This window comes from Nostoc sp. LEGE 12447 (assembly GCF_015206985.1).
GTDB lineage: Bacteria > Cyanobacteriota > Cyanobacteriia > Cyanobacteriales > Nostocaceae > Nostoc.
This window is the reverse complement of sequence record NZ_JADEXT010000024.1, coordinates 1-57,671: the sequence shown is the minus strand read 5'-3', so window position 1 is coordinate 57,671 and position 57,671 is coordinate 1. Positions and strand designations below refer to the sequence as shown.

General features: G+C 40.7%; 48 protein-coding genes and 1 tRNA gene (1 of these 49 running past the window's edge). 23 read left to right on the top strand and 26 right to left on the bottom strand.

All coding sequences use genetic code 11. The features are described 5' to 3' along the window. Window positions 1-658, bottom strand: the start of a protein-coding gene (locus IQ274_RS22330; protein ID WP_194143490.1) for a GldG family protein. It extends 1,016 nt beyond the left edge of the window; 658 of the gene's 1,674 nt are visible here — the first part of the coding sequence; its start codon is at window positions 656-658; the stop codon falls past the left edge of the window. Window positions 659-788: 130 nt separating this feature from the next. On the opposite strand from IQ274_RS22330, the gene IQ274_RS22325 reads away from it, so the two are divergent. Further along, window positions 789-1,163 carry a four helix bundle protein gene (locus IQ274_RS22325; protein ID WP_194143460.1) on the top strand — a complete coding sequence of 125 codons (375 nt, stop codon included), beginning with the start codon at window positions 789-791 and terminating at the stop codon, window positions 1,161-1,163. 35 nt (window positions 1,164-1,198) lie between these two features. Here IQ274_RS22325 and IQ274_RS22320 read toward each other — a convergent pair whose 3' ends face one another. Together IQ274_RS22320 and IQ274_RS22315 are read right to left on the bottom strand one after the other, a co-directional pair. Further along, entirely contained in the window at window positions 1,199-2,011 is an 813-nt protein-coding gene (locus tag IQ274_RS22320) for an ABC transporter permease (RefSeq protein ID WP_194143459.1), read from the bottom strand. Beyond that, window positions 2,012-3,016, bottom strand: a complete 1,005-nt coding sequence (locus IQ274_RS22315) for an ABC transporter ATP-binding protein (RefSeq protein ID WP_114084864.1) — start codon at window positions 3,014-3,016, stop codon at window positions 2,012-2,014. It abuts the gene before it with no gap. Between the two features lie 436 nt (window positions 3,017-3,452). Between IQ274_RS22315 and IQ274_RS22310 the strand changes: the two genes are divergently transcribed. The 5 genes from IQ274_RS22310 (at window position 3,453) to IQ274_RS22290 (ending at window position 9,316) form a co-directional block, all read left to right on the top strand. Continuing rightward, window positions 3,453-4,541, top strand: coding sequence for an HMA2 domain-containing protein (locus IQ274_RS22310; RefSeq protein WP_194143458.1), 1,089 nt, complete (start codon window positions 3,453-3,455; stop codon window positions 4,539-4,541). A 37-nt stretch (window positions 4,542-4,578) separates the two neighbouring features. After that, window positions 4,579-5,418, top strand: coding sequence for a hypothetical protein (locus tag IQ274_RS22305; protein WP_228058304.1), 840 nt, complete (start codon window positions 4,579-4,581; stop codon window positions 5,416-5,418). A gap of 319 nt (window positions 5,419-5,737) precedes the next feature. Beyond that, entirely contained in the window at window positions 5,738-7,990 is a 2,253-nt protein-coding gene (locus IQ274_RS22300; RefSeq protein WP_194143457.1) for a heavy metal translocating P-type ATPase, read from the top strand. Between the two features lie 70 nt (window positions 7,991-8,060). Continuing rightward, a complete protein-coding gene (locus IQ274_RS22295; protein WP_163929371.1) occupies window positions 8,061-8,366 on the top strand; it encodes a DUF5132 domain-containing protein in 306 nt (101 codons plus the stop codon). Window positions 8,367-8,737: 371 nt separating this feature from the next. Then, a complete protein-coding gene (locus tag IQ274_RS22290; protein WP_194143488.1) occupies window positions 8,738-9,316 on the top strand; it encodes an HMA2 domain-containing protein in 579 nt (192 codons plus the stop codon). Between the two features lie 9 nt (window positions 9,317-9,325). Here the strand turns inward: IQ274_RS22290 and IQ274_RS22285 are convergent, their stop codons facing one another. Further along, entirely contained in the window at window positions 9,326-11,695 is a 2,370-nt protein-coding gene (locus IQ274_RS22285; protein WP_194143456.1) for a WD40 repeat domain-containing protein, read from the bottom strand. A 501-nt stretch (window positions 11,696-12,196) separates the two neighbouring features. Between IQ274_RS22285 and IQ274_RS22280 the strand changes: the two genes are divergently transcribed. Together IQ274_RS22280 and IQ274_RS22275 are read left to right on the top strand one after the other, a co-directional pair. Beyond that, window positions 12,197-12,841 carry an HMA2 domain-containing protein gene (locus IQ274_RS22280; RefSeq protein ID WP_163929368.1) on the top strand — a complete coding sequence of 215 codons (645 nt, stop codon included), beginning with the start codon at window positions 12,197-12,199 and terminating at the stop codon, window positions 12,839-12,841. Between the two features lie 130 nt (window positions 12,842-12,971). Continuing rightward, complete coding sequence (locus IQ274_RS22275) at window positions 12,972-14,015, top strand: phosphatase PAP2 family protein (RefSeq protein ID WP_194143455.1); 1,044 nt, start codon at window positions 12,972-12,974, stop codon at window positions 14,013-14,015. Between the two features lie 109 nt (window positions 14,016-14,124). Here IQ274_RS22275 and IQ274_RS22270 read toward each other — a convergent pair whose 3' ends face one another. From IQ274_RS22270 to IQ274_RS22260, 3 genes are all read right to left on the bottom strand, one after another. Next, window positions 14,125-15,861 carry a diflavin flavoprotein gene (locus IQ274_RS22270; protein WP_194143454.1) on the bottom strand — a complete coding sequence of 579 codons (1,737 nt, stop codon included), beginning with the start codon at window positions 15,859-15,861 and terminating at the stop codon, window positions 14,125-14,127. A gap of 132 nt (window positions 15,862-15,993) precedes the next feature. Continuing rightward, window positions 15,994-16,506, bottom strand: coding sequence for a phosphate-starvation-inducible PsiE family protein (locus IQ274_RS22265; protein ID WP_012407378.1), 513 nt, complete (start codon window positions 16,504-16,506; stop codon window positions 15,994-15,996). Window positions 16,507-16,655: 149 nt separating this feature from the next. After that, window positions 16,656-18,386, bottom strand: coding sequence for a diflavin flavoprotein (locus IQ274_RS22260; protein WP_194143453.1), 1,731 nt, complete (start codon window positions 18,384-18,386; stop codon window positions 16,656-16,658). A gap of 220 nt (window positions 18,387-18,606) precedes the next feature. On the opposite strand from IQ274_RS22260, the gene IQ274_RS22255 reads away from it, so the two are divergent. Continuing rightward, window positions 18,607-19,545, top strand: a complete 939-nt coding sequence (locus IQ274_RS22255) for a 1-aminocyclopropane-1-carboxylate deaminase/D-cysteine desulfhydrase (protein WP_194143452.1) — start codon at window positions 18,607-18,609, stop codon at window positions 19,543-19,545. Window positions 19,546-19,652: 107 nt separating this feature from the next. Beyond that, window positions 19,653-21,425 carry a GmrSD restriction endonuclease domain-containing protein gene (locus IQ274_RS22250; RefSeq protein ID WP_194143451.1) on the top strand — a complete coding sequence of 591 codons (1,773 nt, stop codon included), beginning with the start codon at window positions 19,653-19,655 and terminating at the stop codon, window positions 21,423-21,425. A 128-nt stretch (window positions 21,426-21,553) separates the two neighbouring features. Here the strand turns inward: IQ274_RS22250 and IQ274_RS22245 are convergent, their stop codons facing one another. The 3 genes from IQ274_RS22245 to IQ274_RS22235 form a co-directional block, all read right to left on the bottom strand. Then, window positions 21,554-22,213, bottom strand: coding sequence for a class I SAM-dependent methyltransferase (locus IQ274_RS22245; RefSeq protein WP_194143450.1), 660 nt, complete (start codon window positions 22,211-22,213; stop codon window positions 21,554-21,556). Between the two features lie 394 nt (window positions 22,214-22,607). Then, window positions 22,608-22,868, bottom strand: coding sequence for a hypothetical protein (locus IQ274_RS22240; protein WP_012407382.1), 261 nt, complete (start codon window positions 22,866-22,868; stop codon window positions 22,608-22,610). A 64-nt stretch (window positions 22,869-22,932) separates the two neighbouring features. Beyond that, window positions 22,933-23,073: a hypothetical protein gene (locus tag IQ274_RS22235; RefSeq protein ID WP_194143449.1), complete on the bottom strand. Its 141-nt coding sequence runs from the start codon at window positions 23,071-23,073 to the stop codon at window positions 22,933-22,935. 281 nt (window positions 23,074-23,354) lie between these two features. Between IQ274_RS22235 and IQ274_RS22230 the strand changes: the two genes are divergently transcribed. After that, the gene (locus tag IQ274_RS22230) at window positions 23,355-25,427 is read left to right on the top strand and encodes a tetratricopeptide repeat protein (RefSeq protein ID WP_194143448.1); all 2,073 of its coding nucleotides are present in this window, start codon (window positions 23,355-23,357) and stop codon (window positions 25,425-25,427) included. 28 nt (window positions 25,428-25,455) lie between these two features. On the opposite strand, the gene IQ274_RS22225 is transcribed toward IQ274_RS22230, so the two are convergent. Further along, the gene (locus tag IQ274_RS22225; protein WP_194143447.1) at window positions 25,456-26,256 is read right to left on the bottom strand and encodes a hypothetical protein; all 801 of its coding nucleotides are present in this window, start codon (window positions 26,254-26,256) and stop codon (window positions 25,456-25,458) included. Window positions 26,257-26,386: 130 nt separating this feature from the next. After that, window positions 26,387-27,919: a DUF1565 domain-containing protein gene (locus IQ274_RS22220; protein ID WP_194143487.1), complete on the bottom strand. Its 1,533-nt coding sequence runs from the start codon at window positions 27,917-27,919 to the stop codon at window positions 26,387-26,389. Window positions 27,920-28,334: 415 nt separating this feature from the next. Here IQ274_RS22220 and IQ274_RS22215 point away from each other — a divergent pair, with 415 nt between their 5' ends. Next, entirely contained in the window at window positions 28,335-30,635 is a 2,301-nt protein-coding gene (locus tag IQ274_RS22215) for a glycoside hydrolase family 10 protein (RefSeq protein ID WP_228058302.1), read from the top strand. A gap of 233 nt (window positions 30,636-30,868) precedes the next feature. Here the strand turns inward: IQ274_RS22215 and IQ274_RS22210 are convergent, their stop codons facing one another. Next, window positions 30,869-31,744, bottom strand: coding sequence for a phosphodiester glycosidase family protein (locus IQ274_RS22210; protein ID WP_194143446.1), 876 nt, complete (start codon window positions 31,742-31,744; stop codon window positions 30,869-30,871). A gap of 97 nt (window positions 31,745-31,841) precedes the next feature. Continuing rightward, window positions 31,842-34,010, bottom strand: coding sequence for a PAS domain S-box protein (locus tag IQ274_RS22205; RefSeq protein ID WP_194143445.1), 2,169 nt, complete (start codon window positions 34,008-34,010; stop codon window positions 31,842-31,844). Window positions 34,011-34,292: 282 nt separating this feature from the next. Here IQ274_RS22205 and IQ274_RS22200 point away from each other — a divergent pair, with 282 nt between their 5' ends. The 8 genes from IQ274_RS22200 to IQ274_RS22165 all read left to right on the top strand — a co-directional run bounded on the left by IQ274_RS22200 (window position 34,293) and on the right by IQ274_RS22165 (window position 41,623). After that, window positions 34,293-35,462: an SDR family NAD(P)-dependent oxidoreductase gene (locus IQ274_RS22200; RefSeq protein ID WP_194143444.1), complete on the top strand. Its 1,170-nt coding sequence runs from the start codon at window positions 34,293-34,295 to the stop codon at window positions 35,460-35,462. Between the two features lie 5 nt (window positions 35,463-35,467). After that, a tRNA-OTHER gene (locus IQ274_RS22195) sits at window positions 35,468-35,539 on the top strand. A gap of 380 nt (window positions 35,540-35,919) precedes the next feature. Further along, entirely contained in the window at window positions 35,920-37,263 is a 1,344-nt protein-coding gene (locus tag IQ274_RS22190) for an adenylosuccinate synthase (RefSeq protein WP_194143443.1), read from the top strand. Window positions 37,264-37,360: 97 nt separating this feature from the next. Next, a complete protein-coding gene (locus tag IQ274_RS22185) occupies window positions 37,361-37,960 on the top strand; it encodes a 50S ribosomal protein L25/general stress protein Ctc (protein ID WP_163930571.1) in 600 nt (199 codons plus the stop codon). A 99-nt stretch (window positions 37,961-38,059) separates the two neighbouring features. After that, the gene (locus IQ274_RS22180; RefSeq protein WP_194143442.1) at window positions 38,060-39,589 is read left to right on the top strand and encodes an AAA family ATPase; all 1,530 of its coding nucleotides are present in this window, start codon (window positions 38,060-38,062) and stop codon (window positions 39,587-39,589) included. Window positions 39,590-39,746: 157 nt separating this feature from the next. Then, window positions 39,747-40,253 (top strand): hypothetical protein, encoded by a 507-nt coding sequence (locus IQ274_RS22175; protein WP_012407394.1) that lies wholly within the window; start codon window positions 39,747-39,749, stop codon window positions 40,251-40,253. Between the two features lie 236 nt (window positions 40,254-40,489). Continuing rightward, window positions 40,490-41,281, top strand: coding sequence for a YdcF family protein (locus IQ274_RS22170; RefSeq protein WP_194143441.1), 792 nt, complete (start codon window positions 40,490-40,492; stop codon window positions 41,279-41,281). Window positions 41,282-41,401: 120 nt separating this feature from the next. After that, entirely contained in the window at window positions 41,402-41,623 is a 222-nt protein-coding gene (locus IQ274_RS22165) for a hypothetical protein (protein WP_012407396.1), read from the top strand. A gap of 5 nt (window positions 41,624-41,628) precedes the next feature. On the opposite strand, the gene IQ274_RS22160 is transcribed toward IQ274_RS22165, so the two are convergent. From IQ274_RS22160 to IQ274_RS22115, 10 genes are all read right to left on the bottom strand, one after another. Then, entirely contained in the window at window positions 41,629-41,850 is a 222-nt protein-coding gene (locus IQ274_RS22160; protein WP_012407397.1) for a ferredoxin-thioredoxin reductase variable chain, read from the bottom strand. 744 nt (window positions 41,851-42,594) lie between these two features. Beyond that, a complete protein-coding gene (locus IQ274_RS22155) occupies window positions 42,595-43,383 on the bottom strand; it encodes an SDR family oxidoreductase (RefSeq protein WP_194143440.1) in 789 nt (262 codons plus the stop codon). A gap of 18 nt (window positions 43,384-43,401) precedes the next feature. Continuing rightward, window positions 43,402-44,220 carry an NADPH-dependent oxidoreductase gene (locus IQ274_RS22150; RefSeq protein WP_194143439.1) on the bottom strand — a complete coding sequence of 273 codons (819 nt, stop codon included), beginning with the start codon at window positions 44,218-44,220 and terminating at the stop codon, window positions 43,402-43,404. 106 nt (window positions 44,221-44,326) lie between these two features. After that, window positions 44,327-45,445: a sulfonate ABC transporter substrate-binding protein gene (locus IQ274_RS22145; protein WP_194143438.1), complete on the bottom strand. Its 1,119-nt coding sequence runs from the start codon at window positions 45,443-45,445 to the stop codon at window positions 44,327-44,329. A gap of 381 nt (window positions 45,446-45,826) precedes the next feature. After that, the gene (locus IQ274_RS22140; protein WP_163936940.1) at window positions 45,827-46,588 is read right to left on the bottom strand and encodes a class II aldolase/adducin family protein; all 762 of its coding nucleotides are present in this window, start codon (window positions 46,586-46,588) and stop codon (window positions 45,827-45,829) included. After that, on the bottom strand, window positions 46,581-47,240 hold the full coding sequence (locus IQ274_RS22135) for a cysteine dioxygenase family protein (protein WP_194143437.1): 660 nt from the start codon (window positions 47,238-47,240) through the stop codon (window positions 46,581-46,583). Before IQ274_RS22135 ends, IQ274_RS22140 begins: the two co-directional genes overlap by 8 nt. 62 nt (window positions 47,241-47,302) lie before the next feature. Continuing rightward, complete coding sequence (locus IQ274_RS22130) at window positions 47,303-47,509, bottom strand: RRXRR domain-containing protein (protein WP_194143436.1); 207 nt, start codon at window positions 47,507-47,509, stop codon at window positions 47,303-47,305. A 163-nt stretch (window positions 47,510-47,672) separates the two neighbouring features. Next, the gene (locus IQ274_RS22125) at window positions 47,673-48,794 is read right to left on the bottom strand and encodes an LLM class flavin-dependent oxidoreductase (RefSeq protein ID WP_194143435.1); all 1,122 of its coding nucleotides are present in this window, start codon (window positions 48,792-48,794) and stop codon (window positions 47,673-47,675) included. A 784-nt stretch (window positions 48,795-49,578) separates the two neighbouring features. Next, a complete protein-coding gene (locus IQ274_RS22120) occupies window positions 49,579-51,321 on the bottom strand; it encodes an RluA family pseudouridine synthase (protein ID WP_194143434.1) in 1,743 nt (580 codons plus the stop codon). 20 nt (window positions 51,322-51,341) lie between these two features. Further along, window positions 51,342-51,602, bottom strand: a complete 261-nt coding sequence (locus IQ274_RS22115) for a hypothetical protein (RefSeq protein WP_163936925.1) — start codon at window positions 51,600-51,602, stop codon at window positions 51,342-51,344. A gap of 2,109 nt (window positions 51,603-53,711) precedes the next feature. Between IQ274_RS22115 and IQ274_RS22110 the strand changes: the two genes are divergently transcribed. Then, the gene (locus IQ274_RS22110) at window positions 53,712-53,882 is read left to right on the top strand and encodes a hypothetical protein (protein WP_194143433.1); all 171 of its coding nucleotides are present in this window, start codon (window positions 53,712-53,714) and stop codon (window positions 53,880-53,882) included. A gap of 7 nt (window positions 53,883-53,889) precedes the next feature. Here IQ274_RS22110 and IQ274_RS22105 read toward each other — a convergent pair whose 3' ends face one another. Both IQ274_RS22105 and IQ274_RS22100 read right to left on the bottom strand, forming a co-directional pair. Next, window positions 53,890-55,218: a hypothetical protein gene (locus tag IQ274_RS22105; RefSeq protein WP_194143432.1), complete on the bottom strand. Its 1,329-nt coding sequence runs from the start codon at window positions 55,216-55,218 to the stop codon at window positions 53,890-53,892. Window positions 55,219-55,489: 271 nt separating this feature from the next. Further along, window positions 55,490-55,651, bottom strand: a complete 162-nt coding sequence (locus IQ274_RS22100; RefSeq protein ID WP_174710831.1) for a hypothetical protein — start codon at window positions 55,649-55,651, stop codon at window positions 55,490-55,492. A 150-nt stretch (window positions 55,652-55,801) separates the two neighbouring features. Between IQ274_RS22100 and IQ274_RS22095 the strand changes: the two genes are divergently transcribed. Together IQ274_RS22095 and pnuC are read left to right on the top strand one after the other, a co-directional pair. Beyond that, entirely contained in the window at window positions 55,802-56,827 is a 1,026-nt protein-coding gene (locus IQ274_RS22095; protein WP_194143431.1) for an AAA family ATPase, read from the top strand. 68 nt (window positions 56,828-56,895) lie between these two features. Then, entirely contained in the window at window positions 56,896-57,483 is a 588-nt protein-coding gene (gene pnuC, locus IQ274_RS22090; RefSeq protein ID WP_194143430.1) for a nicotinamide riboside transporter PnuC, read from the top strand. Window positions 57,484-57,671 lie beyond the last annotated feature (188 nt).

Sequence of the window (57,671 nt, the reverse complement as noted above, 5' to 3'; positions counted from 1 at the left end):
GGAGTAAGTAAACTTTGGCTGTGGTTGAATTTGTTAGTTGTTGCAGGCGACTAGTTAATCTGATTTCTGACAACCGCTCATTTTGATTTACTGTTTGTACTAATTGCCGTTTATCTCCAGATTCTAAATAAACTTCTCCGTAATCTTTAACGCCAAACTTTTCTGCAAGTCCTGGTCTAGCTTGGGGGTCGATATACTCATATTTAAATTTTGAGCTTTGCCGTTGATAATTTTCTAGTAATTCTCGGTCTTGGGGATTTTGGTTAACATCAAACACCCACACCTTAACTGGTTGAGGTAAAACACTCACCAATTCCCGTGACTGGGGCGCAAGGGTAAACAATTGGCTTTCTGTTAAGTCTGACCGCAAGTGGTAGCGAGTCCCCAAAAGGTTAATTAATCCCAAAATTGCCAATACTGCTAGAGTTGCTACTACAGCATTAGTCCCAGCTTGGGTAGAACGACGTTTCCACCAGTTAGTCTCATAGCTTTGCCATATTATCCCCAACCCACTGATTACAACTCCCGCAATCAGAAATACTAATGGAATTAGTCCCCACTGTTCAGAAACTAACCCAACTGTTAAGCCGACAGCAATTAGGAATGGGCCCAACCAAAATAGATATTTCCACAGTTTCTTCTTTGCAACTATCTTCATCTTATTTGTCATTTGTCATTGGTTATTTGTCATTTGTCATTTGTCATTGGTCATTTGTCTAAAAATAGTGACATTTTAAAATGTATCGACGAAAATTGAGTGGATAAAATAAGTCTATACAACTGAATGAATGGCAACAAAGCGTTTCCAAGAATTACAGGTTTATCAATTATCAGAACAGTTGGCAGACGACATTTGGAAAATTGTTGAGGAATGGAATTTCTTTGCAAAAGATACGATTGGTAAACAGATTGTACGTTCGGCAGATAGTATCGGTGCCAATATAGCAGAAGGTGTAGGAAGAGGTAGTTTTCAAGATAATAGACGTTTTATCAAAATAGCGAGAGGCTCTTTGAATGAAACTCAACATTGGTTAAGACGGGCTTATACTCGTAACCTTTTAACTACCGAACAGATAAATGCAATCAAAACAATCATTAACGAACTAGCGCCCAAATTAAACTCCTATCTAAACTCAATTGGCAATGTCCCAGATGATAAATAAGAAATGACCAAGGACAAAGGACAAATGACAAATGACTATTGCCTTTGAAAGCGCAGTGCATCAATTGATTGAGCGGTGAGAAAGATGCCCAAAAAAATGTAACTAGCCAATAAAATTAAGGCACTTGTATCAAAAATCCCTTGAGTTAAGGTGTTGTAATGTTTCAACAATGATAAATAACCTAAAGCTTCACCCACTGGGCCAGGGACAATTTTGGCGATTAAATCAATCAATAACAATAATAAAATTACTGCAAATGTAAGGACGGCAGACAAAATTGTGCTGTCTGTTAAAGAAGAAATAAACATTCCTACAGATAAGATTGCTGCTGCTAGTAAGATTAATCCAAAATGACCCAACAAGGGAATTGAAAGCGCCATTGGTGGATTTGATCCACTAATGGCGATCGCTTCAAACACTAGCATGGGTACAACCATTGTGATAAAAAATGTTAGCACGCCTAATAACTTACCTACTGCTACTGCCCAATTGGTGATTGGTGACGTGGCTAATAGTTCTAAAGTGCCGCGCTTGCGTTCTTCGGCATAGAGTCCCATCGAGAGGATTGGCAAGACAAACAACAATAGCCACCCCATACGATCTAAAAATGCTCGGACAAATTCGTAGGGGACATCTATCGGTGGTGTTGGTACTCCTAGTTGTTGACCTTGTGCATCTATTGCCGCGACTCCTACCAAAATGCCATCTGGCCCTAGCAAAATCATCACGAAAAATAACCCGGCGATGAACCAAAATATGCCTGCGATCGCATAAGCCAAAGGTGATACAAAATAACTCTGTAACTCTCGGCGATAAATGGCAATAATATTACTTAGCACTACACCCATTTACGCTGCCTCTCCTTCGTTGTCTGCTGCTAAGTCTACCTCAGTCTCGAAATTCTTTTCTTCTGTGGTCAGTTGCAAAAACACATCTTCTAAGGTAGCGTTAACTCGCCGCAGTTCATGTAAACCAAAGCCTGCACGCACCAAAGTTGCAACAATATCCTTTCCTGGTTCTTTTCCCGGTTGCGATATCACCCGCAGATAAGCGCGATTTGTCTGTGGGTGATGACCTCCGGCGGTCGGAATTGATTCTATCAGACTCACACCCGCGACATTTTGCAATACCTGTTTCGCTAGGGCAGCTTCTCCTTCTATTTCCAACTCATACCCGGAACCGCCTGTCAACTGAGTCATCAGGTTTTCTGGAGTATTAGTTGCCACAACTTTGCCGCGATTAATAATAGCGACACGGCTACAAGTCATGCTCACTTCTGGCAGAATGTGCGTTGAAAGAATAATTGTATGAGTCCCAGCAAGGCTTTTAATTAAATTCCGTACCTCAATTATTTGTCGGGGATCGAGTCCAACGGTGGGTTCATCTAAAATTATCGCTGGTGGATCGTGGACGATCGCTTGAGCAATTCCTACACGTTGGCGATATCCTTTAGAGAGTTTGCGAATAATTACCCGCCGCTTATCTTCTAAGTTGCAGCGTTTGATAGCGGCTGTTACCTTCTTGGCGCGATCGCCTGCTGGTACTCCCTTAATTTGGGCAACAAAATGCAAAAACCCCTCCACAGTCATATCTGGATATAACGGCGGTGTTTCGGGTAAATAACCAATGCGTTGGCGTACAGCCAGGGAATTTTCATGGACATCATAGCCAGCAATGCGGGCATTACCATTTGTTGCCGGTAAATAACCCGCCAGAATCCTCATGGTTGTAGTTTTACCAGCACCATTGGGGCCCAGAAGCCCTAAAATCTCCCCAGGTTCGACGCTAAAAGTGACATCAGTAATCGCTGGGGTGGAACCGTATATTTTACTCAGATGTTCAACTTCGATCATAAAATCTTATACACAATATCAATTCTTTCAGCCTTTTACTTCCTTAGAAATGCCAAAATACCCTGGTTTCTGTATTTGAACACAAATTATTAGCATAATTGCGTACTCAGCAATTATGTTCAACTCTGGGAGCGAGAATCTACCTCTATTATGTCTAAACTAAATAACTCACACCTGCCTAAAGGGTGAAGTGGGAGCTTTCGGAAGTCTGTCTTTTTTAGATAATCATTATCATAAAAATTATTGTTAAAAATAATTCTGAAGACACATACTCTATACCCAGACTTAAGCTAAATTTAATCTATTGTTAACCTATTCACTTGATCTAGCTATTGGGTAATCAAGTAAATGACTAAAAATATTAGTAATTGTGAAAAATTAAATATTGTCCAGAAAGTATCTCCTAATTTAATCTCTACAGAACAAAGCAACTAAGATGGCACAGTCAACGAAGTTACAGCCTCCAGCTGGGTTGCAAATAGTTCATGTCACTACTGGACGCGTGCGACTCCGCAGCACTGACAGTAGTTTGAACTCGATATTAGACAGCATAGCCCAAGATTTACGCTCCTTAGAGGGTGTGAGGGAAGTTACTGTGAATGAGCAAACTGGCAGTCTGGTAATTAATTTTGATGAAGATAAGCTGTCATTACCGCAAATTTTGGCGTTAAGATCAGATATTGACATTCAACAGCCGCAAGCTTCATCTGATTCACCTCACAAAACCGATCCCTTTGCAGCTTGGAAATCACCTTCATTTTGGAAAGAGCAGGGTATTTCCTTAATTCCGATGATGACAGGCTTGGCGGTAACAGGAGGGTTAGGAATTCATGGCTGGGTATCGATTCCAGTTTATGTGATTGCGGCGGATGCAACCCGTGGTGTAATTGGTTATCTTGGCTCTCAAGTTCCGACATTAGAAAAAAACAACGGCAATAATACCAGTTCTGCGATATCGCAATTATCAAAAGAGGAACGCCAATCTAGTGCCCAACAAGAAGAATTAACAAATAATCTTGAGAAAACTAGCAAAGTGGCAACACCTGCAAAGATTGACTACAACGTCATCCATGCAATTAGTGGACGTATTCGCTTCCATATACCAAAAATCGCTCAAGATCGAGCTTATGGGCGGCGACTTGAGAGAATAGTAAAAACCGATGCTGAAGTTACAAGTGTGCGGATGAATTTTGATGCAGCATCGATCGCGATCGCTTATCAGTCTCGTGAGATTCCATTATCTTATTGGGTGAGTTTGATGGAATTAGCGTTGGAGACAAACCCACCAACGCAGCAAATTACAACGCCTAACCAACCTCTCCAAGAAGTTAGTCAGACGAATCAAATTACAGACGCAACAACGTCACATCAAATAAGTTTAAATGTTAGTCAGACTCCTGAAGTTATCAACTCAACAACAGCAAGCGAAATAACTTCAGAGTTATCCAGTCTGTGGATTAACTTAAAACCGCCTGCGATGTTTTTCTCATTAGGCATGATGGCGAACTTACCCTTGGGAACCTAATATACAGTTTCAAATTGCGGAATACTGGAGGGGAATTATGGCTGTTTTAAATTTAGAATCGGTAGCAGATTTAGAAAAAAAACCAGAGCGAACAGTCACAGAGAAGATTAATTACCCAGTAACACCGCCTTCAAGGGTAGTGTATAGCATTATTTGTGCATTTCCTGGACAAGTGGGATTTTGCATCCCTCAGATTAGCGAAGATCCAAAATATGTAGAACGTCTTGTTGCCTTGCTTGCTAATGAGCCTTTGGTAATAGATCGGCAAGTCAATAATACTATGGTAGGGTCAATTGCTATTACCTATAAATCTGATGTAGTGTCAGATGTTGAAATGCGATCGCATTTGGCTAATTTGATTCAGTTGGCTGGTAATCCAGAAGTGGTACTAGCAACTGCAAACCAATTGAAACCATACTCTACTGCGGTGACAACAGAAGACAGGCAGGATAGAAAGCCAACAATGCAACCACAGAAGCAGAAATCAGCAACATTCTCTTTATCTTCTGCGGATATATCAGTCTCTAAGACTAAAAGCAATTCGGTATCTTCGGCTCATTTTGTAACTCAACAACCAAAAAAACCTGCAAAAGTAGCTTATTGCATTGCTCATGCCATTCCCGGAAGAGTGCGGTTTCGTGTGCCTCGAATTGCCTGCGATCCCAAATATGTTCAACGGTTAGAGGCATTACTCAAATCAGATTCTACAGTTACCAGTGAGCGAGTTAATAGCGCTGCGAGATCAGTTGTCATTACCTATAAAACTGGAATGATGCGGGATTCTCAGAAGCGAGTGCAAAGCTTTTTATCAGCAGCAATATCTCATCTAGCCAGTCTAATTGAATCTGCCAATGATCCCGCCACAGCGATAAGTTAGCTCAAAAATCCAGCAAATGATAAATAACCAAACTAACCGCTTCGCGGAGTCATTAGTCATTAGTCATTGGTGCAAAAGAAACCACGCCCACTCTTTAACGTGATTTGAATTAGTCCGATGAAAGACAAAGTTTTCCGCCTACCCAACAACTTGGGGCATCGCTTGGGACGCGGTATGCACCAAAAAAATCCGATGACCAATGACTAATGACTAATGACTACTTAATCAATCTCACCGGATTGGTGGCTAATTTGCTCTATACCCCAGCAGAGAGCCTGATTTTCATCGAAGTGTAACAATTTTGGATTAAACAAAAGTAATGGCAAAAGTAGCACTGCAACTCCCATCACCTCCAAAATCTCAATTCACTGTGTTGGAAGGGAATGGAAAAGCTTCTTTAACTGACACTAATGGACATTCTCGAAGAGAGTTCCCTAACGTTACCTACAGCATTGTCCATACAACTCCGGGAAGGCTGCGGTTTCGCCTACCTCGTTTACGCTGTGATGCCGATTATGCCAAGCGTCTCGAAGTATTGCTAACAGCAGATGCGCTGGTGAAGAATGTTCGTGTCAAGCCTGCGGCAATGTCAGTTGCAGTTACTTATAAATCTGATAAAATTTCCGATGCGAAGATGCGATCGCACCTTCACGATTTGATTCAGGCTGCAAGTGAAGTAGTCGTTCTCAAAAACTCTGCATCTTTATCGGAAACCAAAAAAGAGAACTCTTGGCCAGGTTTACAACTCTCGGCTGTTGCGACTACTTTAGCAGTGCTGGGAGGCCCGTTAGGATTACCGATCCCGCCTTTGATAGTGGTGCTTCCAATCGCTCTAGCTACACTACCTGTTATGCAACGAGCCTGGGAAGGTATTAGGGGAGAGCAAAAATTGAATATTGACTTTTTGGATTTAATGGCGATCGCTATTACTACCTTCCAAGGGCAATTTCTCACACCATCGCTGATGCTGGGTTTAATTGAAGTGGGTGAAAATATCCGCGATCGCACGGCTCGTTCTTCTGCTCAACAAACTTTAGATTTACTTAATTCTCTGGGGCAATTTGTCTGGGTGGAACGCAATGGCGAAAAGCAGCAAATTCCCATTCAAGATGTACAGCGTGGCGATACAGTAATTGTTTACCCTGGCGAACAAGTGCCGGTTGATGGTAGCATTTTGCGAGGTAAGGCCCTCCTAGATGAGCAGAAACTAACTGGCGAGTCGATGCCAGTACTGAAGAAAAAGGGACAACCAGTTTTTGCCTCAACGTTGGTACGAGAAGGACGAATTTATATTGTTGCAGAATGGATAGGCAATGATACCCGCGCCGGACAGAGCATTAAGTTAATGCAAGAAGCGCCTGTCCACGATACGCGGATGGAGAATTATGCCACGAAATTTGCTCAAAAAGCTGTTATGCCAACTTTGTTACTTGCTGGGGCAGTATTTACCGCAACCCGCAACCCTTCACGGACAGCCAGCGTTTTAACTCTAGACTTTGCTACAGGTATTCGAGTATCAGTTCCGACAACAGTTTTAGCAGCATTAACTTATGCTGCACGGCGGGGGATTCTCATCCGTAGTGGACGGGCGTTAGAACAACTAGCAGAAGTTGATACTATAGTTTTTGATAAAACGGGGACACTGACTAAAGGAGAAGTCGATGTAGTCAGTGTGGAAAGTCTCAATCCAGCAACCTCAAGATTACGGGTGTTGGAATTGGCAGCTGCCGCCGAACAGCGTTTAACTCATCCAGTAGCAGAGGCAATTGTTCGCTATGCCGAAGCAGAGCAAGTGGAAATTTTGCCGCGTACTAAGTGGGACTATCAACTAGGTTTGGGCGTGCAAGCTCTGATTGATGGAGAGACAGTTTATGTTGGGAGCGATCGCTTTTTGCGCTCCAGTAGCATTGATACCGCAGCGTTAAATGGTCAACAAAAATCTGCAAATTCAGCGATTTATGTAGCCAGCAACGGGCAACTTCAAGGTATTATTAAATATAGTGATGTTCTCCGTCCCGAAAGCCGGGAAGTCATCACAGCACTTTCGACGGTCGAAGGTGTAGAGATTCACATGTTAACCGGCGATAATAAGCGAACTGCTACTGCTGTTGCTGCTCAACTTGGTATTTTGCCAACGTATACTCACGCCGAAGCTTTTCCAGAACAAAAGGCAACAGTTGTCCGCCAACTACACGAACAAGGAAAGACAGTTGCATTTGTAGGCGATGGGATCAACGATTCGCCAGCTTTAGCCTACGCTGATGTTTCCGTATCCTTTGCCAACAGTTCTGAGATAGCCCGCGAGACAGCAGACTTAGTGTTGATGCAGAATGACTTGCATGGTTTATTAGAAGCGATCGCGATCGCTCGTCAAGCCAAGCAATTGATTCGGCAAAACACAGGACTTGTTGCTGTTCCTAATTTAGCAGCATTAGCGATCGCCGTTTTCTTTGGTCTTAACCCCTTAGCTGCAACAGTAGTCAACAATGGCTCAACCGTAGTTGCCGGAGTCAACGGTTTGCGTCCAATTCTTAAAAGTCGTCAAAATAAAACTCTACCATCGGCAAGATGATGCAACTATGCCGACAAGAGTATCTTAAAAAGCTTTCCCAGATTTCTCAATTAATAGGAGGAAATTGAATATGGCTAAAATTAGTGATTTTGTTGAAGATGCAGGCGCTCCCGGTATTATAGTCGGAATTGGTGCAGTCCTCTTAGCACCTGTTCTGCTGCCCATTGTCGCTGGAGTTGGTAAACCCTTCGTCAAGTCAGTCATCAAAGGCGGAATTGGTCTTTATGAAAGAAGCAAGGGAACCATTGCAGAAATGGGAGAAACCTGGGAAGACATGGTAGCCGAAGCCAGAGCTGAACTCGCTGATGAAAAAGAGACACCCGTATTTGAAGCTAGTGCCACCAATGCGGATAATGTCGCCGATAATGGTGCGTAATTTCATCTGCCCATTAGCAAGTTAAAATCTTTGCCATAGGCAACTTCCAATTACCAAAATATCAAATTAGTAAGGTGCGTTACGGTATTCCACCTAACGCACCTACGAAAATAGCAAAAAAATTGTAGGTTGGGGAGCCACTGCGTTGCACGGGTTTCCCGCGTTGTAGCAAGTGGCGTTGGAGGCTTTGCCAAAGCCAACATTCTGAATATATGTTGGGTTGCGCTCCGCTTCACCCAACCTACGTCTCTCTCGCTCCTCTTATTCCTCTGTGTTCTCTGCGTCCTCTGCGGTTCGTTTTTCCTTAATTTTTGACAATAACAAACCCACAACAAAGAATCCACCTTCATACAAGTCAAAAAGGCAGTTGTATGTTGACAAATGGTTATAGCACTTACAATAAAATGTCGGAAATTATAGACAAACCCACTTTCAAAACACCACCAAAACCGATATCTACAAAAGTTGTAAGTTCGACTCCCGGAAGATTACGGTTGAGAGTGGCTCATTCTCATCGTCAACCAGAAAAAATGCAACGTATCGCCAATGCTCTGTTAGCAAATCCTCACATTCATCAAGTTAAAACAAATGTCCGTCATGGCAGTATTGTTATCAATGACGATGGGAAAGATGGCAGTCTAGAAAATGTGCTAGCAACACTTAAAGATTTAGGAATAATTTTTGCTGATGTTACTGAGGGTAACACCGAGGCAGCAGCAGGAGTATCATCTGCGCTTGTTGACTTAAACCAGCGCGTCAAACAGTCAACGCATGGTGATTTTGATCTGCGAATTCTTTTCCCTTTGGGATTAGCTAGTCTTTCGATACGGCAATTATTTAAGAAAGGGTTACAGTTAGAAGTTATTCCTTGGTATGTTTTAGCATGGTATGCTTTTGATAGCTTTATTAAGCTACATGGAACTAGCCAAGAAGAATCAGCAAACAAGTAACCAAAAAGCTTAATTTATCTGCCAAATTTTGATGGTTTTATCAGAACTAGCACTAGCCAAAAATTGACCATCATGGCTAATAGCAATAGAGTTTACTGCCCCTGAGTGTTCTGTGATAGTTTGCAGTAACTCTCCCGTCTGTAAATGCCAAATTTTGATGGTTTTGTCTACGCTACCGCTAAAGAGAATTTCTCCATCAGGACTAACAGCTAAGGATCTTACCTCTTCTAAATGTCCAGTCAAGGTATGTAACACTTTGCCTGTAGTTAAATGCCAAATTTTGATAGTTTTGTCTGCACTAGCGCTAAAGAGAATTTCTCCATCAGGACTGATGATTACTGATTTTACCTCACCGGAATGTCCATTGAGAGTGCGTAATGGATCTCCTGTGTGTGGGTTCCACAGCCTAATTTTGTTGTCAGAACTACCACTAGCAAGGATTGTACCATCGGGGCTGATAGCAGCAGCATTAACTGCGGATGAATGCCAAAGGGTAGAAATGCGTTGGCATAGCCCGCCGTAGGCATCGCCTTTATGCAAATTCCAAATTTTGATTTTATTACTACCACTGGCAAGAATTTGCCCGTCAGGACTGATTGCGATGCAGTTAACCGGTTTTTGATGTCCTAATAGAGTGTGAAGGAGTTTGTCAGAATTGAGATTCCATACTTTGACATTACTTCTGGGGTGTTGACAAATACCAACAGCGAGATAATGTCCATCAGGACTAATCGCAACAGAGGAAATTTTGCCTAAATCTTCTGTGAGAGTGCGAATAAGTTTACCGCTTTTAAGATTCCATACTTTGATGGTTTTATCTGCACAGCCGCTAACTAAAGTTTCACAATCAGGACTAATGGCGACAGATGTCACTTTTTCTGAATGTCCAGTTAGGGTATGGCTGAGAAGGATATGTTGTAATGTTACTTGGTGTTTGAGGTTGGCGATGCGATTTAAAATTTCATCAACATCAGCAATACTCTGAGTATCACCCACCGCGACAAAATATTCTCTTAACTTTTTTACATATTCCTCATCTTTAACGCTGACGGCTGATTGCATTTCCTGAAGCGGGTTAGGAGAATCGTTTGGTGATATTTGGCGTAGTTGTAACCATGTACTCACAGAATAATTTAGCTGTTCGTTTGCCCAAGAGCGTAGTTTACCGCCGTAGGCATCGCTTAAATGGCATAAACTCTGGGCTAATTCTAAAGCCAATTCTGGAATCCAGTAAGAGCGCTCATTTTCCAGAGCTTGGTAAACTTGTTTGTAACCAGATGCGATAACCCATACTGATTGTAAATCAAAAGTATCTGACAGCAAACTCGGCAGCAACTCTGGTAGTAGCGGAGGTACACCACGATCAACCAGGTGGTAAATATCTGCTACCCAACCTGCAACCAAACAGTGATAGGTAATCAAAACCTGGCAAAGTTTTTCATAATCCTGACGATTGACTTGATATTGTAAAGATAACTTACTAATATCAATTCCTTTTTCATGCCATTTTTCTACCTTTTCTAAAATTTCTAAATTTATCACATTATCTTTTCCAAGCTGATTAACTTCCTCTAATTTTTCTCCTAATGCTACAAGTTCATCTCTAATTTTCTTCCATTCTAATGCCCGCCTTTTAGCAGATTCTTCCAGAATTTCTCGATAAGGTAAACGAGCAATTGTTTTATAAAAATAATTTTCTTGCCCTAAACCCCAGTAGGCAATCCTAAAATTTAAATAATCTCCATCGTTTTCTGACTCTAAAATCAAACTTGGCTCTGTTTTCAACATTCCAAACAGAGCTTTAATACTTGATTCACTGTGAAAACGCTTACTATCCCAGGCTCCTGCCAATAACTCTGTTGGTCTAAGTTGACTATGTAAAGAGTAATCTTTGTTGAGAAAATCTCTTAATCCTTCAGCTAACATTAACTCAAATTGAAAAATATTTTCATCTCTACGAGCGCCAAATTGGTCAAAATCTACTTGAGGAGGAGCGATAAAAATTTTAAGTGGAGTGTGTCCATAATTGGTGTGGTCTAAAATTTGTGAAGGGTATAATCTTAAGGGCCAGCTATCCAAAATTTTATTGACTTCTGGTAACTTAAGCGCTGTTTCTCGCTCTTGTGCGGCTATTTTTAATCGCGTTTGGTGATTATCGGCTACTAATTGCTGTTGGAAAATTCTTGCTTGTTCAAAATCTTCAACATCGCCGCTTTTTTTATTTGCAGGATTTAGAACTTTGAGTATTTCGGGGATTGCCTCAATCGGTTCATATTTACTCAGTCCTAAACTAGATTTATTTCTATTTTGGACTAGCTCTGCAACAACAGGTGCAAACTCTAGTACCAGTTGAATTAGTAACATTAACCCTTGTTGCATAAACACATACCTAGAAACTAATTGAAGAAAAATTTAAAAGTCATAATCAAGACGCTCTCTACAAGACGCAGTACCATCCGCTTTTTCGGTCAAAATTTAGAATGAATTTTGATTCCTGACTCCTGAATTCTGTTTTGATAAAATAAATAAGTAAGGCTTACATGAAATCAGGGTAATACTGTCATCCAGTAAATTTATACATAGCTTTGATGTTACTACTTGGGAGTATAGTGACTCAACCGTAAGACATGAAACTCCTTATATGTCAATAAAATGTGGTTAAATCCTTGTAAATTAAAATAAACACAGTATTAAAGAAACTTAATCAACTTGATAGCAACGAGAACTAGATTCACTACTGAGATAGATTTTTTCATTCGGAAAAATAGGTATAACTAGAGTAAAGTTAATGCAGTTCAATAAAGCGCTCTCTTAAAACATCAATAGATAAGTTTATCAGCCTGGTTACGTTTTTTATTTTTTGAAATTAAAAATAGTACGATGACTTCTATAAAACGGTCTAACTCTGGCAAAACTGCTAGTAGTAACCTGCGTTTACCACCAAAAGAGGCAACTAAAAGCGTAGCTAAGAAAGCAGCATCATCCCAAAAGATATTCTATAGTATTGTCCATACAATTCCTGGACGAATTCGTTTTCGTATTCCTCTGTTAGGCAGAGATACTGAGTATGCTAATCAACTTAAATTAGCGATGGAATCCGATCCTAGAGTTACAAATGTCCGTGCTAACCCAAAAGCTGCATCCATTGTCATCAATTATAAAGTAGGTACAATTTCAGATAATCAAATGCGCGAGCATCTGCTTAATCTGATTCAAACTGCTCAAGATGTGGTTCTGCCAAAAGAGGTAATGGCAAAATCAATCGTAGGGGCTATCTTTGATGCTCTAATCAACTTAATTGATAATACGCGCAAGATTAACCAAGCACGTAATGTTCTTGTATATCGAAGGTTTAGAATAGATATTTGGGAACGGATGCTTTCTACCTCAAGAAGCATAATTAAGAGGTTAAAATCTGCCATCATGTTTATCTTGCCTAACAAGCGATGGCGATTACAAGGCAATGGCAAAGGGAATTCCCAGCTTTTGAAACTGAAATCTGCCAGCGAACCAAATCTTATGTAGTTGCTAATATAGTAGCTATTAAAATGATTTTTGGTTAAGAGTAATTAGCCGTGAGAAATCGGGATTTTCCATAATTAATGAAAATATTTTTTGCCTAGCTTCAATTCAAGCATTTTATTATCAATAACAAATGGGTATTCCTCGTTGTCAAAAACTTCTTAATCAAACCCATTGGGTTCAAGCAATACATACTGCTGTTAAGGGAAGAGCTAGATATAAAGTCAATGGGCTTTATCATTCGGAAGCTCTCAAAAGATATCTTGAATCGAGATTATTAGAGGATAAAATAATCTTGCAAGCTCGTGCTAATAGTTACACAGGGAATGTGCTGGTTATTTTTCATCCAGACAACAGTTTAAATGCGATCGCATCACTCATCCAAAAAATTGTCTTAGATTATCGGAAAAAAGTCAGTAAATCACTTGGAACTATTAACTTGCAGTCCTTTGACACTAAAGAAAGTATTGGGTTCGTTGGAGGTAATAATCGAAACATATTTGATTCAGCCGTACTGTCTCAAATATCTATGCAGCGACAATTAAACCAAACAGCCAGTCAACTTATTCCGGTTGTTTGTGCCCTTGTATGTGGCACTGCACTGTTATACGCATATAATCTTGACGAAGCCATTTTGCTCTTGCTCCAGAAGCTGCATACACCACTGCGCGATCGCATCATGCTTGGTATCACTTTTCTAGGCGATCCCCTAGTAATGCTGATATCTTCTTTGGGGCTGGCGATTAGTCCGTTATATTCTAATCGTCGCAGGCAAGCTACTATCTTGGGTATCGCTGGAGTCGGTGCAATCTTGCTAAATTGTTTAATGAAAATATTTTTTGGTAGAGCCCGTCCAGCACTGTGGAAGCATATTATTAATGTGGGTCAACACAGTTTTCCTAGCGGCCATGCAATGGTTTCAATAGTAATTTACGGTTTTACTGGCTATATTCTGGCAAAGCAGTTTCCTGAATGGCGCTTTTGGATTTATGGCTTGACTGTTTTCTTGGTTGCTGCGATCGGTTTTAGTCGGCTTTACCTGGGAGTACATTGGCTGACTGATGTGACAGCTGGCTATGCCGCAGGTTTAGTGTGGTTAATTGCCTGTATCCTGATCTTGGAATCGGAACAGCAAGGAATCATTGACGAGTACATTCTCTCTCAGGACGGCGATTGATCGCGTTTATCTAAATATATCAGTCTTTTAGACGCGATAAATCGCGTCTCTACATGAGGGCTTTCTGGGTTATCTCAAGCGTATTGGGATAAAACTAAAATTGGATCTGTTAATAATAGCTGCCAGATTTCCGATGCTCCAAAGCAGTGATACCATCATTTTCCAACACTTCACCGTGATTAATAACGGCATAAATTAACCATCTATCGCCACATTCAAGCTGATTTTGCACCGTACATTCTAAATAGGCTAATGCCTCATTCAAAATCAAACAACCATTATCAGCAGTTTTTGTGGAAAGATTTGCAAAGGGATTATCGCCTAAAGTGCTATGACGAGAAAAATAGCGTCGCACATTTCTTCCTTCTTTGAGGATATTCAGCACAAATTTATCGCCAGGATGATGCATTAACTCTGCATTCTGCTCGTTAGCGATCGCAATCATAATCCCTGGTGGGTTAAAAGTTGCCTGAGATACCCAAGAAGTTAAAACCCCTTTATGGGTTTCTTCATCACGAGTTGTCACAACACACAGAGAACCAATGATTCGCCCCACCGCTTGTTCGGTACGATCTACATGGGTTTCTGTGACAATCTGGCGGGAACTACGAAGTTTTTTGGTTTTCTTCAAGTTTTGGGCAAAGGAAGCACCTGCTTCTTGACACTGCTGAAGAATTTCAGAAGTAGGGCTGAAACGCACCCGAATTGTTTCAAACCCTAATTGATAATTAGCATCTTTGAGCTTACTTTCGATTAAATCTATTGCCTCTCCACTCCAACCGTAGGAACCAAACACCCCTGCTAACTTAGTTTTAGCCGCCACCGAGAGAACTATTCCTAAAGCAGTTTGAATTTGAGTCGGTGCATGGCCGCCTAAAGTGGGTGAGCCGATAATCAAGCCATCGCAAGTTTCTACAATGCGGTTAATTTCGGCAGAATCTGCTAGTTCACAGTTGATTGATTCTACATTAACTCCATTTTGAATCAAACCTTGAGCGATCGCATTTGCCATAATTGCTGTATTTCCATAAGCAGAAGCATAAAGCAAAGCGACACTCAATTCTTGAGATTTTTGTCCTTGACACCATTGACGGTAATCATAAGTAAAACGACTCAAGCTATAACGCACAACTGGCCCGTGTGCTGGGGCATAACATCTGGCTCCCAAAAGCGATATTTTATCTAAGGCGACTTCGACTTGTTTTGCTTGGGGTGCATGGAGACATTCAAAATAGTAACGACGTTCCGCGTCTAATCCCTTCCAATCTTCATCAAACAAAGTGTCTTCGCAAATATGAGCGCCGAAAAGTTTGTCTGTGTAGAGAATTTTTGTTGCAGAATCATAAGTACAAAGTCCATCAGCCCACCGGGGAGTTGGTACGGTGACAAATGATAGATTATGTCCTTGTCCTAAATCTAAAGTATCTCCCGATCGCACCGCTTGAATAGGTGATTCAAATTCGGGAAAGGCAGTTTTTAGAGCATTGGCGGCGGGGCGAGAACAAATTATAGTGGCTTGAGGAACCAGAGAGAGTAATACTTGCAGAGTTGCTCTGCGGTTCGGATTGACATGACTGAGAACAATGTAATCGAGGGAGATGAAATCTAGATGTTGTGCAAGTTGCTCAAGGTAAATTTCGGTAAAAGATTCGCCGGGAGGGTCAATTAAAGCCTTTTTATCAGCTTGAATCAGATAAGAATTCGCTGTAGTTCCCCGTTGACGGGAATATTCCACCTCAAATTTTAATCTGTCCCAAGTCCGCGATCGCAGAATCAAAGTATTTTTACCAATTTCAGCAACTTGGACATCTCTGCTATGGTTGGACGTTAATGTTGCAACAGACATAATAACCTCTTTTAATAATGGGGAATTGGGAATGGAGAATGGAGAATGGGGAATGGGGAATGGGGAATGGGGCATTGGTTATTATCTTTGTCTCCCTCGTCTGCCTAACTCCTAACTCCCCACTCCCTATTTTTAATGACCATTGTTTTGTATTAATTCAGACTTGGCTCGGCTTCTATAGCGTTTAGATACTTCTTGTTCTGGGTCGATACCTTCAAAGGTAGGGGGTAGCCAAACTCGGAGAAACAGTAGTACTCCCAAGACTAATAAAAAGGCACAAGTTGCTAAAACTTGACTCCAACTTGTTTCTAGAACACCTTTAACAATGACTTCCCGCAAAGCAGAAACTATCGAAACTTCAACAGCTACCCCAATCGATACTCGATGTTCTTGTAGGTAAATAATCAACAATCGGAATAGCTCAACTAATATGAGCAAAAAGAGAATATCGGCAGTAACAGCATGAAAATCTAGAGGTGGAAGTAAGGAGAGAAACATATCTCTCACCTGAAGCACCATGAAGCTAAATAAACCGATACACAAAGAAATTACAATTACATCTTGGATAAATTCCAAGCTTCGGACAACGCGCCCACGATTGATTTCGTACATAGTAATCGGGGTATTTTCAACAGATTTATACATAATTTTTTGGGAGTTGTAGAGACGCGATTCATCGCGTCTGTGGGGAGCAGGGAGCAGAGGAGGCAAGGGGAGGCAGGGGAAGCAAGGGGAGAATAAGAAATAACTAATGACCAATGACAAATGACAAATGACAAATGACCAATGACCAATTAGTAATGATTGCCAATTTTGCGGTGATGCGCGGCGGTAAGTGCATCTAACTTGGAAACCCTTCCAGTTTGGACTGTGCTATAAATTACCCAATGATCTCCACAATCCATACGGCTAGTAATTTGACATTCCATGTAAGCTAGGGCTTCAGCTAAAACGGGCGATCCATTGTTCGCTGGATATGTCTTCACTCCAGCAAATCGGTCTGCACCAGGAGCAAAACGCTTGAGAAAATGTTTCATTAATCCTTGATATTTGCCTTCTTCTAAAACGTTTAGAACAAAGCGATCGCCAACGTGCATCAAAGATTCAATTGCTCGATCTTTGGATACTGCGATCGCAACTCCTAAAGGCTCAAGACTCGCTTGTGTTACCCAAGAAGCCAACATTGCACTCTGAATTTCTCCTTTCTTGGCGGTGATAATATATAATCCTGTGGTAATCCGCCCTAAAGCCTTCTCTAGCTCAGTATTGATAGATTTGATTTGTTTAATGGTGCGATCGCGGTTCAACCATTGACCCAAGTCTGTCCCAGCTTCATCACAAAGCTGTTCCGTTGCTTGGGTAGGAATTTCCTTAACTAAAATAGGTGGAAAGGCTTCAGTTAATCCTAGTTCTTGAAACTTATTGCGTAAAGGATAAATAGGTTCATCTTCTCCACCTCCCGACTCTAATAAACCAATTGACTGCTTTTTGTGAACAGCAGCTAAAATAGTGCTTAAAGAAGCTTGAGCCATCATCGAAGATTGGGGTGGCATTGCAATTACTAAACCAGAAGATTGTGCAACTAATTCTCGAACTTCTTGAGGTTCAGAACTATTGAGAGGAAATAATTCCACTGCTACGCCTGTTTTCGCACATCCATGAGCTATAGTACGGACTAACTGCTCGCTATGCCCGTAATCTTCAACATAAAATAGAGCCACTAAAGTCTCTGTTTTCGCTTGTTCTAAACTCCAGTTTTGATACCGTCCGAGCCATTCTGGAATATAGTGTTGTAATAAAGGCCCATGTCCCGTAGCAACTGTTCCTATTTCTAACTTTTCAATCCGCTTTAAAGCTGCCAAAACAGAGCGGGCATTGGGACCCATGAGACAATCATAATAATATTGAAAATCTTCCTCAAGTAAGGTGATATTTTCATCATAAGTGTGGTCATCACAATAGTGCATTCCAAACACATCACAGGTGTAAAGAGTGCTAGTTTTGTGGTCATAAGTAAAGATTGTGTCAGGCCAGTGTAAGTTAGGTGCAGAGATAAATTCTAATTCGTGTCCATTGCCTAAATCTAATCGCTCTCCACTTTTCACCTGCCTTGAATTAAAGGGCTGGTGAACCATATTTTCTAAAAATTGAATAGCTACCTTAGCACCAACAACAGTAATCGAGGGAGCTAGTTGCAAAATATTTTTTACTAAGCCACTATGATCTGGTTCTGTATGGCTAATAATCAAATAATCTATTTTAGTCGGATCAATTAATCCTACCAGTATCTCAAGATATAGTTGCTCAAACTTACGGTGAGATGTATCAACTAAGGCAACTTTTTCTCCTTGAATTAAAAAAGAATTATAAGTCGTACCATTCCGTAAACCAAACTCGACATCAAAACGTTCTCTATCCCAGTCTAGACAACGAATAGCAGTTGTTTGAGGAGCAATTTCGACAGTTTCTACTGTCAAACGTCCTGGGTTGGGAGTAACTTGAGTGGGCTGTATGAGTGCAACCATTTGTTTTCTCCAAAAAGATTGTTATCTGAAGCGAGCGTTATGTCTCTTATATTTACCTGAAATACTCAATTAGTAAAATGCCAATTTCTAAAGCTAATCATCAGAAAGTTTTATTCATTATTTAGATTGATTTACCATTGAATTGCTCAATGTTTATCATTACTTTTATCTTCAATAATGAATGTGAGAAGATGTAAATAATCAGTTAGAATGATTTCGCATGTCTGTAATATTTTTTCCACCTCCCATACAACAAATCAACAGCGAAATCATCCGTAGCGCTGGTGCTGATGTGTATGTACTACGCCTGGATCTCATGCACCCGTGGGTTAACGGCAATAAGTGGTTCAAGCTGAAATACAATCTTTTGGAAGCCAAGGAGAAATATTTTACAACGCTGCTTACTTTTGGCGGCGCTTATTCCAATCACATCTATGCAACTGCGGCGGCTGGTAATCTTTTCGGTTTTCGTACCATCGGCGTAATTCGGGGGGAGAAGACGCTACCACTAAACCCGACACTGAGTTTTGCTGTCCAACAGGGTATGCAGCTTGTGTACATGAACCGCGAAATGTATCGACAGCGCAACACACCAGCGTTAGAAGAATATCTGCAACAACGCTTCGGTGAGGTGTTTATCATTCCCGAAGGCGGGAGTAATTTAAATGGTGTGCGCGGCTGTATGGAGATCATTGGTGATGCGATGGCATTTGATTATATATGCGTAGCCTGCGGTACAGCTACCACACTTACTGGTATTGTGCTTTCATTGCATGAAGGACAAAGAGCGATCGCTTTTCCCGTACTTAAAAATGGCTCATTTCTTGCACAAGAAATCGAAAGTCTGCTGACAAATTACCTCGCCTCTGATTTACCCACACCATCTAACTCTCCCGCTTCTTGGGAATTGGTATGTGATTACCACTTTGGCGGCTATGCAAAGGTGAACGATGAGTTACTACTGTTTAGCCAACAGTTCAGGGAGGAATATGGCATACCTCTTGATTACGTATATACCGCCAAAATGTTTTACGGTGTGATGGATTTACTAAAGCAGGGATTTTTTAGTAAAGGCGATTCGTTGCTGCTCGTACACACAGGAGGCTTACAGGGCAACGTTGGTATTGAAGAAAGATTGCAGAGAGTTTCTAAAATCTGAGTTGCCACTTAATTAAATATCAGTTACCTTTGTATGGAATTTTACTAAAAAAATAAAATTCATACGCCAATCTTGATATTTACTCAAAGTTAAGTAAGGTCAATCCAATGTTTACATACGCTGATCGCATTAAGCCAGATGGTCACAGTATTACTATCTATTTAGAAAATCTCCTAGCTAAAAGGTATCAAATTCCGACTTTTCAACGAGATGTTGTGTGGGAGAAAGAGAATGTTAAAAAACTTTGGGATAGTATTTATAAGTTTTACCCTTTAGGAAGTATTCTAATTTGGAAAACTAACACCAAGCTAGAAAGTCATAGGGAAATAGGTGGTATCAAGTTTGCTGATGATTTTCAATCTAATGAATACCAATACATTTTAGATGGACAACAAAGAACAACTTCTCTTCTAACATCAATATATGGTGGTAACATTGCTAAAAATGAAAATTTTAATCCAACACTATATATAGATTTGACTATTGAACTTATTGATGCTACTAATGACACAAGCTATGCTAAAAGGTTCTTATTCTGGGATGAAATTGATGATAAAAATGGTCAAATAAAAGCTAACCTTGGCAAGAAAAAACGTTATGATGAGAAACTCATTGTTAGTTTAATAGACATTATTAAAAATTACGTAGAAATAGAAAGAAATCTTCATACACTTGGATACGGTGATTTTGAAAATCCTTATATGCAGCAATTGAGAAGGATTAGGGAAGCGTTATATAATTACAAAATTTCTTTTATTGAGTTAAGAGGTATTGAAGTTGCAGAAGTTTGTCAAATATTTGAGCGGATTAATCAAGCTGGCAAACCCTTGGATATCTTTGATATTGTGGTTGCTAAGACTTTTCGTTCTGAAAATAAGACAAATAATATCTCTGGATTCTATCTTCGGGAATTATTCGATAAATTTAAACAAACTATTTCTAATAGTCAATATGCCAATATTGATAATTGGACATTGCTCCAGATGCTAGCTGTAGTAGTAAAACTTGAATTTCCCGATGCAGGAATACAAAATATTACTGATATGTATCTTAATAAGCTAAAAACAGAACATATTGAAGCTGTATGGTCTAATTTTAAAATAGCAGTTGCAAAAACTTTTGATTTCTTTGATAATATTTTACATATTAAAGGTGGAAGATTAATTCCTTACCGATATTTATACCTGACTATTACAGCATACTTTTATCGGAATGATAAACCAGATTATAGTTTTTTAAATAAATATTTTTGGTATTATAGTTTTCATAATGCAGATTTACTAACAAACACTACTCACCTCTGGGAACATATATACTTTGTTAACCAACAAAAGGCTAATAGTACTTACTCATTCAATAAATTTGATATTGATAAGAATTCGATAAGAAAATCTTTCTACAGTTATAGAGGTCGCTTATCCAGAGCAATACTATCACTTTATGCAAACCACAAGCCGCAAGATTGGGCAAAACCTCATAGAGATATTTTGTCTGATGTTTATTATCTGCTAACAGATAAGCCTAACTTACACCATATATTTCCAGTTAACTTTATTAAGCAGAGTGGTATTGCTACTCAAATAGAATGTGACAGCTTGATGAATATTGCCTATTTGTCTCAAATCACTAATTTGAAAATTAGCGATAAAAATCCATTAGATTATCTCAAACAATATGACGAGCCTGATTTAGAAGCAGTGCTACGCTCTCATCTTATACCAACTACTATTCTTGAATGGTCAAGGGCCAATGCACTTCCTGAAAATGCCCTAAGCATTTTTATTGAAGAAAGGATAAATCTCTTATTAGATGCTTTAAAGTTGAAGTTAGAAGGGATTGAATTTAATGTTTTTGATATGAGTAATCGCACAAATAATTAATATTTATCCCTAAATGAAAGATTTTTTATAAAAGAGGGATTGCTGGGCGAAAATATAAATTAGTCTCACAAGCTCGCTCATCTGGGTGAGATATTCATACTTTTATCCAGCAATCTCTAAAAGTTCTTTCACTTGGTCGCTACGCCAATAATATGAGGACTGACAATCGGCAATTGTGTATCAAATCGCTCATAATTAACACTGGCAAAACCAGCATTTTCTAAAGCAATCAAAGTTTCTCTATCTGGATGGCAACCATCACCTATCAATTTCCAAATAGGACGAATTACACTTTGTAATTGTCGCAATACAGTTCCTTTAGGTGCAGCGACGTGTTCAATAAATAAGAAGCGTCCACCTGGTTTGAGTACTCTTAAAATTGCCTGTAATGTATAATCTATATTCGGCACCGAACATAAAACTAAGGTACTAACAACAGTATCTATGCTGTTATCTTCAGCATCTAACCATTCAGCATTACCAATTCTGAGGTCGATGTTTAAGCCTAGTTTTTTAGCTTGTTTTTGAAGATAGGAATGCATGTGGGGGTTTGGCTCGATTCCTATCCAGTGGATATCTTTAGGGTAGTAGGGTAGGTTAGGGCCTGTTCCTGGGCCGATTTCTAATACTTTACCTTGGAGATTTGCAAAAAGAGAACGTTTGCGATCGCCGACGATATTATCATACGTGCTGCTACTTTGAGCCATCATCCAGGCAAAGAAACGTTTACCAAAGTTGGCATAAATCTGATTTGGTGAATCTCCAATAATTTGGTTTACAGTCATCATCTACTTCCTAAAATTTGAGGCTATAAATTATTGCACCAAGCAACTATTTATAGTCTTAAGATACGATAACTTATGTTTCTTTTACCTCACCCATTTGATTCACCTGATGGGGTGATTTTGATTAATATACATACCTAGCGACTTCCCGTAACCTACCACAGAAATAGAAAAAGTGCAGAAGCAGAAGTAGAATTTGCCTATATATAGCAATCCTAAAAAAATGATTCGTCAAAATGTCCAATTATTCTCTCTGCGTTCTCTGCACCTCTGCGGTTAATTTCTTTTTATAAATAATTTATAAATACAAAAATAGCAAAAAGCGTTCCGCAATCGGGAACGCTTTCTTTTAGAAAATTCTATTAAGGTAATATGAATTAAATGCTAGTTGATAAAATTAGGCATGAAGATTTGCTTGTTCCTGTAACCAAGGATCTACAGGTTGTCCATCTTTGCGGCGTAATTCAATTTCCACTACCATCACTTCTTTTGAACCTGGAGGTGCGGGTTTTTTATGGAAAAGAATGTCATAATCTTCTGGATTATGTTTGCGTTCTTTCAACCATTCTTGTACCTTGGTTGTGGCAAAAAATGATTGCCCTTGCTCAAACATTCGGGTAATCTGCAATTGCAGTGTATAAGGATTTAGCCTACCCATTTTCTACCGCCTTTGTTAAGTAAATTTTAGAACAAGTAATCTGTTTATCTTAGATAATCTAATGTTAGTGCGAAGTACGCATACCTGACACTTCACCTATAGGTGCAAATTCCAGTTTTAACACCCTAGCATCTGTAGCCACATCCGAAGGTATTTCGGTATATGGTCTAAGAAAGCCTTGATACTCCTGCAATCTGTCTTCCATAGGTTAATAAACTTTTATTTGTGTTGCTTTAGTTTTCGCCGTCTTTGGCAGTAGTTTGACCTTAGTAATGTTATAATAGTACTTCACAAAAAATAATGTTAAAAACTTGACTGCACTCCAGCACTAAAGTTTTACGTATACGAAGAGACAAGGGAATAGATTAGTTAAGGATTATTCAGAATTTCCCAGTATCTCTATAACATTTCACTACTTAATTCTGTTATAGATTGGAAAGAGGCACGCCGCTTCAAAAACTGACCAACAGACTGAGAATGGTTGTTATGAAGAGCAAAAATCAAGCTGTTTTCGCTTTAATTGTAAAAAGTACTATTGTCTTTTTACCCTTACTATTATCCGTTGGAATTGCCAATGGGCAATCTGCACCATCACCTTCCCCAGCACTAACTCAGACTTCGGTGTTGTCGAATCAGGAACGGGAAGAATTAACACGACTACGAGCAGAAAAGCGAATTCAACAGCAAGTCCAATCTGATTTTAATAGCGCTTTTAGCCGTACAACTATTTTACTCAATGTCTGGCTAGTTATATTAAGCCTATTTCCAGTCGCAATCATTGCTTTATTTTGGCTACTGCGACGGGTGGTAATCCGTGAAATTGTTGATAGAGCGATGCAACAATTACAGGGAATGGAAAAATTACAAAATCAGCTATCTACCGTTAAGCAAGAAGCTGAAAATCTTATTCAAGATGCTAAAAAAATAAATTATGAATTAGAACAAGAAACGGTTAGTTTACAACAAAAAATTAAAGGCGAACAAGAAAATTTATCTACCCTGACATCGGAACTAGATTTAGCTAAGTCACAGGTATTAAGTAGATTAGAAACTCAACTCAAAAAATCTCAAGAAAATATAGAAAATCTAGAGTCTAATTTTGCTTCTGTTGTATCTAAATTAGAGCTTGATGCTCAACAACAAAGAGATGTAGCGCTGGAAAATTTAGGAAATCTAGCATCCGTTCTGTCACAAGAATTATCTAATTTAAAGTTAGGGATACAACAACAGCAACTAGCATTGGCTGATTTAGAAGGCTCAAAGTCTGAGTTCATAACTCAACTTTCTGGATGGCAGTCTGATGCTCAAAACAAAAAGGATATAGTTTTTGAAAGTTTGGCTAAATTGCAATCAGAATTTGCCGATAATTTATCAGAATTACAGGTAGATGCTCACCACAGAAAAGAGATTGCATTTGAGAGTTTAGGAAAATTAGATAATGAATTGAAAGCTCAGTTATCAGAACTACAGGCGGATGCTCAGGAGCAAAAAAATAAAATTTTTGAGAATTTAGCAGCATTGCAGTCAGAGTTTGCTGAACAACTATCTGAATTACAATTAGATGCTCAAAAGCGCAAAGAGTTAATTATTGAAAATTTAGAAAAAGCTGGTTCTGAATTTAGTTCGCAATTTTCAGAATTACAATGGAATGCTCAACAACAAAAAATTCTCATTTTGGAGAAGTTAGAAAGATTAGAAACTGAGTTTGTCTCTCAACTCTCTGAGTTACAATTGGATGCCGAAGAAAGAAAGGATCTTATTCTTCAAGAACTAACTGAAATTACACCTGAATCTATCTTAGAAGCGGTGAATTATGAAGTTAAGGAAGAAAAAGAAATAGAGGAACAGCCACAAAAACCAGAATTGACTGCTGAGGAGTATGTAAAGGAGGGAGATGAGCTGTTTTCTAAAAGGCGCTATGAAGATGCGATCGCAGCTTACAACCAAGCGGTTAAAATTCAACCTGATGAATCTGTGGCTTGGTTAAAACGAGGTCTAACTCTCGGAAGGCTGAAACGCTATAAAGATGCGATCGCATCTTATGATCGAGCTATTCAGATTCAACCAGATTACCATCAAGCTTGGTGCGATCGCGGCGTTGCTTTTGGGAAATTACAACAGCATCAGCAAGCCTTTGCTTCATTCGAGAAAGCTACACAAATCAAGCCTGATGATGCAGTCGCTTGGTTAAATTGCGGTCTTTCTCTCGTAGCATTGGAAAAATATGAAGAGGCAATAGTATCTTTTGATAAAGCGCTGGAATTCCAACCTAATTCTCCCAAAATCTGGGATAAACGCGGTTATACCTTGGTAAGATTGGGACGCGATGATGAAGCGATCGCTAGTTTTAACAAAACTTTAGAAATTAAGCCAGATTATGCAAGTGCCTATTACAACAAAGCAGCTTGTTACGCACTGCAAAGAGAAGTTGAACTATCTCTGGCAACTCTGAAACAAGCAATTGAACTTGATCCCAGGTATAAAGAAGACGCAGCAACTGACCTAGATTTTGATGATATTGCCGATGATGAGCGCTTTAAGCAGTTAGTTGCGGAGTAGAAAGTTATTTGTCATTTGTCATTTGTCATTAATGCTTCCCCTGCTCCCCCTGCCTCCCCTGCTCCCCATGCTCCCCTACTCCCCCATCTGGCGGATTTTGTTCGCTAGACATCGCTTTGAGTTTAGATGTAAAAGACTCAGAGCGATCGCTTTTTTCTGGGGTAAATTGCCCAATCGGGGCATGAATAGCAGCAGGCGGCAGCAGTTTTGGCTGTCGTTGAGAATTGCTTGGTGATGGGAGAGGCGGCGGGCTTTCTTGTAAGGCTTGCCTTTGGCTAACAGCAGACGATAGCTGAAGGGTTGCCGAAGAAGCAAATTTTCCAGAAAGGGGAGACTTGAGAACAGTTTTATTGTCCCTAGCTTCCTCCTTTACTTCTTCATCTAAAGATGTCTTTTGCTCGTAACTTTTCAGTTGTAGAGTTGCAGTATTGCTTTTTTGATAGCCGTTACGAATCTTCGCAGGTGGTAATTGAGGACTCGTGACTCTCTCCACAATGGGGTTTCTCTTGACTAGCGGTAAGCTTGGAGCAGGCGATGAGGTTAAGCTTTGGGGAAATTTGCTACAAATCATGCGTTCAAATTCCATATTGAAATGATATGTAGCCTGATCCCGGCGCTGCCAAAATACTAAAATTTGCTGCACCGAAACTGCTTTATAACGGCCTTGATATAGTGCCTCAATTACTGCCAGGTGTAGCCAATTCAGTGGGTATTGCGTTTGCCAACGCTCAACTAGCTCATTGGCACTATAGCCACTGAGATCAAAACTATAATTAATTAATAAAGCGATCGCCAAGTTGGCAGAAGTATCTGGGAGTGTTGTTAACATGGGGCTATTAGCTTTCGGCAATAGGTCTTAAGATTCTTCACCCATCGCATATTAGCCTAGCGTGCTTTTAACTACATGGTTTTTTTCCAATGAGTACAAAGCCGATAAGCAGTGTTTCCTATTCTACTTGTCAACTTCTAGAATGCAACCCTACATAGAATGATTTAATCGCAGATGTTCGCCCAATGGCAACTAATGCTTGATAAACCATTGCTGCAACTTCGGCGCGTGTAGCCAAACGTAAAGGTGCAAGTAGTTGGGGATCTGGGTAATTAACGATGATTTTTTGTTGTGTAGCAGTGGCTACGGCTTTTCGGGCGTAGTCGGGAATGGTATGCCGATCGCTATATACTTCTAAAATATCGCTATCAATAGCTGCTAGTCCCAGTCCGTTTACTAGGGAGACAATCACCTGTAGCCGTTGGACATGTTGATTGGGGCGAAAAGTGCGATCGCTAAATCCGCCAACAAAGCCACCACTAGCCGCCACTTGGATAGCGCTATAAGCCCAAAAATCCTTGGGTACATCCGTAAAATCGGGTGCTGAGATTTTGGGAAATGGGTTAAAGGCGATCGCTACCAGAGATGCATACTGGGCGCGAGTCATGGGTTGATCTGGCTGGTAGCTACCATCGGCAAAACGATGGGTTAAATCCATGCTTACTAATGCCTGGATAAATGGTTCTGCCCAATGTGCATCTATTTGAACAGGCGCGGGGAGTTTTGGAGATGGGGATGGTGCCGGAGCCTCAGATAAATTAGTGCTAACCGCTACTGGATTGGCTGGGATCAATTCTGCCAACCCCTTGACTAGAGAAGGATTCAAATCATTACCTACGGAAATTAGCTTTTGTTTAGTAGCATTATACAAATCAAATTCATTATTATCACTAAAAATATTATCAGCAGAATCTTGGGTATTGCCTAAATCAGGAATTGCATTGCCATTGACTAATAGACCACCTTGGGTATTTTTAGTAATGAGGTTTTGACGCAGTACAGGTTGGGCGTTGCGAGAAAGTGCGATCGCAGTGCGATTTTCTGATAATTTGTTATTTGCGATCGTCGGAGTAGAAAAGTCACTAATTGCTATACCTAAAGGGTTTCTTTCAAATAAATTACGCAGTACTTTTCCCTGGCTATGACCTGCTATCACCAACCCGCTAGCAGTATTTTGCACAAATATGTTATCTAAAATTTCGGGTTTGGCTGTGCCAGTGGTAAACACGCCTTCTCGCCCACAGTCCCTCAAAGTATTATTAGCTAAAGTAGGTGCAGCCGATTCAATCCAGATACCAGTACCTTTAGCTGAGGGATTAGTGACAGTCACACCTAAAAGACTGGCATCATCTAGCAAGAGCAGCGTAATATTTTGTATACCAAAGCTGGGACTTTCATACTCACCACTCCCGGAAATTACAATCCCTGCACCTTTGTTTGCTTCGTTGCCCATCACTGTTGTCTCTTCAGGGATAATCAGTGGGAACACCTCACCATTAGCAGCGCTGTAAGTCCCCGGCTCAAGATGAATTATCGTCGGGATTTTGGTTATTTTTAAGGCACGGCTGAGGCTTTTAAACGGACTCAACCGTGAACCAGTATTGGTATCATTCCCTGTCATAGGGTTGATATAGAGTGTGACGACGAGGGTAGAGTTCACCATTGATAGTTGAGAGTCAATTGTTTTAATTATGACAATCATAAATAACACTACTTGTAGCAAACTTTTTGAAAGTAGTATGACTGTGTATAGAAAATATATCCACGTTACTTTTTCTTGCAAGCAGATAATCTCTACACACAAGTTATAGACTCTCATGCAACATTCCGAGTTCTCATCTCGGCCTTTGGTATTCCCAGGTTAAAAGACCACGCTTATCACCCCGAACATCTGAGGGAGGAGTTAAAGAAGGTTTATCCTCAAAAATCAGGTTTGAATTTTCGGCACAACGTATTTGGCACTACTAACTCTATAACTGCGTCAAGCGTCTTGCAGCTAAATTACTGTATCAGTTTTCCTGGTGTAGCAATTTAACATTTATATGGAATGAAATTTAAGCAATTAGTAACCAGAAGTAATGACAACTAAGTTTTGGGAAAAAAGCATAGGAATTACTGCGACTCTAACCAACTTACTATTAAACCCCGTGCGTAGATGCTTACTTTTATGCCGCAGCAAGTTACGTAAAGCGCCTGATGGAGTTGCGGCTAGTCGCCAGACATCGCCTTTCATTCATCAAGGTTGGTGGCTTTTAAGGAAGCGTCTGCTGCCATTATTATTTTTGATATCATTCGTTGCTGTATTCCTACTCAACAGCTTTGCTCCTGCTATTGCCCAACTGCCTCCTCAACCTCGTCAAGAAATTCGGGGGGTGTGGCTCAGTGGTAACGATTTTAGCGTTTTTCGAAATCGCTCCAAGGTGCAAGCAGCCATGAGCCAACTGCGGAAGTTAAACTTTAACACTGTTTATCCAGTGGTGTGGAACGATGGCTATACACATTACCCCAGTGCCATCATGCAAAAAATGGGTATTCCCTTCTTCTTCAAGGGAACAGATGGACAAGATGTGATTGCAGACATTATCAGCCAAGCGCGCAGAGAAGGATTATTAGCAATACCTTGGTTTGAATTTGGTTTCATGGTTCCCTTAACTTCAGAACTTGCATCCCAGCATCCAGATTGGTTGACACAAAAGCGGGATGGGACTCAAACTTCAATTAGTGCTGCGGGTGAAGTGGCGTGGTTGAATCCGTTTCACCCCGAAGTGCAAAAGTTGCTCACTGAACTCGTGATGGAAGTCATTACTCAATACGATGCTGATGGCGTTCAATTTGACGACCATACGAGTTTACCTGTGGATTTTGGTTACGATAAATACACAATTGCTCTATATACTCAAGAAACCGGTAATCCTCCTCCACCTAATCCCCAAGCCCAAGCATGGAAAAGATGGCGGGCAGATAAAATCACTGCATTCATGGTAAACCTCTACCAAACCGTGAAAGCTCAAAAACCGAACGCTATCTTCTCAGTTTCTCCTGTTGATTCGGAATACGCCTATAAGGTGCAACTGCAAGACTGGCTCAACTGGGTACGGTTGGGTATTGTCGATGAGTTAGTTATGCAGGTGTACCGTAATGATTTGGCAAGTTTTATCAGTCAAATTACCCGCCCAGACATTTTAGAAACCCAAAAAATTATCCCAACAGGTATCGGTATTTTAGCGGGGTTACGAAATCGCCCAGTCTCTATGTCACAAATCCAACCCCAAGTAGAAGCAGCGCAACAACGGGGTTTAGGTATCGGGTTTTTCTACTACGAAAGCCTTTGGGATATTGCGCCTGAACCAGCAGCGCAACGCCAGTCAGCATTTGCGGCTCTTTTTCCCAACCCAGCGTTACGCGATATCTCGCAAAATATACCCCGCCAGCCAAGTTTTGATACCATATCCTTACCTTTGTACACAAAACCTTCCTTGGGTCAACGTGTTCGCGGCTATTTTTTGGAAATGGCGATCGCAAATGGGCAACCAAGACGTATCTTATTAGATACAGGTTCAGCAGGGCTGCGAGTTCCCAAAGAGTTTTTAGGTAATGCTCCTATCCGCAGAACGGGACAAAATATCAAGGAGGTATTAAGTGATGGGACTATCCTGGAAGGAGAATTAGTTTATACGAACATCCGCTTTGGTTTGCTTCCCGCCGCAGAACCCGTTCCGGTACAGGTTGTTACCAGTCGTCAATGTACTGCCCAAAAGCCTAATTGTTCAGCAAAGAATGGTGTGCCATTTTCCGGGATTATCGGTGTCAACTATTTTGAAAAGTCACTTCCCTATAATCCGTTGAGAAAATTACCAGGCAATTTGAGTAACGGATTTATTGTTACGGGAAATGGTGGTAATAACAATAATGGCAGCCTAATTCTCGGTTTAACTGCTGATAATCAAGCAGGTTTCAAAATGGCTCCTTGGAATAAACAAAGCGAAATTAATGGTGTACCTGGTAACAGATGGGACTCTCAATTGAGCAAAGTTTGTTTAACTATTGCTGGGAGTTCTGCTAAAAATCTTTGTAACGGCAAAATGATTGCTGATACTGGAACTATTAATGGTTTGACTGAATTCAAGTCAGCTTCTACAGCAGGTAAGCTCAAACCAGGCGTATTACGTTCAGCGAATGCTGTAAAAGTAGCAATTAATGGCATTTTTGATTACAGCTTGACACCAGGAACCCGCGACGGATTTAATCGCTGGAATTTAAGTATTTCGCCACAATCAGAACTTCCTACATTTGTAAATACTGGCATCGCATTTTTTGATAAATACGATGTCCTCTTTGACCAAGTTAATGGAAGACAGGGTTTTCGCACTCGGCGGTAAGATGAAAGTAAAAATTTGTTCCCTCACCTAATGTTCAAAACTAGTGGTCTATCGCATTAATTCTGATAGCTGAATCAAATTTAAATTTCTTTTCTTTCCTTCTTCCTTCTCTGCGAGACGCTGCGCGAATGCGCTCTTTGCGTCCTTCTCTAACGAGACGCTGCGCGTAGCTTGCTTCCCTGAAGGGGTATGCGGTTCGTTATCTTATCCCTCAAAATTAATGCGATAAACCACTAGTTTTCCTGAACCAGCAAAACTGACTTCACGGGACGCTTGATAAAATTTCCCTCCAAATCAACCTTCCCGTAAAAGGTTTTGCCATTGTAATAAAGCGAAGACGAACTCCCTCCATCCAAATTCATCGCTTTATCAGCTCCAAGAGTTTTCATAAAATTAGCTAGTGCTGGCAAGGATATCCCATTAGCACGAGCAGACAGTTTTTGAGCCACCATAACTAAAACAATGCTGCCATCACGAGTAATGCCTACGGCAGTTCTGGCGTTGGGTTGCTTGCTGCCAAGTGCATCTCGTTTATTGACATTATCTACAAAACCTTCTTTTTCTAAAGTGAGTTCTGGTAATAGGCTTGGCCCTGCGCCTATGGCATCCACTAACTGACAACCGACTGGCTGTGACGCACTGTGCAGCTCAATATCATAGCGAATATTCTGTCCACATGAGTAACGGCGAAATTCTGTGCGATTGAAAATTTGACTTAGGTAAGATTTTAAGCTGGGATTGTTCACCAGGCGATCGTTTTCCTTGGGGTCAGCCACCACCTTTCCTTGTATGACAACATAAGATGTAGTTTTTTGGTTGGCTGGGTCAAAAAAGCCTGCATTCAAGATAGCTACGGCTCTATGTTTTTGGGCAAATTCCTCTACTGTGGCTACCTTTTGTGATAGTGCAGGAGTTACCAAAAATTTGCTATTAGCTGGAATCAACAAAATGTGAGCCATGCCTTGGGGCAAAGTGCGCTCGAAGTAGCGGATAGTTTTTGGTGGTGAAGATGCAACAGTTGATATTGAGGGTGTTGAGGAACGCAAATTAAACCACAACACCATTGCCAAACTAATTAATATCAAAGCCAGTAGTTTGATTTTCCTCACATTTAAACTCACTTGCGGTTAGCTCAAAAAAGTTAATTTAGTTGAAATACTTTAAGCTGAAAAATAAGTGATTAACTTTAATTAGATAATGAATCAGTTAGCCATCTCCTGTAACTGATTCCAATTCTGGAGATAGTAAAGATGTGTCTCTAAATGTTGAGGCAGGCAAGTACACTGTAAATTGAGTTCCTCTACCTATCTGACTGTAAACATTGACAAAACCACCGTGATTCTTAATGATACCCAACGCCGTAGAAAGTCCTAAACCTGTACCTTTGCCTATCTCTTTGGTGGTAAAAAATGGTTCAAAAATCCGTTTCTGGACTTCCGACGACATCCCCATTCCGGTATCAGTCACCACGATCGCAACATAAGAACCCACTTTAGCATCAATACTGATCTGGGCAGAATGTTCACCAATCACCAGATTTTCTGCCGCAATCCTCAATTTACCGCCATTGGGCATGGCATCGCGGGCATTAACTACTAAATTTATCAGCACCTGATGTATTTGAGTTATGTCCCCACGAACGTACCACAGGTTTTTAGGAATATCTGCCTGACAGATAATCGATTTGGGGAATGTTTGAGCGATAATTTGCTCAATTTCTGCCATCAAAGGCTGAATTTGCACAATTGTCCGTTTGCCTTCAATACCTCGTGCAAAAGACAACACTTGCTTGAGCAAATTAGCACCGCGTTTCACATTACTTTCTAAAGTTTGCAGTATTTGCTGACTCTGCGAATCGGGCAATTTCTTCTGCAACAGTTGAACTGACATTAAAATTGGGGATAGTATATTGTTGAGATCGTGGACAATACCGCCAGCTAACGTACCTATACTCTCCAAACGTTGCGATCGCAGAAGTTGAGCTTCTAGTTGTTTCTGCTGCGTAATCTCGGTGTTCACACTCAAAATGGACTTAGTTTGTCCATGATCATCTCGGATCAGTATCCACCGACTTTCAACGATAATTACTTTACCTTCCTTTGTCAGTTGATGCAACTCACCGCGCCACTCACCTGTATTCATCACCTTCAAGTAAGCATCTTCTAGCTGTAGTGAAATATCTTTATACAAAAGTTGCAAAACATTCTTACCCACAACTTCCTCAGCCTTCCAGCCATAAAGACGTTCAGCACCTTGATTCCAAAACAATATTTGGTTGTGGATATTTCGTACCAAAATACCCTCAGTTGATACATCCAGCAGCAATCCTTGTTCACGGATTTTCTGTTCTGCCTGTTTTTGCTGGGTTATATCTCGCATCAGTGCCAAATGAATGAATGTACCATCAGATTCGTTACGCAGTGGTACAGCATAAGTTTCCATGTAGCGACGAGTACCTTTAAATCCGACAATTTCAAACTCCAAAGTCCCCTTGTTACCTTGGCAGATACTTTTATGCAAGTCGGCAAAAGCTGCTCTATACTCTGGCACAATTACGGCATCAATTGGTTTACCAATCAATACATCAGGACTTTCTACTTCCATCATTGCCAATCCTTCTGCATTAATTTCTAAAAGGGTGCCATCCCTAGCAATCAATTTAATACATTCTGGTTCTGCATCTATCATGGCTCGTAAACGGTTTTCGCTTTGGCGTAGGGCCAGTTCCGTCTGCTGAAGTTGCCTGATATAACGCCATAACAAATCATACAGCAGCGCCACCAGCACCAAATCCACAATCGCAGCGATAAAAAATGTCACTATTGCCTTTTGGGAACTTGCTTGCGACTGCTGCATTCCCTGCTGTAATAATTTTTGCTCTACCTCTAAAGAGTCGTAAATCAGCTGTTGAATTTCTTTGCTGCTTTGGTTATCTTTATCAGATAATATTCGCTGCCGAACTGCTTCAAACCCTTGGTTTTGTCTGAGATAAATCTCTTGTTGTAGAATGTTGAGCCTACTGGTAATTTTCGGCTCCAACAAAGAAATCCACTGCTGCTTTTGATGGTTGTCGGCAGTTAATTTACGAAGAATCTGAATATGGCGATTAATTTGTTGATAAGCTGCAAGATAAGTTTTTAGATCATCTGCATCTGCTGTAATTAGATAACTACGTTGTGCAGTTTCAGTATCTTTGAGTAGAGATTGGATACTTTCAACTTGGGTAATAACTTTATATGAGGATGTCACCCGTTGCTGGTTGTGAATCAGCTTAACAGTGTTGTTATAAGAGACTACAGCATTAGTAAATACAACTGCCAATGCTAAAACGAATATTGCTTTTAGTTTTTGAACTCTATACCATTTTTTGACCATGCGTTCGCCCTTTCTGCCGCAGATGCCCTCCATCAGTTAAAATTAAACATTAAAAACAAATACTGAGAATAATTTAAGGATTTTAATAACACAAGTAAGAAATTACAATCTGTTATAGTCGTAAATATCTGGATTTTTTGGGATGATGATTTATACATAATAGTCACAAATAAATCCGCTAATTTTTAAGATAAATTCATTTTTACAGTAATTTGGGCAATGCAGTTTAATCAGATAAGTTTTCTATTAACAGAGAGTAGGCAATAATACCAAAAATGGCTAATGACCAAACTACCACGTTGCATTGTCTGCAAGACAACTTTTTTACAGGGTCATAGCTTTTACACTGGACTCTGTGTTGAATGTGGAAATCTTAACTTCAGCAAGCGTCAGCAAAGTGCTGATTTACGGGGTATGATTGCCGTTGTCACAGGAGCCAGGGTAAAGATTGGTCATGGGGTAGCATTGAGACTGTTGCGAGATGGTGCGACTGTGATTGTAACAAGCCGTTTTCCCCATGACGCGGCAAAAAGGTACGCAGCAGAGCCAGATTTTCGAGAATGGCAACATCGGTTGCAGATTTACGGACTCGATTTGCGCCATCTCCACAGTGTTGAGCAATTTACCCAACACATTTGTAAGTTTTACCAGCGACTCGACATTATTATCAATAATGCGGCACAAACAGTGCGTCGTCCGCCAGCGTTTTATCATCATTTAATTGAGTTTGAATCACTGTCTTTCGGGGAACTACCGCCAGAAATACAGGTGTTAGTAGGCCATAATCATGCGGTGAACCCTGAAAATTCTGCACTATTAGCTAGTACAGAAGAAAAAGAAGCCACATTTACCAAAAATTCTGCTTTCCTGTCCCAAATTCCTTTGATTCCCGAAGACATCGGAGATAATTCGGCTGATTTCCCTCTAGAAGGGTATACCGATGATGAGCAACAACTTGACTTGCGTCCCTTTAATAGCTGGCTGATGAAGGATGATGAAGTCAGTATTTTAGAATTATTGGAAGTGCATATAATTAATGCGATCGCTCCATTTGTCATTAACAGTAGACTCAAGCGATTAATGAGCAACTACAAAGAAACTAATAAATACATCATTAATGTTTCTTCAATGGAAGGGCGATTTAACGATGTTGACAAACCTTGGCGACATCCCCACACCAATATGGCCAAGGCTGCTCTCAATCAAATGACCCGTACTTGTGCCAAAGAATACGCCAAACATCGTATTTTTATGAATGCAGTAGACCCTGGATGGATTAGCTTCCAACACCCCTATCATCAAGCAAAATCCATGCAAGAACGTGGCGTTTATCCTCCCTTTGATGTCAATGATGCTGCTGCACGCATTTGCGACCCAATTTATCTAGGAATTAACCAAGGTAAAACACCTTTTGCTAGATTATTTAAAGACTATACAGAAATAGACTGGTAATTTATGGCAGTGTAGCTTAATGGTAAAGCGTCCGCCGTTCAACGCGAAAGACAGCCGTTCGATTCGGTTCGCTGCCCCAGCAACGTAGTTCAAAAAGTAGAATTCCTTGGAGTATACCAGGAGATACGGGTGCAATTCCCGTCGTTGCCCTTTTTGCGAGAGTAAAATGGTGAGTCTGTTTAATCAAAAATCTAAAACCCACCCCAATACTGCTCGGGTTTTGCATTTTTAACTCGGAATTGGATTTGGGGAAAAGGTTAAAGGTTTTTTCTTTCCCTTTTCCCCCGCCCCTTATCCCCAGAGGGGACCCCACCTTCCCCTTTTCCCCAAAACCCGACAAGTATTGAAACCCACCCCTAAATACCCCAATAAGTTGGCAGATTTTGATTATTGACACGATCCACATAATATGTTAATAATTATAGTTTGTGGAAACTTTACTTCTTAATATAAGCTCTTGGCTAACGTCATTGTCATAGGTGCCCAATGGGGCGATGAAGGAAAAGGTAAAATAACTGACTTACTCAGCCGTTCCGCAGATGTTGTGGTACGTTACCAAGGGGGTGTCAATGCTGGACACACGATTGTAGTTAAAGGTCAGACCTTTAAACTACACTTGATTCCCTCTGGTATTTTGTATCCAAATACCGATTGTATTATCGGCTGTGGAACAGTAATCGATCCACAGATTTTGATTGCAGAACTCGACCAACTAAAAGAACTAAATATTTCCACTGACCACCTGCTGATATCTGAGACAGCCCACGTAACGATGCCTTATCATCGGTTGATTGACCAGGCATCTGAAGAACGACGGGGAAGCCATAAGATCGGAACAACAGGTCGGGGCATTGGGCCGACTTATGCTGATAAATCTGAACGTACAGGCATCCGAGTTTTAGACTTGATGAACCCGGATGAGCTACGTGAGCAGTTAGAGTGGACGATTAATTATAAAAACGTCATTTTAGAAAAGCTTTACAACTTGCCGCCTCTAGATCCACAAGAGGTTATTGAGCAGTATTTGGGGTATGCAGAACGCTTGCGACCTCACGTTGTTGATACATCGTTAAAAATATCCGATGCGATTCAGCGACGGCGCAATATTTTGTTTGAAGGCGCACAAGGTACGCTCCTTGACTTAGATCATGGAACTTATCCTTATGTCACCTCCTCTAATCCTGTTGCTGGGGGGGCTTGCGTTGGTACAGGGGTAGGGCCGACAATGATTGACCGGGTAATTGGCGTGTCGAAAGCCTACACAACGCGGGTGGGAGAGGGGCCATTTCCCACGGAATTGGATGGAGAGTTAGGAGAATTGTTGTGCGATCGCGGTGCCGAATTTGGCACAACCACCGGACGCAAACGGCGCTGTGGCTGGTTTGATGCGGTCATTGGTCGCTATGCCGTGCGGATTAATGGCATGGATTGTATGGCGCTGACCAAACTGGATGTCCTCGATGAATTAGAGGAAATTCAAGTTTGTGTAGCTTATGACATAGATGGTCAACGTAGCGAACACTTCCCCACCAGTTCTCGTCAATTTGCGAGATGTCGCCCCATCTACAAAACCTTACCAGGGTGGAAAGTGTCAACAACTCAATGCCGCACCCTGGAAGACTTGCCACAGCAAGCACTGGACTATCTAAAATTCCTCGCTGAATTAATGGAAGTCCCGATCGCGATCGTCTCACTAGGAGCAAGCCGCGATCAAACAATAATCGTAGAAGACCCCATCCACGGGCCCAAACGCGCTTTATTGCAGGCTGACGGCACACCTGCTACCTTGCTAAGTGCGTAAATTAGTCATTGGTCATTAGTCATTGGTCATTAGTAAATGACAACTGACAAATGACAAATGACAAATGACAACTGACAACTGACAAAGGACAACTTCTATGGCTATTACAGTCGAATCTCTAAAACGTCCAGAAGGCAGCAAGCCAAGAGCTTTGCGCCGTTCTGGATTGATACCTGCCAATTTGTATGGTCATAAGGGTACAGAGTCCATTTCTTTGACCATTGAGGCTAAAACTGTTGAACGTTTGCTCAAAAGAGTTTCAGTCAACAATACCTTAATTGAATTAAACATTGCTGATGCACCTTGGCGCGGCAAAGCTTTATTGCGGGAACTTCAGATCCATCCAGCAAAAGGTACACCTTACCACCTCAGCTTTTTCGCGGTTGCTGGTCACGGCGATACTACTGTAGAAGTGCGCCTGCGTTTTGTGGGAACTGCTGTTGGTGTTAAACAAGAGGGTGGTGTGTTAGACACCGTAATCACCGAATTGCAAGTAAGTTGTGCGCCAGAAAACATCCCAGATGTAATTGAAATCGATGTCACTAACCTGCAAATTGGAGACAGTTTGAGTATTAGTGATATACCTTTTCCTGAAGGTGTAACACCTCTAGCTGAATCGGAAAGACTTGTTGTGAGCGTTTTGCCACCGCAAATTAGTGCTGATGATGCTGGCATAGAAACTGAAACAGCTTCTTAAGCTAAATAAACTGTGTAATAATTTCTGATGATACCAGGGGGAAACTCCTGGTTTTTTTGTATTTGAACCGGAGAGGCGCAGAGAGCGCAGAGGACAGAGATGACAGAAGCGACTCTTCCAGCCTTAATTCAGCAAATGTTGCAGCCTGGATTTTATCCCCATGCGGTAACAGAACCCATTGAACTAATTCAAACTCACGTTTCTTATGTGCTGCTGACTGGGGATTACGCTTATAAGCTGAAAAAACCTGTGAATTTTGGCTTTTTGGACTTTTCCACCTTAGAGAAACGGCAGCATTTTTGTCAAGAAGAGTTGCGGTTAAATCAGAGGGGTGCTGGTGAACTATATTTAGAAGTTTTGCCTATAACTTTGGTAGGGGAGCAATACCAGTTAGGGGGAACTGCTGAGGCTGTAGAATACGTGCTGAAAATGCGGCAGTTTCCTCAAGAGTCGCTACTGAGTACGCTTTTTGAACAGGGTAAGTTAGATGAGACACGCCTAGATAAGTTGGGACGGGTAGTAGCTCAATATCATGCCGAAGCACAGACGAATGATTACATTCGCAGTTTCGGTGAAGTGCGAAAAGTCCGCGCTGCCTTTGATGAGAATTATCAGCAAACTGAGAATTATATTGGTGGCCCCCAGACTCAGGAACAATTTATAGAAACAAAGCAATATACAGATAAGTTTTTTGCCGAACGTTCAGAATTATTTGCTAGTAGAATTCACAACAATTATATTCGTGAATGCCACGGGGATTTACACCTGAGAAATATTGCCCTGTGGAACGACAAAATCTTGCTGTTTGATTGTATTGAGTTTAACGAGCCGTTTCGTTTTGTCGATGTGATGTATGATGTGGCGTTCACGGTGATGGATTTGGAAGCACGGCAACGCAAAGACTTGGGTAATGCGTTTTTGAATGCCTACATAGAGCAAACTGGAGACTGGGAAGGTTTACAAGTGCTGCCTTTATATTTAAGTCGTCAGGCTTATGTCAGGGCGAAGGTGACATCATTTTTGCTAGACGATCCAGGTGTACCCGCGGCGGTAAAGGAAGAGGCGACAAAAACCGCCAGTGAGTATTACAAACAGGCTTGGGAGTACACTAAACCAAAAGTTGGAGAGCTAATTTTGATGTCGGGGTTGTCGGGTTCTGGCAAAAGTACCACAGCAAGGCATTTAGCTCGTCAACAGGGAGCGATTCACCTGCGTTCTGATGCGGTGCGGAAACATTTAGGAGGAATTTCCCTGTGGCAAAAAGGTGGCGATGATTTGTATACGCCTGAGATGACTGAGAAAACCTACACAAGGCTGCTGGAATTGGGAATTATCCTGGCTAAACAAGGTTTTTCAGTGATTTTGGATGCCAAGTATGATAAACAGCATTTACGGCAAGAAGCGATCGCTCAAGCTACAAAACACGAAATTCCCCTTCAGATTATCCAATGCACAGCACCGCTAGAAGTTCTAAAAGAGCGTCTGAACAACCGCACTGGTGATATTGCTGATGCTACCGCCGATTTATTAGCCTCACAAATCAAACAAGCCGAACCTTTCACTGAACAAGAACAAGTCTACGTAAAGATTTTGGATACAACTCAATCACAAGAGGCACAATTAAAATAATTCGTAATTCGTAATGACGCTCTCTAGGAGACGCTGTGCGTATCTTGCTTCCTCATAGAGGTCGCGGACTTGCTAGCGCTATGCTAACGTAATTCGTAATTGAATCGAAAATTACGAACTACGAATTGGTATCTAGTTGATAGCCTTTTTTTACTATATGGCAGACAAAAAGAACGACTTTTTGAGTATTTCTCCCAGCTTCTTTTCTCAGTTGTTGTTTGGGGCATTTTTAACATTTATATTAATAATGACCGGCTCCGCGCCAGCCCTAAGTATCTTCTTAGGAATCATGGGCGGTTTCATCCTCAGTTGGATCACCAATGTAACCGATAATAGCCCCCAAGCACCAAATGTAGCCTCCTCTGATGGTGTTGATACAGGACTAAAATACTGGTTATTTTTCATGCTTGGCTTTGTATATTTAGGCTATCCAGCACCCACGAGTATCTTGCTGGGTGGAATAGGCGCTTTAGCTGGAGGCTGGATTACTGCTTGGTGGGGAAGTAAGGAAGAAACTAGAACTCAGTTGCAAGTTGAAGAATTAGAAGAGGGCGAAGTTGAACCAACAAACGACAGAATCAACAAACGGCAAACAAGAAGAAACACCCGCCGTTACCGTCGCGCTCCTGGAAGTAGTATCAATTTCAAGTTTTGGGAAAGGTAGTAATTTAGGAATTGGGAATTGGGCATGGGGCATTGGGCAATACTTGTCGGGTTTTGGGGAAAAGGGGAAAGAAAAAACCTTTAACCTTTAACCTTTTCCCCAAACCCAATTCCGAGTTAAAAATCCAAAACCCGAGCAGTATTGGGGCATTGGGTATTAGTCAATAATCAATAGTTATCCTTACCCTGCTTCCTTCTCAGTTCTTATTGCCTATTGCCTATTCCCCATTCCCCACTATGTTTTTATATCTTTCCAAATTACTGCCACTATTTTTTTATCCACTAGGATTAGCCTGTGTAAGTTTGGTAGTCGCATTAATCACCTTGTGGAAACGACCGCGCACTGCGGCGATCGCAATTGCTTTTGCCCTAACTTTATTGCTATTTTGTAGTAACGCTTGGATCGCTAAATCATTAGTGCGATCGCTAGAATGGCAAAATCTGCCACTCGCCCAAATACCAGTTGCAGAAGCGATTGTGGTTTTGGGTGGCGCAACCAAATCAGCTTTTCCCCCAAGACCTACCGTCGATTTGAGCGAATCGGGCGATCGCGTGATTTATGCTGCACAACTATATCGCCAAAAAAGAGCGCCTATAATCATTCTAAGCGGGGGCCGCATTGATTGGCGTGGTGGCGGTTCACCAGAGTCGGCAGATATGGCAACAATACTCACATCTATTGGTATTCCATCTGAGGCAATTGTTCAGGAACCTGAATCTCTCAATACTTATCAAAATGCTGTAAATGTCCGAAAAATTTTAGAATCTCGTGGCATCAATCAAGTATTATTAGTTACTTCGGCAATGCACATGCCGCGATCGCTTAACATTTTTCAGCGTCAAGGAATTAATGTTATTCCTGCACCCACAGACTTTTTAGTTAGTCAGGGTGAACTGCAAGAACTTGGTGGCACTCCCAAAGCCGCTATACTAAATTTATTACCTGATACCGACAACTTGCACCAATTTACTAGCGCTTTAAAAGAGTACATTGGTTCTTTGATTTATCGCTTACGCGGTTGGATTTAATAATGTCAGGAGTTGGGAATTATGAGTTATGAGTTATTAATTATAAAATGCCGTAATTGCCTAAATTCCAAAGTTTTAACTTCAAATTCTTAATGACAAATGACTAACTAAATTAACTTTATGTCTAAAAACTTACCTTATATTATGCCATCACCTCAACCCCAAGTTGAGGAAGCTTTTGCTGCTTACCAAACAACTCACCAGTTCTACCACGAAGTTCGCTCAAGGTCAGAGTTTCAGCGTTATTGTGAGTGGTATTATGCAACAGCAGAGCAGAACCGCCAAGAGCTAAAAAGAATGCGCGGCGAACTGAATATTTTTCAGTGGTTTCGCCGCCGATAAGTGATTTAGATGACTTCTAACTCATTTTCACGTAAATGGGCTTTAAACTTTTTACTAAACTGGACTACAACCGGCAGATTAGCGCTGACTGGTCTGCCTTGCCATTGGGTGGCAATATTGACTACATCGCCTTCTATGCCTTTGATGTCAAAAGCCTGATTCCGATGTTCAGGATGATGATACACTACTACCGAATCTTTAACGCGGACGCGATCGCCAACTTTCATAACAACATTTACACCTAGCATTTGCTTTTCCACAAGTATCTGCTACAAAATATATGATTAAATCGGTTAAAATTCTATTTAATCAGCTATTTCTTGACGCTTCACAGGGGTGCGACGGCGCATTTAACCCTCTTCTGCGTCCAGGCACGTTTTAGCAATCCGTGCATAGTTTTCTAACTTTTTTGCTGCGTTAATAAATATTGCCCTCACCCTCCGTTTTGCCCCAAAAACAGGCAAACAAAAGAAAATAAAGCAATACTTCAGATGTGCTTAGTACTTTGGCAAGAGATATAACCCTTTTATCTTCAGGGTAACTGAAAGTTTTCGGGGCATTCTAGAACCCTTCATTTGTATAAGGGATTTTAACATCTGGTCAGGAGAATATTTTACACAATTCCTGGAACAACAGGTTCACGACTTTACCAAAAAACTGGGTCTAAAGCCCCGTTCTGACTTTGACAGGTTCGAATTTTCGTTAGAAAATTGGGTATAATTTTTCGAAAAGACTGTATGGGTAATTCATGAATTACCCGTAAATCAGAATAGATTGCTTAATTATATACAGATGCGCTTGAAGCGAATATCAACTTCATTATAAGTAAGTGGGCATAAAAAATAACTGTCTTTGGGATAAGGCAATAGGCAATAGGCAATAGGCAATAAGTACAAGGGTTTTAGCCTAGTTCATTTCTTTACATAGTTTTATTTTATTGTGCCAACTTACTTAAAATTAGTTGTCAAAGCTCAAAATGTGCCCTGAATAGCTCCGCCATCTACTTGCAGCATGACTCCATTCACAAAGGATGCGGCTGGTGAACTCAGAAAGACAGCAACATTGGCAAACTCTTCTGGTGTCCCAATACGACCTAAAGGAACTGTCGCACTGACTCTAGCAATTTCTGCTTCTTTTGTTTCACCACTTTTAGCAATCCGCGCATTGATTAATTCTTCCACCCGTTCTGTATATGTCCAGCCTGGTAGAATGCTGTTGACGCGAATTTTATCGCTACCTAGTTCTTGGCTGAGAGTTTTAGTTAAACCAATCACTGCTAATCGAATGGAATTAGACAACACGAGATTTTGGACTGGTTGTTTAGTTGAGGTTGAGGTGATGGTCAGAATCGCTGGTGCGGTAGATTGGCGTAAGTGAGGTAAAGCGAACTTTACCAAACGTACCGCACTTAGCAAAGTCAAGTTGATCGAAGTTTCCCAAGTTGCCAAATCGATATCGTCAAAAGTACCTGCGGGTGGGCCTCCGGCGTTGGTAACGAGGATATCCAACCCGCCGAATTTCTCTACTGTGGCATTAATTACCCGCTCAATATCTGCTTGACTGGTAACATCGGCACGCAGAGATAGCACTTCTGTACCTGTTTCGCTTGCAATTTCCGCAGCAGTTGTGTCAATTAACTCACTACGGGCGCAGATGGCAACTTTTGCACCTTCACGGGCAAATTGTCTCGCTGTAGCTTTGCCCAAACCTTTACTAGCAGCAGTTACTAAGGCGACTTTGCCACGGAGTTGCAAATCCATAATCTTGATTTTTGTTGTTTACAGTAGCTTGAAGCCAAGGTGATTGAGAGCTTCCCGCAAGCGATCGCGTCCTCTCAATGACTCAACAGTTGCGATCCTTTGGGCTGAGTGTTCTGACCAATCACCAGGGACATTCATCTTTTGTTCAGTATAGAATTCTTTGATGATGTCGTTGTAGTGAGCGATCGCTTCTTCTTGCTCTGACAATTTATAAGTTTCGCGGTGCAACACGGCTGATTGTGGCAATCTTGGCTTAATCGCTGCTTCTACCTCTGGATTCGGATAGCCTACACATAACCCAAATACAGCATAAACAGAGGAGGGTAAATTCAATATCTCTGCTACCTCTTGCGGGCGGTTCCTGATTCCACCGATATACACTGTTCCTAAACCGATTGACTCAGCTGCAACTGCTGCATTTTGCGCCGCCAAAGTTGCATCGATTGTTGCCATCACAAACATTTCCAAGTATTCTAGCGCATCATGAGATATGCCGCGACTGTCAGCAACGTAACTTAGACGCGCCAAGTCTGCCAACCAAACCAAGAATAAAGGAACCTGCTTAATATGTGCTTGGTTTCCTGCTAATTTAGATAATTCTTCTTTGCGTTCTGGATCTTCAACTGCTACCACACTCCAGGTTTGTAAATTAGAGGAAGTAGATGCAGATTGGGCGGCTGCAATTAACAACTCCAGAGTTCCCTCTGGTAAAGGATCGGATAGATAAGATCGGATGGAACGATGAGATAATAGTGCCGTCAGAGAATCATTCCATTCTTCGGGATTGAAGGGAATTTCACCGTAGCGCGATCGCAGTAGTTCTATAGGATTAGTCATAATCAACTCCCAATTTTTCCGATATTTTATTACTAACACCAATTCCATCTGTAGAGGCATACATCTACACATGGTTATGCCTCTACAGCAAATTTATGATTCTGGTCTAAATCTTTGGTGAAAATGCAGCATATTGCTCTTGCGTTAGTACTCCATCTTTGACATTAACTTGTTTAGGAATCAGCTTCAACTGATAATATGTATCAGCAACCTTTTGTTGTAAAGCTATCAGATTATTATCAATTGGCACAATTCCAAAAGTTCGCCTATTAGTAGCTTTTCTCATTGTTGCTATGTCAATTGCTAGCACAGATGATAGAGTTTGTGCTACCTCTTCTCGATGCTGTTTAGACCATTCTTCTAGGCTTTGAATTTCTTCTAAAACTGCCTTTACAGTTTGGGGATTTTCAGTGACAAATTTACGGGTTCCCAAATAATATCCTCCCTGTTTATTAATTCCTGTCCCATCAATCAGAACTCTGGCTTTAGTTGCCTCTTGAGCGGCTGCATAGAACGGGTCCCAAATTACCCACGCATCTATACTACCCTTGACAAATGCAGCGCGGGCATCAGCAGGCGGCAAATATTTAGGCTCAATGTCTGTATATTTTAATCCCGCTTTTTCTAAAGCTTGGACTAACAATAAGTGGGCACTAGAACCCTTTTGAAAAGCAACTTTTTTACCTTTCAAGTCAGTAAGTTTTTGAATTGAAGAATTCTGAGGAACAAGAATTGCTGAACCAGCAGGACTAGAAGCAATACCAGCGACGTAAGTTAATGATGCTCCTGCTGCTTGAGCAAATATTGGTGGTGATTCTCCTACGTGTCCGAAGTCAATACTACCCACATTCATGGCTTCTAGTAATTGTGGCCCCGCCGGAAATTCGATCCATTCTACAGATATTCCATTTGGTGACAAACGCTTTTCTAAGACACCTTTGTTTCTCAGCAATATATTCGATTTCTGATAGCCAAATCTTAATACTGTGGCTTTACTGGAAGCAGAATTACTAACAGATGTCGCACTAGGATTAGAAGAACTAACAGTCGATGGCGATGAACAGGCAGCAAATAGCACGCTCAGACACAGCCCTGTAACAAAAGCCCCCGTCATTGGCAAAGGAGAAGAAAAGAATAATTTGTGCTGATTATTAAATGGGATATTCCTGATTTTTACCAACGATATCCACTTGGCAATGAAACGGCGAAAGATTAGGTTAATCATCAAAATGATTTCTCTGAGCTATATGAATACTATAAACTTATAGGTTTACCGGAGTATATAAATAATTTCAGGAAAATTTGACCAACTTTTGGTCGAGGTGACAAGCATTGTGTTGGACGATGTTTTAAATCCCGTCCAACACCCAATACGGTTCGGTTAAGCCAAGAGACACGATCTAATCGCCGTTTCTACAAAGGACTGATTATTGTAAAGACGGCGATTTATCGTGTCTTTATGATCTAGGGCGTATCATCAAAAAAGCTTATCCGAACCGTATTAGATCCAACACCTGCCCTGTTGCCTGTTGCTTTAATAAAAAGAATGGAAAGTAGAAAAACTAATACTTCCTTACTTATTATCCTAGTATCAAAAAATATATTACTAATTCAGCAAATCAGGTTCTTCACGTACAATTCTGTCGTAAAGGGGCTGGAAACTGAACCACCCACTGATACGTGACCCCACTTGAGTTTGTGTTAAACGGGCTGTTTCGTGTTTGATAATAGTAGGTCTACCCGCAGCTTCTGCCAGCAGTTGAGCTTGGCACGATCGCTCTAAACTAATGTACCAAAAGGCAGCTTCATCTACCGTCTGTCCCACAGTTAAAATGCTGTGGTTACGGAGAATTATTGCTTTCTTGTCCCCCAAGGTTTGCGCCAGTCGTTGACCTTCAGAAGTTTCTAAAACCACACCGGTGAAATCGTCAAACAGGGCATGATCTTCGTAAAAAGCACAAGAATCTTGAGTCAAAGGGTCAAGGAGACGACCTAAACTAGACCAGGCTTTACCATAAATTGAATGGGCGTGAGCCGCCGCGATGACATCAGGTCGAGCTTCATGAATCTGAGAATGGATGGCGAAAGCAGCTCTATTCACTTCAGCATCGCCTTTAACCACCTCACCTTCTCTGTTAACTAAGAGCAGGTCAGAAACTCGGATATGACCGAAATATGTTCCTAATGGATTGACCCAAAAATGGTCTGTAAATTCTGGATCGCGAGCCGTAATATGGCCTGCGATTCCTTCGCTGAAACCAAATTTACCAAATAGGCGAAAGGCTGCGGCTAGGCGTTGCTTGCGGTGCAGGCGTTCGTCTTCAACTCGCTCGAATACAGGGACTTGTGGTCTACTATACCTAGACATGTTCTTTTTCCTCTTTACAGGGAGCGTTGGAATATCCAGAGCGAAAGGATTTGACGCTATGAGATTCTGGAATGAACTGGTGACGCAAAATACAACCAGTATCATTACCCAGAATATGAATAGATACAGATGCGCTCTGGGATGTAGTTTTGACGGCGTGGATATCACCGTCTGGGGGGAGAAGGCGGTAGATATCGCTTGGTTGAAGCGATCGCACTTCAGTTACTTGTAATTGTGCATGTCCTTCAGCATCGCCGTTATCTACACGGCGGTAGACTGTTTCTTCTTGATTGCCTTTGTATAAACCAATCAATCCCCAGGCTAAATGATCGTGGACGGGAGTCGTAGAACCTGGGGGAATTACCAAACTGAAGACTGACAGAGAACGATCTTTGGCGCGATAAAGTAGCCACTGACCTATACCACCACCCATCTTGCTTTCAGGATTAATTTGGGCAAACTTTTCAGATAGCCATTCCTGTTGGGCAAGTAGTTCTTGAAAATAGGGTTCTAATCTAGCGAGAGTTTGTGTGCGATCGCCAGCAGTGAGAGCGCTAATTTCCCGCACTGTTGCTACAAAGGATCGTAGTTCCTGACTCTCAATAAACCATTGGTCTTCTGGCAATGGTTCCAAGATAGTGTGGTTCGTCATCTATAATTCCTCGGTTTGGGAGGCGACTAAGATTAACTAATTCGTAATTCGTAGTTAAGAATTCAATTACGAGTGATTTTAATATTAGGGTGAATTTTGAAGCCAAGTTGCTCAATTTTTAAATTAGATAAAGACTCCTTCAAAATGATAGTAAAGGGATATCGCTGGAATACGGTAGCTTTACCTTGTGACAATAGCAGCCTAGCATGGCTGATGCGTACTGGATACAATGGTTCTTGGTTGGCATCGAGAATCAATACTTTAGTCATGCAATTTTGGAATAATCAAATTATTTACAGCAGTATTCAAATATTTGAAACGGAGAATGGGGAGTAGTTAAATTACTTGAAAAAATTCTACGTACCTACTTTGTAGGAAGGCGAAGCGCATCTGTGTTTCAAAACACTAAGGTATTAATTAGGCAAAGCTGCACTAAGCAATGACAGCTGCTTGTCGCTCCCGCCGTTGCACTTCTGCCCGAACTAAGGGAATCACATCACGACCGTAAGCGATCGCATCTTCTAATGGATCAAATCCTCGAATCAATAGAGTAGTTACCCCCGCATCATAGTAATCCACAAGGGACTCTGCTACTTGCTCCGGCGTACCAACGAGGGCAGTAGTATTACCATAAGCACCAGTAGCGGCAGCAATTGGAGTCCACAAGCGCTTATCAAAAATTTCGCTTTCTTGGGCAAACTGTAATAAACGACTGGAACCCACTGCTTGCGGGCGTGCTGAATTCAAGCTGGGAGCTATCGGCGGTTGATTGTCTGTTTTTGCCGCCCGAATTTCTTTAACACGCGACAGAATTGAATGTGCCCGTTGCCAAGCCTTTTCTTCTGTATCACCCAAGATTGGCCGCAAAGATACACTGAACCGTGGCGATCGCCCCTGTGGTGTTACAGCTTTTACTTCACGTACCCGTTCTTTAATTGCTGCAATGGGTTCTCCCCACATAGCGTATACATCACTGTGCTTTGCACCCACAGGTACTGCGGCACCAGAAGCACCTCCAAAGTACACAGGTATATGGGGCTGTTGCAGAGGCTTCACATCTGAGTAAGCATCTTTCACCCGATAGAATTCGCCCTCATAGTCGAAGGGAGTATCACTCATCCACACTCGACGTACAATGTCAAGATATTCATCTGTACGGCGATAGCGAGTATCATGGTCAAGCCAATCACCATCGCGTTGTTGTTCAGCATCGCTACCACCTGTAATAATGTGTACGGCGATGCGACCATTAGTAAAATGATCCAAAGTTGCTGTCTTGCGTGCAAAGAGCGTAGGAGCCACGAAACCAGGGCGATGAGCGATTAAAAACTTCAACCGTTCTGTTGCAGCCGCCGCAAATGATGCCACAGTTAAGCTATCAGGGCCAGTTGAACCATAACCAACCAGTACGCGATCAAAGCCACCATCTTCATGTGCTTGAGCAAATTTGCGAACATAAGCGGCATCTATGGAACCTCCAGTGATTGCAACTCTTGGCCCATCTAACTCAGATATCTGTCGTGTTCCAATCATTCCAATAAATTCAATTGGCATGGTGCATCTCTTTTTACATTGGGAATTGGGAATTGTTCTCCATTTATCTTTTCTACTTAAATAGTTGGAGGTAAGAAGACATAGTGAAATTTCTGTTTCGGAATATTCTTTTTTCCAATACTTTTAATAACAGATCCTTGCCTGCACCAGCTAGATTAACAGCAAATTTTTTACATACAAATAGAGCAGGTTTACTCATAGAGGAATCGCTATGCATTGATCCGGATAGCGCTAATTAATAAGCTATGAAGGTATTTGATTGAGTGTTGTGGCAATAAAAATAATAACTTTTTGAACTGGGCCAACAACTTTTTTTTACTCCTTTGATTAAAGAAAAGATAAGAATGAGAGTCTAAAAGTAAACTCCAGCACTCTCGTTCTTACCACTCACTAGGGATTTTCAAGGATAGATCAGGCAATCTTGTGAAGTAATCTCACAATAATTCGTTGGATAGGTTTATTGTGCAGTTTTTTAGCTGTGATATTAATTTCCGTAAGTACGGCAAATCGGTCGGATAACCGTTGAATTAACTACAAGCAAAAATTATCACATACAAATTAAAAAAGCAATGGGCTAGCCCTTTCAAAGTGAGTAAAAATTTTGGTCAATAAATTCCTCTTTAAGCTCTATACTCTGTGTCCTCTGCGCCTCTGCGGTTTAAAAGTATTTTTTTAACCACAGAGGCGCTGAGAGCGCTGAGAAAAGATAAGAGATTTTACTAGTCACCTTGAAAGGGCTACTGTTAGGGCAGACAAAGCTATACTTTGATTCTTGGGAGTTCCGTCAAAAGGGTGTAATCGCTTTTAAATACAAGGTTTTTTTTAACTGTGGATGCTCAAAATGAAGTTCTCTAGCGTGTAGATGTAAGCGACTGGTAACTGCATCGCATCCATAAAGGCGATCGCCTAAAATAGCAATCCCAAGTCCTCGCACATCAGCCGCATGAACCCTCAATTGATGGGTGCGTCCTGTTAGCGGTGTAAATTCTACGCGGGTGTAATCTTGTTCTCTCGATATTACCTGGAAGTTTGTCAAGCTGGGTTTACCGTTTTGCCAATCAACTTTTTGATAAGGGCGATTTTCAGGATCTCCCCATAATGGCAAGGCAATTACACCTTGTTCAGCTACCACAACACCGGAAAGTATTGCTTCATAAACCTTGTGAACCTGGCGTTGCTGAAACTGCTGGCTGAGTTGCTTATGGGTTTGGCGATCGCGTGCTAACAACAAAACCCCAGAAGTTTCCTGATCTAGGCGATGCACAGATGCAAGCGCCATCCCATCGGGTAACAGATGACGTAAGCGACTCAAAACACTATCTTGGCGATCGCGATAACGGCCAGGTACCGAAAGTAATCCAGCAGGTTTGTTTACAGCAATTAACCATTCGTCTTCATAAAGAATGGGTAAAGTGACCTCTCCCCAAACCCTATCAGGGGAGGGGATTCTTACTCCCCCTTCCCTCTCTTCGAGACGCTGCGCGAACGTAGGCAAGGGGGCTGGGGGGTTAGGTCTTAACCCTGAGAGCAAAAACCCCATTAATGGCTGACATCGTTCAACACACGCGCCATAAAATTCTCCCTGAATTTTATCTTGATTTACTGAAGATGCACCCCACCAAAACTCTGCCATTGCTAGTGGTTTTAAATTATGTGTTGCCGCATAATGCAGTAACTTTGGGGCGCAACAATCACCTGTGCCAGTGGGCGAACCTCCCGGCATCAATTGCTGTAATGATAGCGATCGCCCGGAAAAATTAGTCAGGCTGTAGCTAGCCTGCATCTGAGCTTGTAATTGACGCGATAAGGCTTTCCGCTGTTGTTTCAGTTCGCTAATTCGCGCATCCGTTGCTGCAATTAACTGCTGGAGAGGTTGTAATACTTCATTTTGCTGGCGTTTAAGTTGTCGTCGCTCAATTCCTTGCTGACGACTTTCTTCGTCGAGTTGTTCAATGGCGATCGCGAGTGCTTCTGGAGTGAGCGTATTGCAGATTTGTTGACGTTTTTCCTGTCGTTGGTGTTTGCAATGACGATGGCGATCGCTCATTGCTTGCAACTGTCGCTCAAATTCATCAGATAGGGTTTCATACTGCTGACGTTCGGTTAGTTGCTTCAAACAAAGAATTTCCTGTTTGATCTTATCCAACTCAGCTAAAGTGCGGGCTTCCTCTAAAGCAACTTCGTCTCGTCCTGGAATTGGTGGAACCCAACCCGCAACCAAACTGCAACCATTCAAAAGACCGGAAAAGGCTTTCAGTACCCGTTGTTCGCCATTAGGCAGTTCAACCAACAGTACTCCATACATCTTACCTTCACGAGAATAACAGTCATTGTTGGTAAGTTGTTGCATTAGTCCGTGAGCGATCGCTTCAGACATTGAGGTGCGGGGTAATCTTAAGCGATGTCTACGACTGGCTACGCCTACGCCAGTTTCAAGACAACGCCCTTCGTACCAATAACTCGGAGATAAATCGCTGACAGTAAAATCGCAGTCGATGAAATCTGAAAGTGTGTGCAGAACTACCATACAGCGTTTATAGGAGACCTTTAACTAGCAAAGACAAAATTTATATTTAATTTTGAGAAGTCAACGGTAAGAAACTTGTTATTATCCAAATTTAACGAAGGAATCAATGTAGACAGTTTACTAGTTACATCAGATAATTGATCAATTACACTATCAGGAACATTGCTTATGTAGATATCAGAAGCACCACCGAATATTGTCTCTAATTGTACTGGAGATAGCCCGTGCAGAAATATTTCTATATCAATAGAACGTAAGTCAGAAATTACTATTTTAGCCATTGCATTACTTTTTTGAATCAGATTTTTTTTGATTTCAACATTGCAAATTGTTCTCTGATTATTTACCAGCAGTCAGAGTCCAACAATCATTAATTTAGTCAAAAATCCTCTTGTTTCGGTACATCTTGTTTTTTGAGGAGTTGGTTTGACTCTTCAATTTTTACACTATCAACTATACTTTCAATAGTTCTTGCATGAAGCTTTTATGTTGAAAAAATATTTTATATAAAGATTTAATAAAAAAAATAGCTGTATGTATAAATTTTCAGGACATAATCAAATTAGTTTTGTCTTAAAATTAACTGTCAAAAGTGAGATATTTAAACTTATATAGTCTAAGATAATGACTTGCTATTTATCATTAAATACTATGCTGTATAAGGAATCTCTGCATTTTAACTGTGCTATATACAAACGTACAAAAAGAATTGCACTAGCGATGAATATATAAATTATTTATCACTTTTATCGTATTAATTATTGCTCGGTAGTTTGACAACGTAGATTAAAAACTACTAGATAAAAATCTAATATTTTAAGACAAAAAAAAGCCAAATATGTCTTAATAGAGCCTAAACAAAAAATAAATTAAAATAGGTTATAGTACTTTACTAGCTAGCTTTAACGTCAAGAGAACTTCAATATGAAAGAGACAACCTTTACAGCCATGTCGCTAGTGTAAACGCATCTAAAGGCTAATAATCCTTTCATAGTAAAGGTTTGCGAGTTTTAGAATTTAGCCAATTTTTTCATCAAGATTCTTATCCAGCAAGGGTTTTAGAAATCCTGTGAGTTTTCCCTAATCAGTACTTTAGTTCTTTAATTGAAGGTAAACAAGATCCCAAATTTGAGAAAAAACTAAATTGCTGCTCGAATTAATAGTTTTTTCTTAACTCCTAGAGATTTTAAAAATCAGATTACACCTGTTTTAATTAATCATGTAAAATGAAATTACATTTATATTGTGAAAGGAAATAAAAATATGCCAAAAATAGTAGTTTTAAGTTTACACTATATTAGTGTAAAGGCATTGCAAGACGATCTAAGTCCTACAGAAGTATCTACTGTATGGGGAGGTTCCCCGTACATTTATATATCCAATAACAGTGACTCCGTAAATATAAATAGCACAGGTACAGGAGACATTAAACATGTAGGTACAGGTGGCTATAGCATTAATGATAGTAAGTTCAATACCATAGACTATTCAAGGTCAAATTACAATAATTTTGGTGTAATGTACGTAGGTTCGATGGGGCACTAAGGCAAACGCATTTAAGAGGATGTTTGAACAGTTATCTTTTCAGTATCAAAAGTTTTAGATACCTCTGAATCCCCCTTGCTAAGGGTGACTTTAATTCTGGTTACTCTCGCTTAAAAAGCTACGGTGTACATACAATTCTTTTAGAATTGCCCCAAAGGTTTTAGATCCCCCACCCCCCTTTTTAAGGGTGGTAATAAATGTTACAATCACCCTTTGTAAAGGGAGATTTAGGAGGATCACGCGATGTTTTGCTTCGTGTGTATAGATGTGTGTGTCTTGTAGCCTAAAAAGATTGATTAAGGGACATATAGTCACAGTTAAACGCTTTTCAATAAAATCCTGAACTACCAAATAGTCTAATGGCTAAAATAGTAATTTTTAACCTTTGTCTAGATGATGTAGAAACATTTTGCAATCCCCTATATCTAGTGCAATTAGATACTATATTTGGGGGAGTTGATAACGTCTACATTAAAAACTTTAGTGATAGTGTAAATATTGGAGTAAGTGGCTCAAGCACTACAAATGAAGGTGCAAATTCTTATAACTTCCGCGACAATAAGATTTACACTATAGACTATTCAAGATCGAACTATAATTGGCTTCTTGTCCTGATGCAACTATAAAGTTAGTAGCGTCGCTGCCTGTTCTTCTCAAACCATTACCTTCTAAGTTAATTAATTTGCAGAGCAAAAAATGGCTCATAAAATCGAGATTGAATCTATCATAGGGCGATCTCCATTTTACTTGAGGCGATCGCCTCAAGTAAAAAAGAGATAGAGTTAGTGCGGATGCTGTGGTGATTGAGTCTACAAATTTGAGCGTCGATGAGTCTCTGTTAATAGGTGAATCTTTCCTATCCGCAGCGTTCAGACGACATCAGTCCAAATAATTTTCCTGAAAAACAAAATGACTTTAAATTTGCATTTTTGACACTGGTAGATATGTCTGACTTGGTGCGTTTGACTGTAGCACCAGCAATTGTCGAGGTTACACTGCTGGTATTTGGATTGTGATGTTAACCTAACCAGCAGGAATCGATGAATCACTCTCTGGTGGATTGTCTTGTGCTGGTGGAAACGGTTGTTCAGATGCGTTATCTTCTATAGTTGTAGATTCTGCTTCTTTTGTCATACCATGCTGCTCTTGCCCTCTAAGCCCAAGATATGTTGCAGCACTGATTCCTTGAAGTGTCAAAAGTGTTTCATCAAATTCCGGCATTGCCAGATTTTTAATGACCTCCCAAACAAAGAAAAGTCCAATCGCAACTGTCCAAATAAATGTTTGGAAGCGGTGAAAGTTGACTCCATTTATATCCGATAATATATCATAGAAAAAACCTTCAGAAATGCGTTGACTACCTTTTCTCTTTTTCTCATTACCCTGACCATCAATTAAGGAAGTACCAAACGCAGTGATAGAATTGATTCCCAATAATATTAGTGATTGTTGAGTCAAAATATTAGTATAATCCCCTGTTATGCCATAGATAATCAGGTAAGAGCCAAAAATGATAAATGTCCAAAAAGCAAGTTGAGATATCGATAAACTGAACGGGTTTTTGTTTAGTTTTTTTCTACCAAGAAAAAATTGAGCAATTCGGGTTTTTCTATCTTCTTTTTCAAGTTCCGCCTTTTCTGGAATCAACAATTCTTGGCTACCAATCACCTCTTTTTTAGAGTAAACCCCTTCTATTCCAGGGCTACGAAGAGTGCTTCGGCAATATCTAATAAATATTAATATAATAGACAGTACTAGAAGCAGACACAGCCAAAATCGCCACGATAACAGAACTATTTTTAATTGAGGAGGTAATAGAGGATTGCTCACCGGAATCGCCAGTTTTCTGGGACAGCCTACCCCCGCTATTACGTTAATACTGTATCTATTTGCCTGGCTAAGAAGCGTATTCCATGCAGCTTGAGACGAATCGGTACGTTCAAGCCGAAAAGCTAACCAATTATCATCAACAATTTTTTGTTGATCTTTACCCGGAACCATGACGATGACTGGTTCTCCGTGAACATCCTCTAGTTCATAACCATCCAGGTACAACACTAATTGTCGAGGATCAAATGAATTGCTGGGATTAGCCGTTGTATTTTTGATGGCTGCTGATAATCCTTCAACTCTTACCCTGATGCGATCGCCCATCTTAACTAGATTACGACCATTGTCGGCAATGACTTGTTGAGTTTTCAGACCAGGAGGCACTGAACATATCTGAGGCGATGCAAAATTTACAGAAGGGCCATCTGAACTATTTTGAGCAATTACTGCAAAGTTGATAGAAACAATCAACAGAAAGACCAACAGAAAAATAGCAGTAAATCTTTTAACATTTTTATACATCGTTCGGTATTCCACCAACAGTGATTACTATGTCGGTAGTGTAACCATACTTGAGTCATTCCGTATATTAAAAAATTTGTCTGAAAAATAATACCTCTGCCAAAGAGAGGATCAAGAGAAAGGAATCAGTACCTTTGTCTTCTTGTGTGATTGTATGGCGGCAGTCACACACCATAAAAGGTATTTATTATTACTAGTGTGTAGATAACTTCTTTGGATTAAGGGGAAAAGGTTTGAATTTACCCCTTCCCCAAGCGATATGTTGCCAAATTTAAACCGTCAATGTAAAACCCTTGAATGTCGCATCCAGAATATTATTACCTAGAAGCTTAACTTGAATTCCTCCAATGACTACCGCCATAACTGCCTCAGACACTTCACGTTCTTCAACTTGATTGTCAGGCTGCAAGTCAATAATTGCGATCTTGGACATATTTTTTGCTTAATATTTTCTAAATTACAGCAAAATTTTCATCTAATTAACTAACAAGCTCATCAACCAAAAGTTATAAGTCCAATGTTTCCAAGTTTTTTAAATAGACATTAGTGTAATTCAAATATAAAGCTAAGGAAAGTCAAAATTATGGCTGGTAAATGCGGACTCACGCTAGGCAAATACGCACCTCTCCACAAAGGGCATCAATTGGTAATTGAAACTGCTTTAGCAGAGATGGATGAAGTGCTGGTGATGATTTATGAGTGTCCAGAGGTGACTGCGATTCCTTTAACCGTTCGAGCAAACTGGCTGCGGAAAATTTATCCCCAAATCCAGGTGATTGAAGCTTGGGATGGCCCAACTGAGGTTGGGGACACTCCTGAGATTAAGAAAATGCATGAAGATTACATTCTGAAACAACTGGAATCAAAAAAAATTACCCACTTTTACTGTAGTGAATTTTACGGCGAACACGTAAGCCAGGCACTAGGAGCAGTTAATCGACTTGTGGATTGCGATCGCAAAATTTTTCCAATTTCAGGAACGCAAGTCAGAACAGACACTTACGCATTGCGGGAGTATTTACATCCTGATGTATACCGCGATCTGATCGCTAACATTGTTTTTCTGGGCGCTCCTTCAACTGGTAAAACCACCATTGCATCACAATTAGCTAAAGAGTACAACACTGTATGGATGCCGGAGTACGGGCGCGAGTATTGGGAAAAAAATCAAATCAACAGACGACTTTCGCTCTTGCAACTTGTGGAGATTGCCAAAGGGCATTTAGAACGTGAAGAAGCCTTATTATTGCAAGCAAACCAGTACTTATTTACAGATACCAATGCCTTGACAACCTATCAATTTTCGTTGTATTACCACAAAACTGTTGCCCGAGAGTTAGCAGAACTTGCCCATCAAGCCATATCGCGCTATGATTTAGTGTTTTTTTGCGATCTAGATATACCTTACCATGATACCTGGGATCGCTCTGGAGAAGCAAACCGTAGCATATTTCAAAAACAAATTGAGAGCGATTTAATTGTGAGAAAAATTCCATTTTTTTGCTTGTCTGGCGACCTCAATACACGTATTAGTATTGTTAAAAAAGTATTGTCTTGTTACCAGAAGTATACCAACTTAGGAGAGCTATTTTTCAATAAAATTATTTGATAAAGTGCATCAATATGCTGGAATTTTGGAGTGTAAATACTATAGCTTTCAATCTGATAGGATATCCCATGAGCTACATAGAACTCTTGGGAACGGTCTTTTATTTATGGTCGGCGTGGCTAATTTCTCAAAGAAAAATTCTGACTTGGCCTGTTGGGATAGTAAGTGTATTGCTATATATGGCACTTTTCTATCAAATCCGTTTGTATTCGGATTTTTTAGAACAAATCTACTATTTAGTTGTTAGTGTATATGGCTGGTGGCGATGGAGTACACCTGATTATGGTAAAGTTTTGCTGATTCGATATAGTCCACCGCGTAAAATTGTTTTGATTGCGGCAATCACAATAGCAATTTCGTTTGCAACGGGAGCTTTGATGAGTCAAATTCACCTATTACTCCCTGCAATATTTCTAGAAAAAGCTTCTTTTCCTTACTTAGATGCACTCACAACAATCATGAGTTTTACTGCTATGTGGCTCATGGTGCAAAAAAGGATTGAAAGCTGGTATTACTGGATCATCGTTGATGTTATTGGTATTTGGTTGTACTACGTTAAAGAAGTTAAATTTATTGCTTTTTTGTATATAATTTTGCTATTTATAGCAATTAACGGTTCAATATCTTGGCTAAAAACAGCTAAAATTCAGGATTAAAAACTCCTGTATATATTTTCTATTTCGTAGCGGCATGGCACAGCTAAAACAGTGCATTAGATGTAGCGACTGTCTTGAATGTCAAGTGCGATCGTTAACAAAAAACTGGAACTGTGAACATTGACGCAACTGGGGAACGCTGCGCTAGATTCGGTGGTGGCTGGTACGGGCATTGAGATTTTACATAG

Excerpts from the sequence above, each read along its gene's own strand:
- IQ274_RS22235 (WP_194143449.1), bottom strand. The coding sequence starts at position 23,073 with ATGGAAGACAGATTGCAGGAGTATCAAGGCTTTCTTAGACCATATACC.
- IQ274_RS22300 (WP_194143457.1), top strand. The coding sequence starts at position 5,738 with ATGGCAAAAGTAGCACTGCAACTCCCATCACCTCCAAAATCTCAATTC.
- IQ274_RS22185 (WP_163930571.1), top strand. The coding sequence starts at position 37,361 with ATGGCTATTACAGTCGAATCTCTAAAACGTCCAGAAGGCAGCAAGCCA.
- IQ274_RS22150 (WP_194143439.1), bottom strand. The coding sequence starts at position 44,220 with ATGACTAATCCTATAGAACTACTGCGATCGCGCTACGGTGAAATTCCC.
- IQ274_RS22175 (WP_012407394.1), top strand. The coding sequence starts at position 39,747 with ATGGCAGACAAAAAGAACGACTTTTTGAGTATTTCTCCCAGCTTCTTT.
- IQ274_RS22290 (WP_194143488.1), top strand. The coding sequence starts at position 8,738 with ATGTTGACAAATGGTTATAGCACTTACAATAAAATGTCGGAAATTATA.
- IQ274_RS22270 (WP_194143454.1), bottom strand. The coding sequence starts at position 15,861 with ATGTCTGTTGCAACATTAACGTCCAACCATAGCAGAGATGTCCAAGTT.
- IQ274_RS22165 (WP_012407396.1), top strand. The coding sequence starts at position 41,402 with ATGTCTAAAAACTTACCTTATATTATGCCATCACCTCAACCCCAAGTT.
- IQ274_RS22295 (WP_163929371.1), top strand. The coding sequence starts at position 8,061 with ATGGCTAAAATTAGTGATTTTGTTGAAGATGCAGGCGCTCCCGGTATT.
- IQ274_RS22245 (WP_194143450.1), bottom strand. The coding sequence starts at position 22,213 with ATGATGACTGTAAACCAAATTATTGGAGATTCACCAAATCAGATTTAT.
- IQ274_RS22315 (WP_114084864.1), bottom strand. The coding sequence starts at position 3,016 with ATGATCGAAGTTGAACATCTGAGTAAAATATACGGTTCCACCCCAGCG.
- IQ274_RS22240 (WP_012407382.1), bottom strand. The coding sequence starts at position 22,868 with ATGGGTAGGCTAAATCCTTATACACTGCAATTGCAGATTACCCGAATG.
- IQ274_RS22310 (WP_194143458.1), top strand. The coding sequence starts at position 3,453 with ATGGCACAGTCAACGAAGTTACAGCCTCCAGCTGGGTTGCAAATAGTT.
- IQ274_RS22265 (WP_012407378.1), bottom strand. The coding sequence starts at position 16,506 with ATGTATAAATCTGTTGAAAATACCCCGATTACTATGTACGAAATCAAT.
- pnuC (WP_194143430.1), top strand. The coding sequence starts at position 56,896 with ATGAGCTACATAGAACTCTTGGGAACGGTCTTTTATTTATGGTCGGCG.
- IQ274_RS22125 (WP_194143435.1), bottom strand. The coding sequence starts at position 48,794 with ATGCCAATTGAATTTATTGGAATGATTGGAACACGACAGATATCTGAG.
- IQ274_RS22160 (WP_012407397.1), bottom strand. The coding sequence starts at position 41,850 with ATGAAAGTTGGCGATCGCGTCCGCGTTAAAGATTCGGTAGTAGTGTAT.
- IQ274_RS22200 (WP_194143444.1), top strand. The coding sequence starts at position 34,293 with ATGACCAAACTACCACGTTGCATTGTCTGCAAGACAACTTTTTTACAG.
- IQ274_RS22155 (WP_194143440.1), bottom strand. The coding sequence starts at position 43,383 with ATGGATTTGCAACTCCGTGGCAAAGTCGCCTTAGTAACTGCTGCTAGT.
- IQ274_RS22230 (WP_194143448.1), top strand. The coding sequence starts at position 23,355 with ATGAAGAGCAAAAATCAAGCTGTTTTCGCTTTAATTGTAAAAAGTACT.
- IQ274_RS22225 (WP_194143447.1), bottom strand. The coding sequence starts at position 26,256 with ATGTTAACAACACTCCCAGATACTTCTGCCAACTTGGCGATCGCTTTA.
- IQ274_RS22285 (WP_194143456.1), bottom strand. The coding sequence starts at position 11,695 with ATGCAACAAGGGTTAATGTTACTAATTCAACTGGTACTAGAGTTTGCA.
- IQ274_RS22145 (WP_194143438.1), bottom strand. The coding sequence starts at position 45,445 with ATGATTAACCTAATCTTTCGCCGTTTCATTGCCAAGTGGATATCGTTG.
- IQ274_RS22120 (WP_194143434.1), bottom strand. The coding sequence starts at position 51,321 with ATGGTAGTTCTGCACACACTTTCAGATTTCATCGACTGCGATTTTACT.
- IQ274_RS22105 (WP_194143432.1), bottom strand. The coding sequence starts at position 55,218 with ATGTATAAAAATGTTAAAAGATTTACTGCTATTTTTCTGTTGGTCTTT.
- IQ274_RS22275 (WP_194143455.1), top strand. The coding sequence starts at position 12,972 with ATGGGTATTCCTCGTTGTCAAAAACTTCTTAATCAAACCCATTGGGTT.
- IQ274_RS22280 (WP_163929368.1), top strand. The coding sequence starts at position 12,197 with ATGACTTCTATAAAACGGTCTAACTCTGGCAAAACTGCTAGTAGTAAC.
- IQ274_RS22100 (WP_174710831.1), bottom strand. The coding sequence starts at position 55,651 with ATGTCCAAGATCGCAATTATTGACTTGCAGCCTGACAATCAAGTTGAA.
- IQ274_RS22130 (WP_194143436.1), bottom strand. The coding sequence starts at position 47,509 with ATGACTAAAGTATTGATTCTCGATGCCAACCAAGAACCATTGTATCCA.
- IQ274_RS22205 (WP_194143445.1), bottom strand. The coding sequence starts at position 34,010 with ATGGTCAAAAAATGGTATAGAGTTCAAAAACTAAAAGCAATATTCGTT.
- IQ274_RS22320 (WP_194143459.1), bottom strand. The coding sequence starts at position 2,011 with ATGGGTGTAGTGCTAAGTAATATTATTGCCATTTATCGCCGAGAGTTA.
- IQ274_RS22325 (WP_194143460.1), top strand. The coding sequence starts at position 789 with ATGGCAACAAAGCGTTTCCAAGAATTACAGGTTTATCAATTATCAGAA.
- IQ274_RS22140 (WP_163936940.1), bottom strand. The coding sequence starts at position 46,588 with ATGTCTAGGTATAGTAGACCACAAGTCCCTGTATTCGAGCGAGTTGAA.
- IQ274_RS22255 (WP_194143452.1), top strand. The coding sequence starts at position 18,607 with ATGTCTGTAATATTTTTTCCACCTCCCATACAACAAATCAACAGCGAA.
- IQ274_RS22220 (WP_194143487.1), bottom strand. The coding sequence starts at position 27,919 with ATGGTGAACTCTACCCTCGTCGTCACACTCTATATCAACCCTATGACA.
- IQ274_RS22135 (WP_194143437.1), bottom strand. The coding sequence starts at position 47,240 with ATGACGAACCACACTATCTTGGAACCATTGCCAGAAGACCAATGGTTT.
- IQ274_RS22095 (WP_194143431.1), top strand. The coding sequence starts at position 55,802 with ATGGCTGGTAAATGCGGACTCACGCTAGGCAAATACGCACCTCTCCAC.
- IQ274_RS22250 (WP_194143451.1), top strand. The coding sequence starts at position 19,653 with ATGTTTACATACGCTGATCGCATTAAGCCAGATGGTCACAGTATTACT.
- IQ274_RS22260 (WP_194143453.1), bottom strand. The coding sequence starts at position 18,386 with ATGGTTGCACTCATACAGCCCACTCAAGTTACTCCCAACCCAGGACGT.
- IQ274_RS22115 (WP_163936925.1), bottom strand. The coding sequence starts at position 51,602 with ATGGCTAAAATAGTAATTTCTGACTTACGTTCTATTGATATAGAAATA.
- IQ274_RS22305 (WP_228058304.1), top strand. The coding sequence starts at position 4,579 with ATGGCTGTTTTAAATTTAGAATCGGTAGCAGATTTAGAAAAAAAACCA.
- IQ274_RS22215 (WP_228058302.1), top strand. The coding sequence starts at position 28,335 with ATGACAACTAAGTTTTGGGAAAAAAGCATAGGAATTACTGCGACTCTA.
- IQ274_RS22170 (WP_194143441.1), top strand. The coding sequence starts at position 40,490 with ATGTTTTTATATCTTTCCAAATTACTGCCACTATTTTTTTATCCACTA.
- IQ274_RS22180 (WP_194143442.1), top strand. The coding sequence starts at position 38,060 with ATGACAGAAGCGACTCTTCCAGCCTTAATTCAGCAAATGTTGCAGCCT.